The organism is Acidobacteriota bacterium, from assembly GCA_016712445.1.
In the GTDB taxonomy this organism is placed as follows: domain Bacteria; phylum Pseudomonadota; class Alphaproteobacteria; order Caulobacterales; family Hyphomonadaceae; genus Hyphomonas.
Map to the genome: position 1 here is coordinate 1 of JADJRB010000010.1, position 56154 is coordinate 56154.

51 protein-coding genes, 2 tRNA genes and 4 pseudogenes (1 of these 57 only partly in view) are annotated in these 56154 nt (G+C 64.1%); 35 read left to right on the forward strand and 22 right to left on the reverse strand.

What is annotated here, in order from left to right; all coding sequences use genetic code 11:
• From IPK75_19050 to IPK75_19065, 4 genes and pseudogenes are all read left to right on the forward strand, one after another.
• Window positions 1-1100 (forward strand): annotated as a pseudogene (locus IPK75_19050) (efflux RND transporter permease subunit).
• Window positions 1097-1252 (forward strand): hypothetical protein, encoded by a 156-nt coding sequence (locus IPK75_19055; protein ID MBK8200451.1) that lies wholly within the window; start codon window positions 1097-1099, stop codon window positions 1250-1252. The pseudogene IPK75_19050 and the gene IPK75_19055 overlap by 4 nt, the downstream one beginning before the upstream one ends.
• Complete coding sequence (locus IPK75_19060) at window positions 1212-1514, forward strand: copper-binding protein (protein MBK8200452.1); 303 nt, start codon at window positions 1212-1214, stop codon at window positions 1512-1514. The genes IPK75_19055 and IPK75_19060 overlap by 41 nt, the downstream gene beginning before the upstream one ends.
• 748 nt (window positions 1515-2262) lie before the next feature.
• Window positions 2263-2352 carry a hypothetical protein gene (locus tag IPK75_19065; protein MBK8200453.1) on the forward strand — a complete coding sequence of 30 codons (90 nt, stop codon included), beginning with the start codon at window positions 2263-2265 and terminating at the stop codon, window positions 2350-2352.
• A gap of 117 nt (window positions 2353-2469) precedes the next feature.
• Here IPK75_19065 and IPK75_19070 read toward each other — a convergent pair.
• The 6 genes and pseudogenes from IPK75_19070 to IPK75_19095 all read right to left on the reverse strand — a co-directional run bounded on the left by IPK75_19070 (window position 2470) and on the right by IPK75_19095 (window position 7372).
• Window positions 2470-4237 (reverse strand): annotated as a pseudogene (locus tag IPK75_19070) (ParB/RepB/Spo0J family partition protein).
• 11 nt (window positions 4238-4248) lie between these two features.
• Window positions 4249-4500, reverse strand: a complete 252-nt coding sequence (locus IPK75_19075; protein ID MBK8200454.1) for a hypothetical protein — start codon at window positions 4498-4500, stop codon at window positions 4249-4251.
• Window positions 4500-4973, reverse strand: coding sequence for a hypothetical protein (locus IPK75_19080; GenBank protein MBK8200455.1), 474 nt, complete (start codon window positions 4971-4973; stop codon window positions 4500-4502). The genes IPK75_19075 and IPK75_19080 overlap by 1 nt, the downstream gene beginning before the upstream one ends.
• An 11-nt stretch (window positions 4974-4984) precedes the next feature.
• Entirely contained in the window at window positions 4985-5551 is a 567-nt protein-coding gene (locus IPK75_19085; GenBank protein MBK8200456.1) for an antirestriction protein ArdA, read from the reverse strand.
• Window positions 5552-5855: 304 nt separating this feature from the next.
• Entirely contained in the window at window positions 5856-7145 is a 1290-nt protein-coding gene (locus IPK75_19090) for a type II toxin-antitoxin system HipA family toxin (protein MBK8200457.1), read from the reverse strand.
• The gene (locus IPK75_19095) at window positions 7145-7372 is read right to left on the reverse strand and encodes a helix-turn-helix transcriptional regulator (protein MBK8200458.1); all 228 of its coding nucleotides are present in this window, start codon (window positions 7370-7372) and stop codon (window positions 7145-7147) included. The genes IPK75_19090 and IPK75_19095 overlap by 1 nt, the downstream gene beginning before the upstream one ends.
• 434 nt (window positions 7373-7806) lie before the next feature.
• On the opposite strand from IPK75_19095, the gene IPK75_19100 reads away from it, so the two are divergent.
• Entirely contained in the window at window positions 7807-8214 is a 408-nt protein-coding gene (locus tag IPK75_19100) for a hypothetical protein (protein ID MBK8200459.1), read from the forward strand.
• 236 nt (window positions 8215-8450) lie between these two features.
• On the opposite strand, the gene IPK75_19105 is transcribed toward IPK75_19100, so the two are convergent.
• Entirely contained in the window at window positions 8451-9299 is an 849-nt protein-coding gene (locus IPK75_19105) for a DUF2285 domain-containing protein (protein MBK8200460.1), read from the reverse strand.
• Between the two features lie 282 nt (window positions 9300-9581).
• Between IPK75_19105 and trbB the strand changes: the two genes are divergently transcribed.
• The 15 genes and pseudogenes from trbB to IPK75_19180 all read left to right on the forward strand — a co-directional run bounded on the left by trbB (window position 9582) and on the right by IPK75_19180 (window position 24416).
• The gene (gene trbB, locus IPK75_19110) at window positions 9582-10568 is read left to right on the forward strand and encodes a P-type conjugative transfer ATPase TrbB (GenBank protein ID MBK8200461.1); all 987 of its coding nucleotides are present in this window, start codon (window positions 9582-9584) and stop codon (window positions 10566-10568) included.
• Window positions 10565-10897 (forward strand): TrbC/VIRB2 family protein, encoded by a 333-nt coding sequence (locus IPK75_19115; GenBank protein ID MBK8200462.1) that lies wholly within the window; start codon window positions 10565-10567, stop codon window positions 10895-10897. The genes trbB and IPK75_19115 overlap by 4 nt, the downstream gene beginning before the upstream one ends.
• Complete coding sequence (locus tag IPK75_19120) at window positions 10897-11151, forward strand: VirB3 family type IV secretion system protein (GenBank protein ID MBK8200463.1); 255 nt, start codon at window positions 10897-10899, stop codon at window positions 11149-11151. Before IPK75_19115 ends, IPK75_19120 begins: the two co-directional genes overlap by 1 nt.
• The gene (locus IPK75_19125) at window positions 11145-13616 is read left to right on the forward strand and encodes a conjugal transfer protein TrbE (protein MBK8200464.1); all 2472 of its coding nucleotides are present in this window, start codon (window positions 11145-11147) and stop codon (window positions 13614-13616) included. Before IPK75_19120 ends, IPK75_19125 begins: the two co-directional genes overlap by 7 nt.
• 8 nt (window positions 13617-13624) lie before the next feature.
• Entirely contained in the window at window positions 13625-14344 is a 720-nt protein-coding gene (gene trbJ, locus IPK75_19130) for a P-type conjugative transfer protein TrbJ (protein ID MBK8200465.1), read from the forward strand.
• A gap of 6 nt (window positions 14345-14350) precedes the next feature.
• Window positions 14351-15669 (forward strand): annotated as a pseudogene (gene trbL / locus IPK75_19135) (P-type conjugative transfer protein TrbL).
• 4 nt (window positions 15670-15673) lie between these two features.
• The gene (locus IPK75_19140) at window positions 15674-16372 is read left to right on the forward strand and encodes a conjugal transfer protein TrbF (GenBank protein ID MBK8200466.1); all 699 of its coding nucleotides are present in this window, start codon (window positions 15674-15676) and stop codon (window positions 16370-16372) included.
• Window positions 16369-17367: pseudogene (gene trbG / locus IPK75_19145) on the forward strand (P-type conjugative transfer protein TrbG). Before IPK75_19140 ends, trbG begins: the two are co-directional and overlap by 4 nt.
• 4 nt (window positions 17368-17371) lie before the next feature.
• On the forward strand, window positions 17372-18616 hold the full coding sequence (locus IPK75_19150; protein ID MBK8200467.1) for a TrbI/VirB10 family protein: 1245 nt from the start codon (window positions 17372-17374) through the stop codon (window positions 18614-18616).
• Window positions 18613-18849: a DUF2274 domain-containing protein gene (locus IPK75_19155; GenBank protein ID MBK8200468.1), complete on the forward strand. Its 237-nt coding sequence runs from the start codon at window positions 18613-18615 to the stop codon at window positions 18847-18849. Before IPK75_19150 ends, IPK75_19155 begins: the two co-directional genes overlap by 4 nt.
• Before the next feature lie 3 nt (window positions 18850-18852).
• Window positions 18853-19161 carry a DUF736 domain-containing protein gene (locus IPK75_19160; GenBank protein MBK8200469.1) on the forward strand — a complete coding sequence of 103 codons (309 nt, stop codon included), beginning with the start codon at window positions 18853-18855 and terminating at the stop codon, window positions 19159-19161.
• A gap of 735 nt (window positions 19162-19896) precedes the next feature.
• Complete coding sequence (locus tag IPK75_19165; GenBank protein MBK8200470.1) at window positions 19897-21105, forward strand: ATP-binding protein; 1209 nt, start codon at window positions 19897-19899, stop codon at window positions 21103-21105.
• Window positions 21095-23635, forward strand: coding sequence for a S8 family peptidase (locus IPK75_19170; protein MBK8200471.1), 2541 nt, complete (start codon window positions 21095-21097; stop codon window positions 23633-23635). The genes IPK75_19165 and IPK75_19170 overlap by 11 nt, the downstream gene beginning before the upstream one ends.
• A 369-nt stretch (window positions 23636-24004) precedes the next feature.
• Window positions 24005-24313 carry an ETC complex I subunit gene (locus tag IPK75_19175; protein ID MBK8200472.1) on the forward strand — a complete coding sequence of 103 codons (309 nt, stop codon included), beginning with the start codon at window positions 24005-24007 and terminating at the stop codon, window positions 24311-24313.
• Window positions 24314-24339: 26 nt separating this feature from the next.
• Window positions 24340-24416, forward strand: a tRNA-Arg gene (locus tag IPK75_19180).
• Window positions 24417-24563: 147 nt separating this feature from the next.
• Here IPK75_19180 and IPK75_19185 read toward each other — a convergent pair.
• Window positions 24564-26351: a long-chain-acyl-CoA synthetase gene (locus IPK75_19185; protein MBK8200473.1), complete on the reverse strand. Its 1788-nt coding sequence runs from the start codon at window positions 26349-26351 to the stop codon at window positions 24564-24566.
• A 171-nt stretch (window positions 26352-26522) separates the two neighbouring features.
• On the opposite strand from IPK75_19185, the gene IPK75_19190 reads away from it, so the two are divergent.
• Both IPK75_19190 and IPK75_19195 read left to right on the forward strand, forming a co-directional pair.
• Complete coding sequence (locus tag IPK75_19190; protein ID MBK8200474.1) at window positions 26523-27407, forward strand: acyl-CoA thioesterase II; 885 nt, start codon at window positions 26523-26525, stop codon at window positions 27405-27407.
• Between the two features lie 212 nt (window positions 27408-27619).
• Complete coding sequence (locus IPK75_19195; GenBank protein MBK8200475.1) at window positions 27620-28258, forward strand: hypothetical protein; 639 nt, start codon at window positions 27620-27622, stop codon at window positions 28256-28258.
• Between the two features lie 168 nt (window positions 28259-28426).
• Here the strand turns inward: IPK75_19195 and IPK75_19200 are convergent, their stop codons facing one another.
• The 8 genes from IPK75_19200 to IPK75_19235 all read right to left on the reverse strand — a co-directional run bounded on the left by IPK75_19200 (window position 28427) and on the right by IPK75_19235 (window position 38667).
• The gene (locus IPK75_19200) at window positions 28427-29200 is read right to left on the reverse strand and encodes a hypothetical protein (GenBank protein ID MBK8200476.1); all 774 of its coding nucleotides are present in this window, start codon (window positions 29198-29200) and stop codon (window positions 28427-28429) included.
• 3 nt (window positions 29201-29203) lie between these two features.
• On the reverse strand, window positions 29204-30778 hold the full coding sequence (locus tag IPK75_19205; protein ID MBK8200477.1) for a hypothetical protein: 1575 nt from the start codon (window positions 30776-30778) through the stop codon (window positions 29204-29206).
• A gap of 273 nt (window positions 30779-31051) precedes the next feature.
• Window positions 31052-31975 (reverse strand): alpha/beta hydrolase, encoded by a 924-nt coding sequence (locus IPK75_19210; GenBank protein ID MBK8200478.1) that lies wholly within the window; start codon window positions 31973-31975, stop codon window positions 31052-31054.
• 79 nt (window positions 31976-32054) lie between these two features.
• Window positions 32055-32996 (reverse strand): alpha/beta hydrolase, encoded by a 942-nt coding sequence (locus IPK75_19215; protein ID MBK8200479.1) that lies wholly within the window; start codon window positions 32994-32996, stop codon window positions 32055-32057.
• A gap of 167 nt (window positions 32997-33163) precedes the next feature.
• Window positions 33164-35239, reverse strand: a complete 2076-nt coding sequence (locus tag IPK75_19220; GenBank protein MBK8200480.1) for an amidohydrolase family protein — start codon at window positions 35237-35239, stop codon at window positions 33164-33166.
• Between the two features lie 444 nt (window positions 35240-35683).
• Window positions 35684-37216 (reverse strand): acyl-CoA carboxylase subunit beta, encoded by a 1533-nt coding sequence (locus IPK75_19225; GenBank protein MBK8200481.1) that lies wholly within the window; start codon window positions 37214-37216, stop codon window positions 35684-35686.
• A 138-nt stretch (window positions 37217-37354) separates the two neighbouring features.
• Window positions 37355-38029: a hypothetical protein gene (locus IPK75_19230; protein MBK8200482.1), complete on the reverse strand. Its 675-nt coding sequence runs from the start codon at window positions 38027-38029 to the stop codon at window positions 37355-37357.
• A 134-nt stretch (window positions 38030-38163) separates the two neighbouring features.
• A complete protein-coding gene (locus IPK75_19235; GenBank protein MBK8200483.1) occupies window positions 38164-38667 on the reverse strand; it encodes a hypothetical protein in 504 nt (167 codons plus the stop codon).
• A gap of 241 nt (window positions 38668-38908) precedes the next feature.
• Between IPK75_19235 and IPK75_19240 the strand changes: the two genes are divergently transcribed.
• Both IPK75_19240 and IPK75_19245 read left to right on the forward strand, forming a co-directional pair.
• The gene (locus IPK75_19240) at window positions 38909-39109 is read left to right on the forward strand and encodes a hypothetical protein (GenBank protein ID MBK8200484.1); all 201 of its coding nucleotides are present in this window, start codon (window positions 38909-38911) and stop codon (window positions 39107-39109) included.
• Between the two features lie 143 nt (window positions 39110-39252).
• Entirely contained in the window at window positions 39253-39690 is a 438-nt protein-coding gene (locus IPK75_19245) for a hypothetical protein (GenBank protein MBK8200485.1), read from the forward strand.
• 67 nt (window positions 39691-39757) lie between these two features.
• Here IPK75_19245 and IPK75_19250 read toward each other — a convergent pair whose 3' ends face one another.
• Window positions 39758-40177 (reverse strand): hypothetical protein, encoded by a 420-nt coding sequence (locus IPK75_19250; GenBank protein MBK8200486.1) that lies wholly within the window; start codon window positions 40175-40177, stop codon window positions 39758-39760.
• A gap of 356 nt (window positions 40178-40533) precedes the next feature.
• On the opposite strand from IPK75_19250, the gene IPK75_19255 reads away from it, so the two are divergent.
• The 4 genes from IPK75_19255 (at window position 40534) to IPK75_19270 (ending at window position 43336) form a co-directional block, all read left to right on the forward strand.
• The gene (locus tag IPK75_19255) at window positions 40534-40866 is read left to right on the forward strand and encodes a GFA family protein (protein ID MBK8200487.1); all 333 of its coding nucleotides are present in this window, start codon (window positions 40534-40536) and stop codon (window positions 40864-40866) included.
• 140 nt (window positions 40867-41006) lie between these two features.
• A complete protein-coding gene (locus IPK75_19260; GenBank protein MBK8200488.1) occupies window positions 41007-41726 on the forward strand; it encodes an ATPase in 720 nt (239 codons plus the stop codon).
• 8 nt (window positions 41727-41734) lie between these two features.
• A complete protein-coding gene (locus IPK75_19265; protein ID MBK8200489.1) occupies window positions 41735-42043 on the forward strand; it encodes a hypothetical protein in 309 nt (102 codons plus the stop codon).
• Between the two features lie 120 nt (window positions 42044-42163).
• Window positions 42164-43336, forward strand: a complete 1173-nt coding sequence (locus IPK75_19270; GenBank protein ID MBK8200490.1) for an amidohydrolase — start codon at window positions 42164-42166, stop codon at window positions 43334-43336.
• Between the two features lie 7 nt (window positions 43337-43343).
• Here IPK75_19270 and IPK75_19275 read toward each other — a convergent pair whose 3' ends face one another.
• From IPK75_19275 to crcB, 3 genes are read right to left on the reverse strand one after another with little or no spacing between them, the layout of a single operon-like run.
• A complete protein-coding gene (locus IPK75_19275) occupies window positions 43344-44018 on the reverse strand; it encodes an HAD-IA family hydrolase (GenBank protein ID MBK8200491.1) in 675 nt (224 codons plus the stop codon).
• Complete coding sequence (locus IPK75_19280; protein ID MBK8200492.1) at window positions 44018-45070, reverse strand: RluA family pseudouridine synthase; 1053 nt, start codon at window positions 45068-45070, stop codon at window positions 44018-44020. The genes IPK75_19275 and IPK75_19280 overlap by 1 nt, the downstream gene beginning before the upstream one ends.
• Window positions 45067-45450: a fluoride efflux transporter CrcB gene (crcB, locus tag IPK75_19285; protein MBK8200493.1), complete on the reverse strand. Its 384-nt coding sequence runs from the start codon at window positions 45448-45450 to the stop codon at window positions 45067-45069. The genes IPK75_19280 and crcB overlap by 4 nt, the downstream gene beginning before the upstream one ends.
• A 106-nt stretch (window positions 45451-45556) precedes the next feature.
• Here crcB and IPK75_19290 point away from each other — a divergent pair.
• From IPK75_19290 to IPK75_19300, 3 genes are all read left to right on the forward strand, one after another.
• Window positions 45557-45630, forward strand: a tRNA-Gly gene (locus IPK75_19290).
• A gap of 143 nt (window positions 45631-45773) precedes the next feature.
• Complete coding sequence (locus IPK75_19295; GenBank protein ID MBK8200494.1) at window positions 45774-48050, forward strand: glycosyltransferase family 4 protein; 2277 nt, start codon at window positions 45774-45776, stop codon at window positions 48048-48050.
• The gene (locus IPK75_19300; GenBank protein MBK8200495.1) at window positions 48016-49380 is read left to right on the forward strand and encodes a glycoside hydrolase family 130 protein; all 1365 of its coding nucleotides are present in this window, start codon (window positions 48016-48018) and stop codon (window positions 49378-49380) included. The genes IPK75_19295 and IPK75_19300 overlap by 35 nt, the downstream gene beginning before the upstream one ends.
• 3 nt (window positions 49381-49383) lie before the next feature.
• Here IPK75_19300 and IPK75_19305 read toward each other — a convergent pair whose 3' ends face one another.
• Both IPK75_19305 and IPK75_19310 read right to left on the reverse strand, forming a co-directional pair.
• A complete protein-coding gene (locus tag IPK75_19305; GenBank protein MBK8200496.1) occupies window positions 49384-50316 on the reverse strand; it encodes an ROK family protein in 933 nt (310 codons plus the stop codon).
• 113 nt (window positions 50317-50429) lie between these two features.
• Window positions 50430-51185, reverse strand: a complete 756-nt coding sequence (locus tag IPK75_19310; GenBank protein MBK8200497.1) for a LuxR family transcriptional regulator — start codon at window positions 51183-51185, stop codon at window positions 50430-50432.
• A gap of 97 nt (window positions 51186-51282) precedes the next feature.
• On the opposite strand from IPK75_19310, the gene IPK75_19315 reads away from it, so the two are divergent.
• The 4 genes from IPK75_19315 to IPK75_19330 all read left to right on the forward strand — a co-directional run.
• Window positions 51283-52464, forward strand: a complete 1182-nt coding sequence (locus tag IPK75_19315; protein MBK8200498.1) for an acyl-CoA dehydrogenase family protein — start codon at window positions 51283-51285, stop codon at window positions 52462-52464.
• 42 nt (window positions 52465-52506) lie between these two features.
• The gene (locus tag IPK75_19320) at window positions 52507-53418 is read left to right on the forward strand and encodes an AraC family transcriptional regulator (GenBank protein MBK8200499.1); all 912 of its coding nucleotides are present in this window, start codon (window positions 52507-52509) and stop codon (window positions 53416-53418) included.
• 77 nt (window positions 53419-53495) lie between these two features.
• Window positions 53496-53975: a hypothetical protein gene (locus IPK75_19325; protein MBK8200500.1), complete on the forward strand. Its 480-nt coding sequence runs from the start codon at window positions 53496-53498 to the stop codon at window positions 53973-53975.
• Between the two features lie 133 nt (window positions 53976-54108).
• Window positions 54109-56154, forward strand: partial view of a TonB-dependent receptor gene (locus IPK75_19330; GenBank protein MBK8200501.1) — the 5' portion only. Its footprint extends 531 nt past the window's final position; only the first 2046 of its 2577 coding nucleotides appear in the window; its start codon is at window positions 54109-54111; the stop codon falls past the right edge of the window.

Below are 56154 nucleotides of genomic sequence, written 5' to 3' on the forward strand. Positions count from 1 at the left end.
GCATCGCCCGCGATCGAAGCCGTAGTTTCGGAAACTGCCCGGCACGCGGTCAGCCTTTGCCGACCGGGTGCTCGGCGGGCAAATTTCTCGAGATCGCCCGACAAACGAACTCGCCCGGCGCAATATCGACATGGGCACCTTTCCAGACGGTCGTGCAAAAGCGCCCTCGGCGGCATGCGGCTCGCCCAGTCCGTCGAGGGCCGGGGAACACTATGACATCATCCTGCGCTATGACCGGCCTTTCCCGCGAAGACGCCGGCGATCTTGGAAGCGATCCTCGTTGCCAGCACCAACCGGCGCGCATCCCGCTCGGCGACCTGGCCACGCGATCACTTACGCTGAAAGGCCCCGCCAATGATCCGCTCGAGAATGCCCGCCTGACCGGCTGGGTGTTCGTTGATATAACCGGGCGCGACATGGGCGGCTATGTCGAGGAGGCGCGCGAAGCCAATCGCCGCAGCCGTCGAAGTTGCCGCCGGTTATGCCGTGACCTTCTCTGGCCAGTACGAACAGCTTGCAGAAATGATGCCCGGCTCGCTATCGCGATCCCGGCCGCAGTCGCATGATCTTCCTGCTCCTGATGCTGCATTTTCGGGCGGCTCGACCGGATACTGATCATCATGGCAAGCCTGCCCTTCGGTCTGATCGGCGGCATATGGGCGGTCTGGATCGCAGGCTACCAACCTCTCATCGCCGTGGCCGTCGGGTTCATCGCTCTCGGCGGCATCAGCAGAAACCGCCGTGATCATGCTGCTCTATATCGACGGCGAAGTGCGCCGAGGCCCAGCCCCGGCACATGCCGACCTCTTTGCCGCCATCAGCCCGCGGCGCTGCCATGCGCGTCCGGCCGAAGCTGATGACCGTATTTACGCTGCTGGTAGGGCTCGCCCCGGTCTTCCTGACCGAAGGGCTGGGTTCAGACGTCATGCGCCGGATTGCCCTGCCGATGCTGGGCGGCATGGCCTCACCCTTATCCTCACCTGATCGTCATCCCGGCGATCTACTATATCGGACCGGGTTCCAGCTTTCCGCGCGCTGCCGGAGCCAGCACGGATGACGCCCACCTTGACCTAACTGAAACAAAAGGAGACCTGACATGAACACCCGGAACCTGATCACCGCGAGCCTCGCCGCACTCAGCCTCGCCGCCTGCGGCAACCCTCCAGGAAGCCCGCCCGGCCGAAACAATGGCAGCGGAGGCGCCGATGGAGATGGCGGCCGAGACCGCGCCGACGGAGATGGCCAGTTCTGACTTGTCCAGCGCCGGCGAGCGGATCGGCCGTGCGACGGGCACGATCAAATCCGTGGCGGGCCAATCGGACTTCCTGACCATCGATCACGGCCCCATTGACGGCGTTGGCATGGGCGCGATGACTCTTGGTTTCGATATCGCAGGTGATGTCGACCTCACTGGATTTTCCGAAGGCGACACCGTCGCGTTCCGAGGTCAAACAAGGCCGCGACGGAGCCTACCGTATCGTGTCGATCTGCAACACGGGGACCGAGGGCGCTGATTGCCTGGACACCAAAATCGCACGTCCGGGCAGCCTGAATGAGGGGATTGGACACGGGCGGATTTGACTTGTCCGCCACCAGTTTGATGAGCCCTCGGATATTTCGATCTGCGAGTGCCTGAGAGACATTCTCATGCGGAAGCAAGCTGGCTTCGACGTTGCGGTCCGCCGACCGCGCCGGCGCTTCGGTGAGTCCGGCGCCGATTTGGCGTTCCTTCATCTACCAACGGAATCTGGTCGAGTTGGTTCTAAGCAGCGTTTCACTTTGCGAGCGCAGCCATGAAGCCGGGGCGCGATCTGCAAATGCCAGAGTCATCGCCCAACTGGAGCTCTCTCGACCGTGCGATTCGTGAATCCAGGCCCGCGCTGCCAGACTGATAAAGGTGCTCGATCCTCAACCTCCAAGGAAACACGACATGAGACCCTAACTTGATCGCGCTCGCGTCGTGATCGCCACCGCGGCGCCGGTTATCTTTCTTACTTCGCCTGCAGCGTATGCGCAGGCTGCATCACCTGAAGGAACGTTCACGAAAGTATCGAAAGCGCTCTCCGGCGGTTGGTCTGTTGTGAAACGGGACGGCAAGTCTTTTATCGTGTTTGACGACACATTCCGCGCGGCAAACGGGCCAGACCTCAAAGTTTTTCTCTCGCCTCAGTCAATGTCCCAAGTAACCGGTAAGACGGCTGCCACGGGCGCCGTTAATGTAGGCGTACTGAAGAGAAAACCAAAGGTACGCAGGAGTACGAGATCCCGGTGGGGACTGACCTCTCGAAGTTCAAAAGCGTACTTGTCCATTGTGAGGAATTTGCGGTCTTGTGGGGCGGAAGCGACCTTTAAAGGCGACACCCGGAGCATCTGATCGTCCTTAGGCAGAACACAGAGACCTTCGCGCAAAAAAGCCGCCCGACGGCACGCACCGGGCGGCTCCATGCAGCCTGAGAGGAGACGAAGAACTCAGGCAGCTGTGGCTTTGCAATTCGATCGCTCGGCGCCGGATTCGTGCCCACCATCAGTCTCGAACAGTCCGGCGATCCGGTCCCAGGCATCAGCGGGCGGACTGGCTGCGCGCGAGATATGGCGAGTGGGTGGCACCTGCATCCAACCCGGCATCCATGCGCTGTCGAGCGAGGTCTCGCGGGCAACGAGCGCTTCTGCCAGCTGCGCCTTCTGCGCCTTGGCAGTGGCGCCCTCTGCCTCGCGCGCAGTCTCTGGCGAAACGGCGTCTGCGATAAAAGCGTTGATTACGCGCTTGTCGCGCAGCAGGTCAAAGAACGCCTCGTCAGGTTTCCAGAACTCTGCCGGGTCAGTGCTGCAAGTCTGCAGCACGGCCTCGACAGTGGGCCCGCCGGACTCAAGCGTCTCGGCCATCGCCAGCGCCATCACTTGCATCACTTCGGCATCAGACATCGCCAGCAACGCGGCGTAAGTCTCGCATAGATGATAAGCATCGCCGCTACGGCGCGGCACCGGCGCACTGAGCGCCTCGAACAGGGTCTCCACGCCCTCCCGCGCGGTGACAAGTTCGGCGACAGCAGACCCGCCTCGACGCTCGAAAGCGTCGCTTCCTTCACTGCGCCCGGCGAATGCAGGCGCACGTTCCAGAGTGATGAGCCGCACAGTGCATGCGCCGCCATCAAACGCATTGCGATGGCCGGATTTCTGATCAGGCTTGCCTGCGCGGCGGCGTGCCTGTGCAAGCCGATATAGTCCGCCATCGGACCCGACATTTCGGGCCGCGTTTCGGTTTTCGGCGCCGCTTCGCCACTGGCCGTGGCCGTCCTGGACTTGCGCGCCTCAGCCGCTTTGAGCCAACCTTCATGGAAGGTCACGGTCCCGTCATGGCGCTGCTCGATAATGATCTTGCCGCCCTGCTTCTTGGTCGTCTGGACGTATTCCCAGCACTGGAACCAGACGCCCCGTTCCAGAAGGACCACGCCAGTCCAGCCGCGCTGCCGGTAGCCTTCGGCTCGCTCGGTGATCGCGGCGTCCTGAGCCCCCCAGAACGCGGCGGCATCAGCAAAGACGGCCGCCTCACCGAACAGGTCCGCTGTCACCGCGCCGGTGTAACCGTCTAGGTCGAACAGCGCCTTGTCGGTGGTGATTGCACTCCCGCCGGTCACCCAGGCGCGGCAGGCCCGGCCCATCGGGGCGCGCTCGGTCTCGCTGTTCCAGAGCTTCAGCCAATCCGCCTGCTGGGCGGGCGTGGCCAGTGTCAGTGCCCGGACGGTTTCGCCGTCAATGTCTTCCTCCGCATAGAGCTTGCGGATCGGAGCGCTGAGCGCGGCCAGCGCCAGCACCCGGCGCACGTGCAGTTCGGTGACACCGAAGAAGCCCGCGATGTCCGCCACCGCTCTGGCTTCCTCATGCAGTTTCCGGAAGGCCGCGAACTGCTCCATTTCCGTGGCAGGCAGGCGGGCCACATTCTCGATGATCGAGGCTTCAATCGCAGAGGCCGCGTCCTCTTCCTGCATCACGGCGCAGGGCACCAGCGGATCGCTGCCGCTCTCCTTGGCGATCTGCTGGAGCGCAAGAACCGGCGCCGTCCGGCGACGACGCCATAGCCTTCACCTTCCCGCCGGACGAGCAGTGTCTGGCGGACACCCTTCTCACGGATGGACGGCAGGATGTCGGAGACATCCGGCGCCTTGCGGCCATGGCGCATGTTGAGTTTGGAAATGCTGAGCTTGCTGAGCTCGATATGGATCAGATCAGGTTGTGACATGGGGTAACTCCTCAGAATGGAAACAGGTGTGGGGGCGCAAGGGCAAGGCCCAGCCGCCACGGCGGCAGGTGCCAGTTGATCGGCACGAAAGGCGCGCCGAAGTAATCGAGCGAAGCATCCGCTGCGCTGGCGCCGAGATCGAAATCCCGGATCCTCACGTTCGGGCAGCGACCCTCAACCCAGATGGCCGTGACAAAGCCCTGCTCGATGTCGAGCGCCAGCGACGGGCGCGGGCCGAGCAAATGTTCGAAGATGTCCGGCATCACGCGCGCTCCAGAGTGTCGGCATGGCGGGCGAGCCGCGCGAGCGTTTCCCGGGCCACAGCGATGGCCTCCGGGAGCAGTTCGTTCGCGACCTTGTTGGGGTAGCTGTTATTCGTCCCCGGATAATTAGCCTCGATGCCCCATAGGCTCGCCGCATGCGGCGCGAGGTCTACGCCGTCGAGCGATACGCTGAGCACGATCCCGCAATAGAACCAGTCGCCCTTGCGCCAGCCTTCCATCACGGCTTCGGCCCTAGCCTGCGCCTCGGCGAACCGCTGCCGCAACCCATTGCCCGGTCCGATGAACCCCGGAGCGTTCGCATAGAGCGAGGGCCAGAAACCGTCCTGGCGCTGATCTGGTGCGTCCGGACAATCGTCAGGCACAACCTGCGCCAAGACGGTGAACGGCCCGGCTTCGCAGGTAATGACATCGCCGGGGCAGATAAAAGATGAGAAGCGGTCGGTGAACATCACTGCGCCCTCCCTCACCGCGACCAGAAGACGTGGACTTCGTCGAAGCCCGTCTGGAACACCATGATCTCGCCGTTCAGCGCCATGTCGCGGGCGAGTGCCTGCCAGTCGATATAGTAGCTGAGGCTCTCGGGAATCGCGGTGCCGAGTTCGGTGTGAAGCTCGTCGGCGAAGTCGGCGGCGCTGCGGTACTCGCCTGCATAGTCCTCGAACGCGGCACGTGCCTGTTCAAGGTCGCTGCCGTAGTGGCCATAGATGCGGGCAGCGAGTTCGCCATACTCGCCGATGAACTCGGCCAGCTCGCACACGGTCTCGAAAGAGGCGTATTCGGAAAGGTGCACACCTTCGAAGCCTTCATAATCGTGGATCGCCCATTCTTCGGCATCTGGCTCCGGGCTGGCGCGCAGCATCGCCGAAACGTCGCGCCAGATTTCGTCCGGCGTTGTGGCATCGATCCAACGCCCGTGCAGGCGTCCGTTGTTGTAAGCTGCAAGGCACGCCACGTAGATGCGTGGCCTATCCTGAAGGGTTGGCGCACCCGCAGTTCCAAGGGGTGCAACGGTCGTGGGTTGGTCAATCATGTCTGTCTCCTCTCGCCGCACCTGCGATGATCCTCCGCTGACGGGGGTGGGCGGCGAGAAGGCGCTTGGCCAGAGCGCACAAGGGCGCCGCGCAAGGGGAAGCTGTAGGTAGGACGCCTACGGATGGTTTAAGGTGATCAAGTCCCGCCCCCTTGCGCGACGACCGCGCTCTGGCAAACGCGCCGTCCGCCCACCGCCGGCTGTGGAGGAAATCCGTTGAGGCAGAGGAAGACCTGGGCAGGCCGAAGCCTCACGCTGGCGCCTGACAGGGTCTCGGGGGTCTGCCAGACAGCTCGCGCGTCGATCAGCCGCCCTGGCTGTCAACGCCTTCAGGCATATCGGACAGGTCGTCCGGTTCGTCCGCGCCCGCATTGAAGCGGACGGTTGTCACGCGCGCAGCGATTTCGTTGCAGAAGGTATCCAGAAGCATGCCCTTTCCGGCCGGCATGGCGATCACGTCTTGCCGGGCACCTTGAAGCTCAGCAGCGATCCTGTCGCAGAGCGCGACCACGCGGCGCAGAACCGCCGGTGCAGACAGGCCCGCCGCTTCTGCAAGACGCTGCCAATGGCGCCTGAATATGTACCTGCCCCGCCTCTGACCACCTACCGATTGTGCGTGGTTCTCGGTGATGTTGGCCCAGGCAAGGCCCGACATCAGATCATAGAGCGGCGCGAGTTCGACGCGGCCCGCTTGCAGCAGGACCGAGTAATTCTTCGCATGAGAGTCGACGTTACCGATGGCGATATTGAAGATGACAGCGTCGAGAAACCGGTTTGTGTCCCGGGCGGTCATGTGTTCGCGGATGAGGGCAAACATCTCGGCAAGTGACGGCCCCGGGATGCCGGTTTGGTTGTGTTCGTACTTGGCGCCGGGCGGACGGCCGAGGGCCTGGCAGAAGTCTTCCTGATGGATCCGGCGCACCGCGTCTTCATTCCGTACACGGTCGTATCGTGTGACGAGCAGATAGCTTCGATCGCCGGCAGTCCCGGTGGTAGCCTCAGCGACATTTAACCCGCAGCGGCGTGCGAGCTGCATGCAAAGCGCTTCGTTCTGGACGCTACCGGGGAGATTTGCATTGTCCGGCTTCAGGATATGGGTCGAGGCAGCTCCATTAACCGGGATCGCGAAGGCGTCGTTTTCGAACACGACGGGAAGTTTTTCCTGCGCGCCGGCAAGGCTCATGGCCACGCCTGCGTCGCCGACGAGGAAGGGCTTTGCGGGCAATTCGTTCAGGATACGCTCAAGCGCGGCTTCGTCCCGGATCGGCTCGTTCCGGGCGAGGCCGTCCGGCGCGCGGATCGACAGCGCTCCGGCAAGATCTCCCCCCGAGGCGGTGATGAGGGCCAGGACATCTTCGGCAGACGCCCCGAGTGCACGGGTTAGGGCGCGAAGAGGCGCGCCTTCAGGCAGGAGGTTCATGAGCCAGGGCAGAATGACGTCCGGTCCCCACTCCCGGGCTGAAAGCGGCATCGACAGGGACAGGGGAAAGTGAGCCGGGCTTTTCAGCCAGGCTGCGTCATAGACGAAGGCCGTTTCGCCCAGACGGGTCTCTATGGCCCCGGCAATGACGCCGTCTGCATACACATCTGGCATCAGGCGTCACGCGCGCCGGTGAGGCCTGACACGTCTTCCAGCCGCACGCCTGCAGCGCGCGCCGCCGCGAGCGCCTTGCCAAGCTGCGCCGTGGGCTTGCCCGCCTCAAGCTCAACAATGAACCTCTCGCCAACATTGACCGCGAGCGCAAGCTCGCGCTGCGTGATGCCAAGCGCCTTGCGGGCTGTCGCCACCAGCTGTCCGAACTCTTTGGCCGTTGTTATCATGCATCACCTTCCCGATCGGGAAGATATTGACAGGGAAGCGTTACCACAAGCCTAATTCTTCCCGATCGGTAAGAAATAGACTGATCCTCGGCCGAAACGAACCAATACTTCCCGATCGGTAAGATATGAGCGAAACAGGCCTTGCGTGGAGCCCACCTGGTGCAAACGGCGTTCGCGCGCCAGATGGCCCACTAGCGCTGCGCCCTCGACGCCCGGACGTATCCTTTAATTGCGATGAGCCGCTATTAAAGGATAAACCTGTCCACAGAAGGTCGGTCGCCTGTCGGCCCTAAGCGGCGCGCCCGCGACAGCATGCTGAACATGCGCCGTTCGGTTTGCATCTTGGCCTGACGGGCTCCCATGGCCCCGACGCTGCGGCACCGGCCTCTAAGGACTCGCGCGCCTTGCCCGAATCTTTCCATGACGGATGTGTCATGGCGCTACACATTCGCGATTTCCGTCAAAGCGACGCGGCAGGGCTCTCCCGGCTGAGCGAGACCGGGCACCTGCTCGGCGCCTTGCCCGCACGTGACGCTGGAGTGCATACCCTCGCCGGCCTCCGCGACGACCAACTCGCAGGCGCGATCTGGCTGAGCCTGGATGGCGAAACAGGCATGATCCCGGCCATTCTCGTGGTCCATACTTCCAGTTGGCAATCGGACGTGCGCGAACTCATTGCAGAAGCAAGCCTCTGGCATGCTTCACGCGGCGCAGCCCGCATCGCGCTCCCCATCATCCCGCAGGACAAGGATCTGCTTTCCGGACTGCTCGATATGCAGTTCAAGGCCGACGACCGCGCAGGGATTATGCAGCGGACAATGCAGGTTCGCAGCGCCGCCTGAACCCGGCTTCCGATCAAGCGCCCGCGACCCCTCTGGCCGCAATCGCTCAGATACCTTCAATCTCAACGACACCTGCGGACAGTGGGAAGTGCGCGGCGCGCGCGTCCGCCGGCGAGTCCCAGCCGCAGGGCCTCAAGACGAACAACCGGATCCTCAGTGAGCCTCGCCGGGCAGGCGGTCAGGCCGGACAGACCCGCGCGCCTGCGCGGGCGGACCGCGGAGAAGCTGGGACTTTTTCAGGCCAGAATACGCTGCGGGCCAACGTTCGCACCAAGAAGTTCCATCAAATATCCGCCGTCCTTCAAAGCCTCAGCCTTCCGAACCAGATACTTGAGCGTATCCTTCATCGAGCCCCGATCATCATTCCATTGCTCCGCGACCTTTTCCCTGCCGTAGATCGTCTCTGCGATCTCGCGCCGGTTCATGCCGCAGGCGATGCCATCGAGCGCGACGAGACCGTCACGCAGGATCTGGGTCGTCTTGGTCCAGAGGGGTTGGGAGAGATCAGGCCCGTCGCCATAGATTTCGAGGGCCGCCTTCTGGACCTTGAGCTTGCGCTCGTAGGCTGTGATGTCGGAGATTGTCAGTTTCATGCGCACAGGCTCGATCCCGATGAGCGACATACCTGTGCACCTGACCTGCACCACGCAGCCTTTGCCGCGCGTGAGCAGAAACTCCCTGCCTTGCGGATCAGTGATGTGGGTCATCTTGCAGAACGGCATGCTACGCTCCCAGATATCGCATGTCTGATCCGGCCCACGAGGGCTGCAATGGATTTCGACCTGGTCCGGGAACGCAGCACGGTTCCAGACGACATCCGCGTCAAAGCCATTCCTGTTCGGATCCGGCATGAGGACCAGCCCCCAGCGCTCAGCGAGTGTCTGAATCTTACGCGCCTTCAGTATACGGATGGGCGCGCAGGGCGCCATGCGCTCTGAGATGTCATCCTTGCCGCGCACGGACGCGTCCCGTCGGAACTCGTCATTGCGCCGCAGATATTCCCAGGCCCATCGATCCATGGAGAGCCGGGAGAGATAGTCGTACCCGGCAAGCATGCCGGGGGATTCAAGTGTGAAGGTCTTCATCGGCATTGCCTCCTCGGTGCAAGCCCAGCAAGAGTCGTTCCACTTAAACGATTTATGATTTCGCAACCCTAAGTGTTAATAGACTGCGCTGATTTGGTAACACCTGATCCGTCAACGCGCGGATAGCCGGAACCGCATTTACCAGGACGGCCATTTTGCACCCGTGTTCCGGGCATCGCGCCAGCCTGCACAAAATGGCCCGCGCTCCAACTCCCCTGAAGCGACCAATTCCGGAACAATTGCGACGAGAGATGAAGCCAGGCTTTGAGACCGATGACGGACATGACCGACACAGAAAGCACGGAGGGCCGGCTGAGCGCGATGCTGCGAACAGCCTTCTGCCCTGTGGTGCGCACTGCGCTCGAAGCGGAGACAACTATCGAAGTCATGGTCAATCCTGACGGGTCTGTCTGGATCGAAGAGGCCGGACGCGGACTGAACCCGACCGGCAATACGATCACCGCCGGCGACCGCGAACGGGTGATCCGGCTTGTCGCGTCCAGCCTTGCCGCGGGGACATCCTCAACCGCTTCAATTGTCTCAGCCGAGCTTCCGGGGACAGGCGAGCGCTTTGAAGGCGTCCTGCCGCCAGTGTCCGCGGCGCCGTGCTATTCGATCCGGAAACTCGCCCGCACGCCGTTTTCGCTGGCGGACTATGTCCGGCAAGGCGCGCTGTCCCCGGCGCTGGCGGGCGCGCTCAAGGCGCTTGTCGCAGAGCGCGCCAATATCGTCATCGCGGGCGGCACCTCCTCGGGCAAGACCAGCTTTGCCAATGCGCTGCTCGCCGAAGGTGGCTTCTGCGGCGAACGGATCGTCATCCTCGAGGATACGCGCGAGCTCACCTGCCTCGCCGCAAATCTCGTCGCCCTTCGAACCCAAGATGCGCGCGTGACGCTGCGCGACCTCGTGCGCTCGACGCTTCGCCTGCGTCCAGACCGGATCATTGTCGGCGAAGTCCGGGGGCCAGAAGCGCTTGACCTTCTCAAGGCCTGGAACACGGGCCATCCGGGCGGCCTCACAACACTGCATGCCAATTCCGCCCTCGGCGCGCTCAGCCGACTCGAACAGCTCGTCAGTGAAGCGACCGCCCGCGCGCCGTTTGAGCTGATTGCAGAAGCCGTCGACGTCATCGTGTTCATGAGCCGCGCCGGCGGCCAGCGCCGCGTCGAAGACGCGGTCCGCGTCCTTGAATTCACCGGTGAGGGCTACCGCACCGAGCCTGTGCTTTGCCGCTCCCTATCCCTCGTCAGCCAAGGAGATGCCTCATGACGAATTCCCGTTTACCACTCCTGACCCGTAGGGGCATCCAGGCCCTCAGCCTCGCGCTTGCGCTTGGGCTTGCCCTGCCGGCGCACGCTGCAGGAACCGGCATGCCCTGGGAAGGACCGCTCACGCAGATCCTTTCCTCGATCGAAGGGCCGGTCGCCCGTATCGTGGCGGTGATCATCATCACGCTCACCGGCCTCACGCTCGCCTTCGGCGAAACCTCCGGCGGCTTCCGCAAGCTCATCCAGATCGTCTTCGGCCTGTCTATCGCGTTTGCGGCGACGAGCTTCTTCCTGACCTTCTTCTCGTTTGGCGGCGGGGCGCTGATCTGATGATCGAGGGGTTCGAGGTTCCTTTGCACCGGTCCCTGACTGAGCCGGTCCTGATGGCCGGCGCGCCGCGGGGTCTCGCGATCTCGATCGGCACGCTCGCGGCGGCTGTGGGGCTTGGCCTGCAACTCTGGATCCCCGGCCTTCTCATCTGGCTTCTCGGGCATTCAGCGGCCGTCTTCCTCGCCCGCAGGGACCCGGACTTCACGGCGACGCTGATGCGCGCGCTCCGGCACAAGGAACATCTCTCATGCTGAACCTGCGCGAATACGCTGCTGCCCCGCGCCTGCTCGCCGACTACCTGCCCTGGGCGGCACTGGTGGCGCCAGGCGTTGTCCTCAACAAGGACGGCGCGTTCCAGACGACATTCCGCTATCGCGGCCCTGACCTCGAAAGCTCGACCGAGTCCGAACTGGTTGCTGTCACCGCGCGCCTCAACAATGCGATCCGCCGGTTCGGATCCGGCTGGGCGCTCTTCTTCGAAGCCGTGCGCGAGGAAGCTGGTGATTATCCGTCCTCGGACTTCTCCGACCCCGTCTCCTGGCTGATCGACGAGGAGCGCGCGGTAGCGGCCGAAGAAGCCGGATCAAGGTTCGAGAGCGCTTATTATCTCACCCTGCTCTGGCTGCCGCCGCCGGACACTAATGCCCGCGCAGAGAAGGCGCTGATCGAGCGGCCGGAGCGCCCCGATGGCGCAGGCTGGCGCGAACGCCTCCTTGTCTTCCAGCAGCAAGCCGAGCGCACCTTTGATCTCCTGTCGACGGCGCTGTCAGAAATCGCTCCGCTCTCGGACGAGGAGACACTGACTTATCTGCATGCCTGCATTTCGAGCCGGCGCCACAAGCTGGCCGCCCCGGAGATCCCTGTCTTCCTCGATGCGATCCTGGCAGACGAGCCTTTCACCGGCGGGCTCGAACCGATGATCGGAGACGCGCATCTGCGGGTTCTGACCATCCTCGGCTTTCCGGGATCGACCGTGCCGGGGCTCCTCGATGAGCTGAACAGGCAGGGCTTTGCCTATCGCTGGGCGACGCGGTTCATCGCCATGGACAAGGCGGAAGCCGAGAAAGTCCTCGGTCGGAAACGCCGGCACTGGTTTTCCAAACGCAAGTCGGTCGCCGCCGTCCTGCGCGAGACGATGTTCAACGAGCCCTCTGCGCTGCTCGATAGCGACGCAGACAACAAGGCGCTCGATGCGGACGCCGCGCTCCAGGAACTTGGCTCTGATCTCGTGGCCTATGGCTACGTGACCACGACCATCACGGTCGCCGATACCGATCCCCTTGTGGCGGATGAACGTGCCCGGCAGGCCGAGCGCATCATCAATGGCAAGGGGTTCACGGTGATCCGGGAATCCCTCAATGCGGTCGATGCCTGGCTCGGGAGCCTGCCCGGACATGTCTATGCCAATATCCGCCAGCCCATCCTCAACACGCTGAACCTCGCCCATATGGTGCCGCTCTCGGCGGTCTGGGCGGGTGAGCGCAAAAACCGGCATCTTGGCGCCCCGGCCCTCATCGAGGCGCGCACCGACGGCACAACCCCTTTCAGGCTGAACCTTCACGCCGGCGATGTCGGCCACACGCTGATCCTCGGGCCAACGGGCGCGGGCAAGTCGGTGCTGCTTTCGATGCTTGCGCTGCAATGGCAGCGCTATCCCGGCGCGCAGGTCTTCCTCTTTGACAAGGGACGCTCTGCCCGGGCGGCCGTCCTCGGCATGGGCGGCGTGCATCTCGATCTCGGCGGTGCCCGGCGCCCCCGGCTCCAGCCGCTGAAGGACATCGACCAACCAGCAGAGGCGAGTTTTGCAGCGGACTGGCTGGCAGGCCTGATTGCTGGCGAGGGCGTCAGCCTGACGCCCGAACTCAAGGCGCGTCTCTGGCAGGGCCTCACCTCGCTCGCATCAGCGCCGAAATCTGAACGTACACTGACGGGTCTTATCTTTCTGCTGCGGGACGACACGCTCAGGACCGCGCTGCATCCCTTCACGCTGGCGGGGCCCCATGGCCACCTGCTCGACGGGGACGAGGAAGACCTCTCCCTCGCCTCCGTCACCTGCTTCGAAATGGAAGAGCTGATGCAGCAGGGCGCGGCGGCGACAGCCGTGCTCACCTATCTCTTCCACCGGCTCGAGGCGCGCTTTGACGGGCGCCCTACGCTGCTGATGCTGGATGAGGCCTGGCTGTTCCTGGATGCGCCGGTCTTTGCGGCACGCCTGCGAGACTGGCTCAAGACCCTGCGCAAGAAGAACGTGGCGGTCGTGTTTGCAACGCAGTCGCTTTCCGACATCAGCGCAAGCGCGATCGCCCCGGCCATCCTGGAAAGCTGCCTGACCCGGATATTCCTGGCGAATGAACGCGCGCAGGAGCCGGCGCTGCGAGAGACCTATGAACGGTTCGGGCTGAACACGCGCCAGATTGAGATCATCGCGCGGGCCACGCCGAAGCGGGATTACTACTTCCAGTCCCCGAAAGGCTCCCGCCAGTTTGACCTGAGCCTTGGCCCGGTCGCGCTCGCTTTCGCGGCCGCCGGCACGCCGGAAGACCAGGCCACGCTCGACCGTGTCATGGCGGAAACCGAGGGCGAAGGCTTTGCCCAGACCTGGCTCCATGAAAAGGGCCTCGCCTGGGCGGCGGACCTGCTCGCCCGCTGGCCGGGCTATTCCTCCGCCGAGCACGCCCCAAGCCCAACCTTCCGTCCACAGATCCTCGCTGCCGAATGAGCCGCCCCATGCGCCGCCGACTTGCCTGCCTGCTGATCACCACGCTGCCACTGGTCGCCGTGCCGGTGACTGGCCTCGTCGCGCCGCCCGCCGTGGCGCAGTTGGCTGTCTATGATCCCGCAAACCATGCCCAGAACATCCTGCAGGCTGTCCGCGCGCTGCAGGAACTCGAAGGCCAGGTCCAGCAGCTCGCGCATGAGATCGAGATGCTGGAGAACATGGCCCGCAATCTCGAAACCCTCCCCGTCTCCGTCGCTGAAAGCATCATCGGCCAGCGGATCCTCCGCATCCAGGACCTGCTGCGCCGCGCTCAGGGCATCGGCTACTCGGTCGACGAAATCGAACGCGACTATGAGACGGCCTATCCAGAGGCGTACGGGACCGCGACGCCGAACGCGGTGCTTGTCGAGGATGCCCGCACCCGCTGGCGTCAGTCCCGCGACGCATTCCGCGAGACGCTGACGGTCTCGGCCGCCGCGCTCGAAGACAACGAGACCGACGCGGGCGCGATCCGCAGCCTCGTGACCCAAAGCCAGGACGCGGTCGGCGCGCTGCAGGCCGCGCAGGCCGGCAATGAGCTCTCCGCGATGACGGCGCAGCAGCTGATGCAGATCGAAGCGATGCTGGCCGCCCAGCACCGTGCCGAGGCGCTGGAAGAAGCCCGCAAGCTTGCGGAAGCGGAGCGTGGCCGTGCCCGCCTGCAAAGCTTCCTGGGGACCGGAGAGTAACGCGCCATGGAAGAGATGGACGTCATCGACCGGTTCCTGGAGACCTTCATCCGCTACATCGATAGCGGGTTCGGGCTCCTGCAGGGCGATGTCGCGTATCTTACCTCCACGCTGATCGTCATCGACATCACGCTGGCGGGCCTGTTCTGGGCCCTCTCACAGAACGCTGATGTGATCGCGGGACTGATCAAGAAAGTCCTCTATGTCGGCTTCTTCGCGTTCCTGCTCGGCAACTTCGCCGGGCTCTCGCAGATCATCTTCGACAGCTTTGCCGGGCTCGGCCTGAAGGCAGGCTCGAGCCTGATCACTGCCGGGGACCTGATGCGACCGGGTTATATCGCGGGCGTCGGGTATGGCGCCGCGCTGCCGCTGCTGGAAGAGGCCGGCGAGCTGATGGGACCGATCGCCTTCTTCGAGAACTTCGTCCTGATCATGGTCCTTCTCGTGGCCTGGGCGACCATACTCGTCGCCTTCTTCGTGCTCGCGGTACAGCTGTTCGTGGCAATCCTCGAGTTCAAGCTAACGACGCTGGCTGGGTTCGTACTCGTGCCGTTCGCGCTCTGGAACAAGACCTCGTTCCTCGCCGAGCGCGTGCTGGGCAATGTAATCACGTCCGGCCTGAAGCTCATGGTGCTGGCCATCATCATCGGCATCGGCTCGACGCTGTTCTCGACCATCACCGAGGCGTTCGCCGGCACTGAGGACGTCACGCTCGCTGAAGTCATGGGCACCGTGCTCGCCGCGACCGTCTTCCTCTGGATGGGCGTGTTCGGCCCCGGCATGGCGTCGGGCCTCATCACCGGCGCGCCTCAGCTCGGTGCTGGCTCGGCGATCGGCGCCGCTGCAGGCGTGGCAGCTGGCACGGTTGCGGCTGGCCTTGGCGCCAAGGCTGCGCTGGGCGCCGCCGCAGGCGGCGCGGCAAGCGCCGTCAAGGCGGGCGCCTCGATGGCAGGCGGTGCGCGCACCGCGTTCGATCTTGGATCAACGGCTTCCGGAAAGTCCGGCGCTGCTGGCTTGGCCGCGGGACTTGGCGGCGTCGCCCAGGCGGCCGGGGACACCGTCGCCGCGGGGGCGGGGGGGGGGGGGGGGGGGGGGGGGGGGGGGGGGGCGCGGCGCGCGGCACGTTCGAATCCACCGGCGGGTCAAGCTCATCGCCTTCAGAGAGCCCCTCCTCCTCCACGCCCGAGAAAAGCCCTGGCTGGGCGCGCGGCATGCGCGCCTCCCAGCGCCTCGGCGAGGCCCGCCAGCTCGCAATGCACAGCCTGCGCGACGGTGATCGCGGCTCCACCGGCGCGGCCCCCTCCCTGAAAGACAAGGACGAGTAACCTCATGCGCTTCAAACGCCCCGCTGCTCATTATGGCACCTCCCCTTACCCCGAGACGCCTTACCAGAAAGCCGGACAGGTCTGGGATGAGCGGATCGGCTCCGCCCGGGTTCAGGCGAAGAACTGGCGGCTGATGGCGCTCGGCTGTCTCACCCTCTCGTTTGCAACGTCCGGCGCGCTGATCTGGCGGAGCCTGCAGTCGACGGTGACGCCCTATGTCGTCGAAGTTGACGAGACCGGCGCGGCGAAGGCCATCGGCCCTGCAACCGAGACCTACACGCCGTCCGACGCGCAGATCGCGCACCATCTTGCCGGGTTCATCACATATGTCCGCAGCCTGTCGATCGATCCCGTTGTTGTTCGCGAGAACTGGCTGAAGGCCTACACCTTCGCCGGACCTGCGGCCGCCACAACGCTCTCAGAGTATGCCCGCGAGCATGACCCGTTTGCCGCGATTGGCCGGCGCTCGCGCACGGTGGATGTCGTCAGCATCGTCCGCGTCTCGGGCGAAAGCTTCCAGGGCCGCTGGATCGAGAAGACCTATGAGGGCGGCGCGCTCACCGGCGCAAAGCGGTTCACCGGCGTTTTCACGATCACGCTCCAGCCGCCAAAGGATGCTGAGACCCTGCGCGCCAACCCCCTCGGCCTTTATGTCCGCTCGCTCAGCTGGAGCGAAGACCTTGTCACAGGAGAAAGACAATGACCCGGTTCCTGCTCGCCTCTTCGGCCACCGCCCTACTCGCGGCCTGTGCCACCTCGCCGCCACCCGAGCCGCTAATCGATAGTGGCGATTTCATCGCGGCAATTCCATTGGAAGAGCCGAAGCCCGAACGCGTCGAGATTGTCGAAACAGCGATCGCGCTGCCGCTGCCCGGCAAGCTCAAGCCGACCCCGCCGGAGGCTGAAACAAAGCCCCCACAAAGCCCGGCAGCCACCATCAGGGATGGCCGCGCCGGTGCCGTGATCGAGCCTTCCTCGGAAGGTTTCGTCAACGCCGTCCAGATCTATCCTTATACGGAAGGCGCCCTCTACCGCCTCTACGCGAGCCCCGGCCAGGTCACGGATATCGCGCTCCAGCCGGGAGAAAGCCTCGTGTCGGTTTCGGCGGGTGACACGGTGCGCTGGGTGGTCGGAGACACCGCGTCTGGTTCCGGCAGCACCGCCCGGGCGCATATCCTGGTCAAGCCGGTGCAAGCGGGCCTCCGCACCAACCTGATGATCGCGACCGACCGGCGGACCTATCACCTGGAACTGGAATCGACCGTCCGGCACTTACATGGCCGCGCTCTCCTGGCGCTATCCGCAGGATGAGCTTGCGGGCCTCGCGGCCCGCAACACGAGCGCTGCCGCAGAGGGGACGCCATCTCGGTCAAACGCGGCCTCAACCTCGAGACCCTGAACTTCGACTACCGGGTCTCAGGGGACACGCCGGACTGGAAACCGGTCCGCGTGTTCGATGACGGGCGCCAGGTGTTCATCCAGATGCCGGCGTCGATTTCTGCCTCCGAGATGCCGCCGCTGTTCGTGCTGGGCACCAGCGGAGAGGCCGAACTCGTCAACTACCGGGTCAGAGGCAGCTACTACATCGTCGACCGGCTGTTTGGCGCGGCAGAGCTGCGCCACGGGACAAGGCCCCAGACAGTCGTGCGAATTTCTAAAGTAAGCGCGGCGCAAAGGTCGCGTTGGTTCGGGGGTTGAGCCGATGACCGAGCCTCCCCCATTCAAGGAAGCAGCGCGGCAGCTGCAGATCCGCTCGGCGCCGAAGCCCGCCACGCGGATCAACCGCAAACTCCTCATGGCCGGCGCAGGCCTCGGCGCGCTGGGCCTCTTTGCGGCAACTTCGATTGCGCTCGCGCCGCCGCGCGCCGCAGAGCCCGCCTCGCAGGAAGAGCTTGTCACGACCGGCAAGCGGAAGCCGGATGGGTTCTCGGCGTTGCCCGCGGACTATACGGCGCTCGCGGATGTGCCGGTGCTCGGGGCGCCGCTGTCCGGCGACCTCGGCTCGACCATTCTGGCGACCGAGCAGGCCTACGGTATCGAAACAGAGTTCCAGACCGAGTATCGGGCGGATTTTCGCACGCGTCCGGAAGACGAAGCTGTCCGAACCGCGCGGCTTGAAGCCGCCGCCCAAGCTGAAGAAGCCGCCCGCGCGCCAATCCTGTTCTGCCTCGGCGGGGCCGGAGCGCCGCCAAGCTCCAAGCAGGGAGCGCAGGAATCCGGCTTCGATCTGGCATCGGAGCTCCTTGCGCTCAACCGGCAGTCCCCGAACGCCGCGCCAAGCCCCGAACCAGAGCCGAACCTCCAGTCCCGCAAGGCCGCGTTTGCCCGGGAACCGATGTCCAGCCCGGTCTACAATCCGGACCGGGTGCAGGACCCTCTGTCGCCCTACCAGCTGATGGCAGGCGCGCTGATCCCCGCGAGCCTGATCACGGGCATCAACTCCGATCTTCCGGGCACGGTGATCGCGCAGGTCACGCAGAACGTCTACGACACGGTGCGCGGTCAGCATCTCCTGATCCCGCAGGGCAGCCGCCTGATCGGGCGCTACCAGTCCGAGATCTCGTTCGGCCAGGACCGCGCCCTCGTCGTCTGGGACCGTATCCTGATGCCCGATGGCAGCTCGATCACGATTTCTGAGCCCGGCAGCGATGCCTCAGGCTATGCGGGCCTCAAAGACCGCACCGATCATCACTGGGACAAGGTGTTTGCGGCGGCCGGTCTCGCCACGCTACTTGGCATCGGTGCGGAGCTCGGTCCCGGCGAGGACGGCGACATCGAACGCGCGATCCGCCGCGGGACCACCGACACGATCAACGAAGCCGGGCAGAGGACCGTCGACCGCAGTCTCGGCGTCCAGCCTTCGATCACGATCCGGCCTGGCTGGCCGGTGCGTGTCATCGTGACCAGGGATCTCGTCCTTCGTCCTTTCAAGGACACAGCCCCATGAACCTCCGCCTTGCAAAACTTGCTGACCGCACGCCGGTCCGACTCACCCTCGCACTTGATCCCGACACCGCCGCCGCGCTGCAGGATTATGCGGCGGTCTACCAAGAGACTTATGGCGAAGCCGAGCGCAGCGAAACGCTCGCCGCCGCCATGATCGAGATGTTCCTGGCGTCAGATGCCGGGTTCAGACGGGCCCGGAAGGCCCTGCCCACCAATGCCAGCAAAGGAGACTGACTCATGGCACAGATCGGCGCATTTACACTGAAGGACGGAGCCTGGACCGGGACCATCCGTACCATGACCATCAATGTCAAAGCCCAGCTTGTACCCAACAAGGACAAGGCAAACGGTGCGCCGGACTTTCGGCTTTACGCAGGCGGCGCTGAACTCGGCGCAGCCTGGCATCAAGAGTCCAAGGATGGCGAAACACCGTTCCTCGCTGTCAAACTCGATGACCCGAGCTTTGCCCAGCCGATGCGCGCAGCCTTCTTCGAGAACGCGAAGGAAGGCACCGGCGTCCTCGTTTGGAACCGTCCGAAACAATAGTGAAGAGCGGCAGCCGCGTCGTCTGCCTCGCAGAGTTATCACAGAGCGAAAGCATCGCGCGGAGGCCTTAAACGCGCTTTTGCCGGAAGGCGCCTTGACCGGGAACTGTCAGCCGGGAAGTGACGCTTGCCGGCGCGCCATCAGGACTTGGAGCAATGTCAAAAGATGAGAAGCCGAATCCATGACACCGATTTTGCCAACGAAACAAACTGGCTGACGCCGAAACAGTGCTCAGAACTGACAGGATGGTCGCTTGCTGGGCTGGAAAAGCGTCGCGCGCGCGGACAATGGCCACCTTATTCTGTTCGCGCGGGCCGCCCCCGATATCCCGGCGACTATATCCGGCAAAAATTCGCAGAGGCAGTTGTGACGAATACAGTTCAGGCTTCGGCCTTGAATGAGGCATTCCAGCGCAGCTAACGACCTCGAGGGCACTCAGCCATTGATTGATCAATCGGCAAAACCTGTCGATCGAGCCTCCAGACGCATGGCGCACTTTAACAACCATGCTGCGCGCGCTCGTCAGAATGCAGCACCATTGCCGCCTCCTTACTTTCGGCCTCAGTTACCTCAGCCAACTGGCAAATTCCCAGACCGAGACTTCAGTGGTTGAATCGGCCGATTTTAAGATTCAAAAATGACAAATCGCGATACCAATAACCATTTATTGATATTATCGCTAAATATGTTAATTTGAAATAGGCATTCACAGATTCGGACCCAAGGATAATCGATATGGAGCATTTCGCGGTCGTACAAAGCATTATCAAAGCCGCCTTGGCCGGAGATGAAGCAGGAGTGCGCAAGCAAGTGAATCGCCTAGAGGCCCGGTTGAGTAAAGCAGGCGCTAACAACGAGGTGGCTGCAATCGAGCGGCTTTTGAATACTTCGACTGAAGTGAAACATCTGGCCCCCAGCCAGGTAGAAGTCTCGCGTGTGCTCATTACGGGGGAGAAGCTGACCCCAGAAATCCATCCGCCTATAGACCGGGAAACCGGAGCCCAGCTGTGCCTTATTGAGTTTCCGGGTCAAAGAACGCCCAAGCCGGTTTATGGCCAATCAGCTCAAGAAACGATCGATGGGCTGCTCGCTGAATGGCGCAATAGTTCAGCACTCATGTCAGTCGGCGTCGAGCCGACGCGGTCTCTATTGATCTACGGTCCGCCGGGCACGGGAAAGACAATCTCAGCGCACTATATCGCCGAGCAGCTCGGGCTGCCACTTGTCACAGCCCGAATAGACGGGTTGATCTCGTCTTTCCTTGGCACCACGGCACGTAACATCGCGAACCTGTTCGATTTTGCCAATCGTTACGCCTGCGTCCTCTTGCTCGACGAGTTCGATGCCCTTGCCAAACTTCGGGACGATCCGCACGAAGTGGGAGAGATAAAGCGGGTGGTGAATACGCTTCTCCAAAATCTCGACCGGCGGCGGCATTTCGGGGTAACAATTGCCATCACCAACCATGATAGGCTGCTGGATCCGGCTGTTTGGCGGCGCTTCGAAACTCAATTGCACGTTTCCGAACCGGAATTCGCAGCCCGCGAAGCATTGATCAGACGCTTTCTTGCACCGATCGAAGTCGAGGACTCGACAGTCCGGATTTTCTCTTACTGCCTGCCGGGACGATCCGGCGCAGATCTTGAGCGTATTTGCCGGGCAGTCAAGCGAACCATAGCAATGGCCGATAAAGCTCCCGACCCATCAAACCTGTTCAGTTCACTGAGCAGCGTCCTGGGGCGTATGCCGCAACTCGATCACATCCCAGCCCGGGTTCTTGCGACTGACCCAAAAGCCTTCGTAAGCCTAATCGCAAATGATCCCGATATCGGCCTAGATCAGAAACAAATCGGTCATGCCACCGGGACATCGCAAAGCCAGGTCAGCGCACTCAAGCAAAAAATGCTGCACAAGGACGTAATAGAGGCGACCCATGCCCAATAATCCGGTCCAGATTGTTCTGAATGACACCGACTTTCATGCAATGCCTGATCCGGGCCAGCCGCCAAGGCCGAAAGATTTTTTCGCCAATGCGGACCGGGAGTTCATCGCGCACCGCAAACGCTTAGCAACCGATGTCCAACGAATTATTGAAGAAGTGGAGAATAGCGCATTTGGACCTGCCACCTACCTTAAGGTCCGAATGCGCACCGAAGCCCTCGCGAAATCATATCGCCCGGTCTATGCGCTATTCAAGCCCGATCAGTTTCCTTGCGTTGGCGCAGAGGCGGTTGGAACACTGTTCTTCAGGGCTCCACTGATTTACCTCCGTGGACTGAAAGCTCGCATTGAAGAGGCTGAAGACGAGGTCCGGACAGTATTCCGTCAAAGCGATGGAGCCCCTTATCCAGCGCCCACGGTGAGGCGAGCAGAGGTTGGGGCAATCGAGTCCATCTCGATCGTGGCTCCGTCAGAGAAACGCAACTTTTCAACTTCAGCCGCCATGGACATGTTTGCCGATCCCTCGACGGTATCGGGCTATCAAATTGACCTCTTCGAGGCGCTTGAACCGGAAGAAATCGCGGCCGATGCGACAGGACGCACTGAGCTCTATCGCTCCTTGGTAAAATTGCTGGTCTCATTCGGCCCTGGCACAAGAACATTGCTTTCGATGCGACTAGCGAGAATGCCTGTCCTTGAATTCCAACTCACACAAAGTGATGCCGAGGCGATCGTTGATAACCGCCTTGGGCTTGTTCGGACCGACATTGCCCCCAGCGCAGTTCCCACTTTGATCGACAGAAATGCTGACCGCCATGAAGCCGCCCTCAGCGCTTTGCAGCGCCACCCGCTTGTGCGAGCGATCCGGCCACCGATCAGATTGCAGCTCGTTGATGAGGAAATGGCAGTTCCGGAAGGTAAGGCAACCACAAAAACTGCGCCTATCCCTCTGCCCCTCCCCTCCCAAGACGCTCGCTATCCTATCGTGGGCGTGATCGATTCGGGAATTGCGCCAATTCTTGATGAGTGGGTCGTTGACCGGTTCGATTTTCTCGACACTGACGACTATGACGCCCTACACGGGACCATGGTGGCAGGCCTCATTACGGTGGGCCAGCAGATCAATGGACCAGACGTCGCACGCGAGCGCGACGGCTGCCAAATTGTGGACATTCCGCTGTATCCCAACGGCGACTTTCTCGCACAGTATCCGAATGGCTTTTCCGAATTCCTGTCTGAAGTGGAGCAAGCTGTCTCGGAGGCTCGTGAAAAACACGGAGTGCGCATCTTTAATCTATCCATCAATGCAACGGCACCCGTCGAACGGTATACATATAGTACCTATGCAGCGGAACTCGATCGTATCGCGGACACCTATGACGTCGTTTTCGTCAATTCCGCCGGTAACCTCAAACATGCGGATGCGCGTGCTCCCTGGCCCACCAAACCTAATGACGTCATAAAATATTTTGCGAACCGCACATCGTCAGACACAATATTGAAGCCGGCCGAAAGCGTGCGTTCTATTTCCGTGGGCGCACTGAATCCCCTTACAGATGACAAACGACATATTACCGGTGCACCTACGGTCTACACGCGGCGGGGACCAGGACTGCAAGTAGGGATCAAGCCTGACCTTGCCGCTTACGGTGGCGCAGGGATCAGCACACCAGGCGCAAAGACGGGCCTTACATCTATCGATCAAGACGGCGTACCCATCCCGGTGATCGGCACGAGTTTTGCTGCCCCACTGGTCGCCCGAAGCCTCGCAGGGTTGGACGCAGCGACTTCAGGCGGGCTCACCTCCGAAGCACTCCGCGCCATGTTGATACATAATGCAGCAATGCCGGATCCATTGACCAAGCGTGGTCTCAAGGACCTTGCGCGCCAATTCGCCGGGTTCGGTCAACCGGTTTCAGCGCAAGACATGTTGGAGACCGGGGACAATGAAATCACACTCCTCTTCCAAAGCCGCCTCCAAATCGGTGAGAAAAAGCCGGTGATCCTCAGATTCCCGTTTACCTGGCCGCAAAGTCTTGTGGCAGGGGGCAAGTGTTCAGGCCGCGCCCGCATCACACTTGTCTATGCGCCGCCGCTGGATCCTGCGTTCGGCGCAGAATTTGTTCGGGTTAATCTTGAGGCGAGCTTGAAGCAGCGTCAGACTGAAAATGCCAAAGATGGATCCGCCCATTTCACGACACAGATAGACGCGAAGTTTCTGCCCAAGAAGGCCAATCTCGCGATTCCGGAAAAGGCCCTGATTGATCACGGCCTGAAATGGTGGCCAGTGAAACAGTACGCGAAGTCCTATGAGAACCATGGCGCATCATCGGAGTGGCGACTTGAAGTCACAAGCCTCGTCCGGGCTGAAACGACTTTCCCTGCTGAAGGCGTTCCTTTCGCCGTACTGCTCACGATCGATGACCCGAGTGGTGCAGCGCCAGTCTACAGGGAGATGCAGCAGGCCTTGCAGGCCAGCCGCGCCAATACCCAGGCACTTCAAACCGTATTCCGAGTACGGCCGCGGCGATAACGCGGGCCACTATATCGCGGGTTCATTCAAATTCATTGCTTTGGGCCGTGGTTCAACACCGAACTTTCCAGCCGGGAGGCCGGGGCGAGGCTGAGACAATTGTGAACTGGGTTTGTCATCATATCGGTTGCACGATGACAGGAGCCTCGTTATCCCAGCTACACTACAACTCAGACGGTGGCCCATAGGTGGCTTGGCGTGTGAGGGGTTAGCAAGCGGCGGCCTTCCAAGCCACTTAATGCTTTGTATTTATAGGGGTCTTGCGGCAGGACCACACCGAAGACGCATCTGGTTTGGGACCAGAGGGTCGGAGGTTCGAATCCTCTCGCTCCGACCAAAGTTCCAATCGGGGTCGGAGACACGGCAAACATGGAAGCGCGCATCTACCAGCCGGCAAAAAGTGCCATGCAATCAGGGCGCGGCAACACCAAGGACTGGGTGCTGGAGTTCGTGAACCCCGACGCCCGGCGCCGCGTAGATCCGCTCATGGGCTGGACCGGTATCGATGACATGTCCGGCCAGGTCCGCCTGCGCTTCGAAACCCGCGAACAGGCCATCGCCTATGCCGAGCGCGAAGGCCTGAACTTCACGGTCGAGGAGCCCCGCGAAAGAAAGCGCCTCATCAAGTCGTATTCGGAGAATTTCTCCGCCGCGCGCAAACAGCCGTGGACACACTGACGGCCCGCGCGTTACTCCGGCCTCAAGACTCCGTAGCTCAGCTGGATAGAGCGCTCGCCTTCTAAGCGAGTGGTCGCAGGTTCAAATCCTGCCGGGGTCGCCAACGCCCGGGTTCCTGCCCCCTCCGCAGGTCCCTGCGAAGACAGGGACCCAGCGCACCTAAAACTCTTCCTACCGCTTCCTCTGGACCCCTGCCTGCGCAGGGGTCTGCGGAGCTTGGTGCTTGTCCGCAAATCACAAAAGGAAACGCCTAGAACTTGAATCCGCCCGTCACCAGCCGGTCATACCGGCCCTGCGTCATCGGCACATACCGCGCCTCTTCCGGGTCCAGCATCCACAGCGGATCGCTCACCTTGTCGGGGTCAAACCCGTCCGCCACCAGCTCCACCTTGCGATACTTGAACGTGCCCGTGGTCTCCGCTTCCGGCTGCACACGGATGAAGATCGGCACGGCATAGCTCGGCAGCTTCGCCGCGAGTTTCCCGTAGAGCGCGCCGAAATCGATCTCGCCCTCCGCCGTCACTGCCGCCATGCCGGCCTTTCCGTCCGTGCCCGGAATATGCACGCCATACACGTTCGCCGTCTTGATGCCGTCGATGCGCGACAGCGCCTCGCCCACCTCGTTGGTCGAGACGTTCTCGCCCTTCCAGCGGAAAGTGTCACCGATCCGGTCGACGAAATAGATATAGCCGTCCTTGTCCTTGCGCAGGAGGTCGCCCGTGCGGAACCACAGGTCGCCCTTCTCGAACACATCGCGCAGCAGCTTCTTCTCGGTCGCCTTCTGGTCGTTATAGCCCTCGAACCGCTGGCGCACATCGTCGCCGATCTGGCCCAGCGCCTCGCCCGGCTCATCCACATCCGCCCGGATGCACAGCCCGTCCGCCCCGCGCACCGGCTGCTCGTTCTCGATGTCGAATTTCACGAAGGCGATATGCTTGAACTGGCTCTCCAGCCAGCCCGGAATGCGCCCCACAGCGCCCACCTTGCCGTCAAAGTTCAGGAAGCTGACATTGCCCTCTGTCGAACCGTAGAACTCGCACAGGTGCGGAATGTTGAACCGGTCCAGGAAAGCCTGCCACACTTCCGGCCGCAGGCCGTTTCCGAAACCCGTCCGTATGCGGTGCGCCCGCTCCTTCGGATGCGGCGGCGTGTTCAGCAGGTAGCGGCACAGCTCGCCGATATATACGATCGCGGTCGCGCCCTCCGCCGTCGCCTCGTCCCAGAACGCGCTCGCCGAGAACTTCCGCCGCACGATCGCCGTCGCCCCGGTCATCAGCGCAATGCCGATCCCGCACAGCCCGCCCGTGCCATGATACAGCGGCAGCGTGATATACACCTTGTCCTTCGGCGTGATCCGGCACGGCGCGATGAAGCTGCGCATCATGCCCTGCGTGCGCGCCTGCGTCAGCCGCGCCGCCTTCGGCAGGCCGGTCGTGCCGGAGGTATAGACATACAGGCACATGTCCTTGCCGAGCAGGCCCGCGCGGTGCGAGCGGTCCGGCCGCTTGTCGGAGAACGCCTCCAGCGCGCCGCCGAGGTCCGCGCCCAGCTTGCCGCCCAGCGTCCACACCGGCGGCGATCCCTTGATCAGCGCCATCGCGCCGCGCACCGCCTCGTCCTGCTCCGCGCCCGTCACGATCAACTTGGTCTCCGCGATGTTCACGCAGTGCGCCAGCGCGTCGCCTTCCAGGTTGTGATTGATCAGTGCCGTGACGAGTCCGACCTTGGAAAAGCCGGCCCAGGCCGCGACGTATTCCGGCCGGTTCTCCATGAACAGCGAGATACAGTCCCCCGCCTTCAGCCCCTGCGCGATCGCCCAGTTGGCAAACCGGCTCGCCAGCGCGTCAAACTCCGCATAAGTCGTCGACTTACCCTCGAACCGGAACGCGATATTGCGCGGAAACGCATCCACCGCCCGCTCGAAATCGTCCGCCACGAGGAAAGCCGAGTCCGGCGAAATCTCGCCGGTCCACTTCTTCAGGCGCTGCGCGTCCAGGAAGAACTGGACCTCGCGCGAAAGTATGGCGATAGGATTCATGTGCGGCGCCTCCGCCCGGAGAGGGTCGTTGAAAAGTTCAGGAATGCAATGCGCCATGACAAAGGCGTTTCGCCGGCCTTGTCAAAGAAAACCGGCGCGATCTGGCGATTGCCTTGCCTCGCGTGACGGCATATTGCTGCGCCGCACAACGATAAAAAGAGGACGCCCGCGATGGCCATCGATCCAGTCGGAGACCTGCTCACCCTGCTCGACATCGAGCGCCTTGAACTCGACCTGTTCCGCGGCCAGAGCCCGGACGAGGAAGAAAGCCAGCGCGTCTTCGGCGGCCAGGTCATCGCGCAGGCGCTCGTCGCCGCGTATCGCACCGTGCCGGACGACCGCACCTGCCACTCGCTGCACGGCTACTTCATCCGCCCCGGCGATCCGAAAGTGCCGATCATCTACCAGGTCGACCATGCCCGTGACGGCGGCAGCTTCACCACCCGCCGCGTCGTCGCCGTCCAGCACGGCAAGCAGATCTTCAACCTCGCGGCCAGCTTCCATGTCGTCGAGGAAAGCTGGCACCACCAGCACGAGATGCCGCAGGTCATCGGCCCGGACGAGGTCGAGGACCGCACCGAATGGCGCCGCCGCTTCGCCGAGAAACTCCCCGAGCGCCACCGCGGCCATTTCCTCCGTCCACGGCCGGTCGAGATGCGCGAGATCGAGCCGCTGCACCCGCTCAAGCCCGCCGTCACCAGCGATCGCCACGATCTCTGGTTCCGCGTCGCCCGCCCGATCGACGAAGCGCCCTGGCTGCACCACTGCCTGCTCGCCTATGCCTCCGACATGGCCCTCCTCGGCACCGGCAACCGCCCGCACGGCATCAGCTGGATGACCGGCGAGTTGATGTCGGCCAGCCTCGACCACGCGATGTGGTTCCACGCACCGCTGAAGTTCGACGACTGGCACCTCTACTCGATGGACAGCCCCTATGCCGGCGGCGGGCGCAGCTTCAACCGCGGCATGGTGTTCGACGCCAACGGCCGCCTCGTCGCCTCCGTCGCGCAGGAAGGCCTGATGCGCAAGGTCGTCCGCAAGCCGAAACCGGAGTAACCCACCTTACCCCTCTCCCGCGCGCGGGAGAGGCTGCGAGGAGCGAGCATTTGCCTTGCAAATGCCCCGAGCAGACCCGCGCCGAAGGCGTGGGGGGGTGAGGGCCTGCCTTACGCAACCTTTTCCAAAATTATTCTCTCTAAAATTCAAACCACTACAAGAATTCCACAGGCACTTACGCAACACCTCCAGACCTGTGCGATACTCCGCACATGTCGCAAACCCCTCCTCCTCCGGACGAAACCACCAGCAGCCTCGTCTCGCGCACCCGCGAACTGGTCGCCGGCCTTGTCGCATTCGTCTTCAATGTCCTGCACGATGCCCCGCCCGGCCCGATGACCCTTGCGCAAATCCGCCTTTTCCTCCGTACCGTGATCAAGCCCGGCGAAGCCCTCATCCGCCGCGCCATCTACCTGCTCGCCGCAAAACTGCCTACACCAGCGCCGCGCGCAGCCACTGTCCGCGCCGCCGCACCCGTGCGCACGCCTCAAACGCAAACACCCCGACGCCTCATCCCCGCCTTCCGCCTCACCGAACCCGCGGGCCTCGCCCGCCCCGGCAAGCCCGGCCAGGCTCCGCCGCCCCGCACCGGCGCCGCGCCAGACGTCTACGCCCTCTCGGAAAAATTCGTGCGCCGCCTCGCCGCGCTCCAGGCCGCCTGCGCCGACCCGGACAAGTTCGCCCGCCTGCTGCGCCGCCGTCTCGCCCGCCGCCGCCTGCCCGCCTTGCCGCTCGCTCTGCGCCCACCCTCCGGCATCACGCAAAGCCGCAGCCCGGAAACGAAATCCCTCTATGCCAGCCTCGCCCAGGCCGCGAACGCCGCCTGGCCAAAGCTACGCAACACTTCCTGATCCGCCTACAGATTAAATTAAAATCGCCGGAAGACCCGAAGGGTCTCTCCGGACACAAGCGCTGCCCCCCACGCCTCGGGCACGCCAACCCCTCTCCCGCGCGCGGGAGAGGAGGGACCCATTGCGAAGCAATGGGAGGTGAGGGCCTTTCTTGTCTGGCTGTGCGCCTTAAGTCACCGAGCCGTAATCCGCCCCGGCCGCCGCAAACCAGTCGCGCCAGAACATCTTCACGTCGCCCAGCGGCAGCGCATATTGCTGGCGCGGCACGATCCGCGCCACCACTTCCACGCCCTCGAGCCCCGCCCGCATGTCGGCCAGCGGCGACTCCGCCCAGGCCTCGCTGTCGGCGCCGCTCTTGTACATCGAGAAGCCCGGCGAATGCTGCATCAGGTCCGACACCAGGATCAGCCGCCGCGCCGGCACGTTGGGCCGGAAATCCGGCCGGTCCGCCAGCGTGTACATCGCCTCCATCAGCGGCGAGCTTGGCGCCACGGTGTCGCGCAGCGCTTCGTCCGTGCGCGCCATCAGCGGCGTGTGGAACTTCTTCTCCCACGCCTGCTGGATCATCTTCGGGTTCTGGAAGATCGGGTTCGCTTCCGCCGCGCTGCCAGGCGAGCAGGCTGTGAACACCTGCACCGGATCATACGGCGAGGCCGAATTCGGCACCAGCACGGTCAGCCGGCCGTACCGCACGAGGCTGCGCGCCTCGCCGTCCAGCAGGCTGCGCACCCAGTCGAGATCGGTCGCGTTGAACGGATCCGACTGGTCGACCAGCACGATCGTGTGCGACGGGTCTTCCCGGTCGAGCCGGCACCCTGTCTCCGCATCGGTACCCGGCGGCTGATGGATGGCCGCCGCCGCAAACAGTCCGAACACGGACGTCAGCATCAGCGCAATCGCGCTGCGCCAGAACCACGGACCCCGTTCCCTGCGCCTTGCCATGTCCTACCCCGCCTTCTTGGCATCGCCGGACGCTTTCGCGTCCCGCACCCGGCCGATCTCCTCGGCCACTTTCTTCTCGATCGACGACAGGCCCTGCTGCACCTGCTGGATATGCGTCTCCAGCCATTCGCGCGTCAGGTTCAGCGCCATCACGTTCTGGTCGATCACCTTGATCGCCGCATTCGCCTGCGCCCGTTCCTTCGACGTGTCGAAGGGCGGCAATTGCGGCGTGATGATCTCGTCGAAATAGGCCGGGCACGCCGCCTGCTCGCCCAGCTTGTCGCGCAAGCTGTTGCGCATCCGCCGGTGCGCCTGCCGGTAGGCCACCTTCAGCCCGCGCTCCTGGTCCGCCGCCTTCGCGGCAATCGCCACAGCGATGTCCCGGCGCGATTCCAGCACGTTCATGGCCTTCTCGATTTCGCGCTTCGCCGCCGCATGGCGCGACAGCTGCGTCTCGAACCACATCCGGCTGTTGGTGAAATAGGCCGACAGGTCGCCCCTCAGGTCCTCGCGCAATTGCTGGCGATGCTCGTAGGCCTTGCGCTCCTTGCGCCAGACCCGGCCATAACCCGGATACGGGTCGGAAATGCGGTCATAGCCCTCATACACGGCCAGCGCGTGGATCGTCAGCCCAAGGATCAGCAGCGCCAGTGCCACGAAGCTGTCAAAGCCGACAATGTTCGGGAACATGTCCTTCACCACCAGGCCCGGCGGGATCTGGAACATCGAGAAATCGCCCATCCGGCCTTCCGCTTCCGCCAGCACCAGCCCGGTCTCCACCGCATCGCGGAAATGCGCGACGAAGAAGTTCAGGAAAATGCCGGTCAGGATGCAGACACCGGCAATCACGCCGCCCATCACCTTCGCCGGCATCGCCGGATGGTTCAGGTAGCGCAGCCCGAAGAAGCCGGCCGTCACACCAAACAGCACGTTCACGGCAGACACACCGAACGCCACCAGCAAGCCGCCCAGAAGGCCCGCCGATTGCGCGTCCTTGAACAGCAGCGCGTTGAAGGCGCCCTCCACCAGCATGATGAACACGAGGATGGCGATCGCCTGCTCCACGTTTTTCTTGATGTCCGGTGTGCGCTGGCCGAGGCGCTCGCCGTGGCGTTCCTTGAACGCCTGCAGCTCGATGATCGCCGCCGAATGGCGTTCCTTCGCATCGTTGGAATCGTCGGTCTCGTAATGGCGGTATTCGTGCTCTTCCGCCTTGATCGCCTCGCGCAGCTGATCGGCATGAATGTCCGCCGGCGCGGTGTCGTGGATATAGTTGCGCACGCCCGCAGCCGTCGTCGACATCCAGGTCGTCGTGCCCCGGCGCACCTCCTCGGCCCGCTCGGCGATCAGCTGTTCGCGCTCGCTCCACTGGTCCTGCGTCATCGCCTCGGACGACGGCAACGCATCCGCCGCATCCTTGCGCGCTTCCTTGCGCGTGATCCCCCGGCTGAGCCCCAGCTCGCCCTTGGCGCGCTTGCCTCTCAGTCCGTGGTCAGACAATTCATTGCGCCCCTGCAGCGGAACGATCCGCTTCGGGCATCCGATGTCCGTGCCCCAGCGCACAGTCTTCTTGCTCATCGCCAGTCCTTCGTGCCGTAAATCCAAGGGCCTCCCATCAGGCCATACCCAAGCGTGGGCGCCGACACTTGACAGAGTCTGAACGTAAACAGCGCATGCCAAAATCGTAATGTTCGTTAACTGAGCAAAATGTAATGCGCTCCGGGCCCGCGCATTCCGTGCATTTTCATGGGCTTATCCCCCGGCTGTAGCCGTCAGGACACATCCCGCGGAAAAGTCGCGCAGTAAGGCTTTGCTAACGCCTGTGGCCAAACGAAGGAGCCGGGCGCCAGATCAGGCGCGGCTGCATACGATTTCGAGCAGCGCATTGCCCGACTGGTAGGCTGCGAAAATGTCCCCGCTCGGCAGGTATCCGAACGGCAGGCCGATGCGCCGCGCTTCGGATTCAAACCCAGCCCGCCAGGTATGCGTCGTCTCGGCGCCGGACAGTGCAAGCCCGCGCAGCGGCGCCATCACCCGGTCGGTCAGGAACGGGTCATCGCTCAACGAATACAGCATCTCGTGCCGGAACGTGTCCGAATGGATCACCGAGCCGACGCCCCACGCCGCTTCGATATCACCCATGCTGTCGCGCACGAATGACAGGTCGCCGGGGCTCTTCTGCGCAATCGCCTCATAGAACCATTTCGCGCCGAACCGCTTCGCAATCTGGCGCAGTGCTTCCAGCGACAGGCGCGCACCCGCCGGGTTTTGCAGCGCCTGCGCCAGCAGCGGCCCGAACCAAGGCGGCCGGAACTCGCCGAGGATGTCGCGGTTGAACACGCAGTTCACATACAGCGAATAGGTCACCCTCGGCGTCGTCGCGGCAAGGCGGTACCCCACCGGACAGGCCGACCCGATCGCCACGATGATGACGTCCTCAAGCCCCGCCTCGTCGAGGAAATGCGTCAGCAGCTGAACCTGCTCGTCGACGTCGCCCACCCGGTCGGACGCGCCGAATCCCGGCCGGCGGACCGCAAACGTCCCGAACCCGGCCGCCGCCGCATCGACGCAGAAGCCCCAGGCCGGACAGTTCGGATATTCCAGCGAGTGCAGGAAGATCAGCGGGCGCAGGCCATCCTCGCCAAACTGCATGTATTCGACCTGCCGTTTCGCCGGCCCGACCCGCGCGGTCTGCCAGACGCGCAAGACGCGCTTGCGGTCACCGACCTGGTCCAGCCGGTTCGCGCGCGCAGGCGAAGCGATGTCTGATGGCATGCTGAGGCGTCGCTCTTTTCAAGTCTCTTCGCTGCGCCGGGTTACCACCAAAACCCTACAGCCGCTTGTACTAATTATGTCACGTCCGCTGCTCGACCAGGTCCAGCAAGTCCCGGTCGCTGGCATAGGCCGAAAAGAAGCTACCCACCGGCAGGAACCGCGCCTCAATGCCGAGGCTTTCGGATTTGGCGAGGAACAGCGTGCGCCACTCGACCGGCATGTCGGCGCCGGTCAGCGCCACGCCGCGGAAGTCGGCGAGGCAGCCGGGTGCCAGCATCGGATCAGGTTCAAGCGCCTTCAGGTCGCGCCGGAACGTGTCGGCCGAAATGGCCTGGATGCAGGCCCAGGCTTCCATCAGGTCGCGGTCATTGCCGCGGATGAACTCGTGGTCGCGCGGATCGTTGTGCAACCGCTCGTAGAGCCACTGGTAGCCCGCGCGGCGCACCACCTGTTTCAGCGCCGTCAGCGACAAGCTGGCGCCGGCGCGCGACTGCAAGGCCTGCAGGATGATGTCGCGCAGCCACGGCGCCGCGCTGCTGTTGTCTTCGGCCACGTAGCAGGGGCGCACCAGCAGGGTGTAGCTGACCTGCGGGCATTCGAGCGCCAGCCGCAGCCCGGCCGGGCGCGAGGTGCCCTCGACCACCAGTACCACGTCCCGCAGTTCGGCCTCCTCGATGAAGGCCCTCAGCAGGCGCACTTCCTCGCCGGTATCATCCACAGGGCTCGTCGCGCCGAAACCCGGCCGTCGAACCGAAATCACGCCGAAGCCCCGCTCGGCCGCATCAACGCAGAAGCCCCAGGGCGGCGCCATCGGATAATCGATGGAGTGCAGCCAGACGAGCGGGCGAAGCTCCGGCCGGCCGAAGCGCATGTACTCGACATGCCGCCCCTCCGATTCCACGAACCCGGTCTGCCAGACGCGCAGCACGCGGGTGCGGCTGCCAATCCGGTCGCGGATCAGCCGCTCACCGGCCGACGCGGGCCGTTCGCCCGGCGGAGAGGCGGCAATGCGTTTGGCCAAAACATCCCCCTTCCGGTCCGGTCACATACGGACGGTATGTAAACGACTCGCACGTCGGAGGCGATATTGAGATACGGCAATCCGCAGCTTGATGGCAGGAAATTTCGATCAATACGGGAAATCCCGTAACAAGCGGGCCCGCGGCATTTCAGTTCTGAAGGGCCGCCTTACTTTCCAGCAGGCGGCGCGACGGCCGGTGCCTCCGCGAACGGACGGATGCCGAAATAGGGATAGATCTCGCTGGGGAAGTAGACCGTGTCGCCTTTCGAGACCATGCGGATGGTCTTGATCGCCTTCAGGTCCTCGACCGGATTGCCGGGCACGAGGAAGAAGTCGGCGAACCGGCGAGGCTCGATCGAGCCGAGCTCGGCGCCGAGGCCCATGTACTCGGCCTCCTCATAGGTCGCGCGGGCGAGGATCTCGGCCGGCGTGAAGCCGACATTCTGATAGAGCTCCAGTTCCCGGTGCAGCGTCAGCGCGCCGCCGAGGTCGGTGCCCATGACAATGAAGATACCGCGGTCCTTCATGCGTTTCACGGTGCCGATGATCTGATCGAACGCGCCGCGATAGGCTTCGTCTTCCTCCGGCGAATTGATCGCCGACCAGGCGGCTTTCGCCTCGCGCTGCACGGCGACCGGCATGTGGTCGACATAGTCGGCCATGCCAGCCTGCGTCTCGCCATTGCGCGAGAGGAGCAGCGCCTCGTGGATCGCCACGGTCGGATCGATGGCGACGCCATTGGCCACCATCAGGTCGAGCGTGTACTTCACCTCCGGGCCATCGAGATCAACGTTCGGCAGGCGTTGCAGCGCCGTGAGGCGCAGCAGCGTGCGGGTGTCTTCCTCCGGCGTCAGCACCCAGCCAAGCATGACCTGGTTGATATGGGTCATCTCGTCATAGCCCATCTCGATCATCGCGTTCGCATTGGTGAAGGCGGGCACGTGGCCGGTGACATGCAGGCCGCGCTCCTTGGCGCGCGCGATGACTGCGGGAATCCAGAGCGGGTTCATCGAGTTGTAGATCTTGATCGACCAGAACTCACCCTGGTCGGCATACCAGTCGACGGCGGCAACGGCCTCTTCTTCGCTGGTGACGAGGATGCCGTTGTTCGAATTGAACGGGCTCTTGCCTTCGATGAAGCCGGAGCGCACGACGCGGGGGCCCGCCAGCGTCCCCGCCTCGATCTTGGTGATCAGTTCACTGAGCACTTCATTGTCGTTGCCCATGTCGCGCATCAGCGTCACGCCGGCGGCAATGTTCTTCAAGGCGGCGTCCTGGCCCATGTGGCCATGCATTTCGATGAGACCCGGGACCAGCGAGCCGCCCTCCCCGTCCACCACATAGGCGCCGGTCGTGTCTGCCGTGCCGGCGGTGACCGACTGGATGACGCCGTCCTCGACGATGACGGTCGACAGGCCCGTCATCGCCTTCGCTTTGGGATCGAATATGTGAACGTTGGTGATCGCCAACGGCGCATCGAACTTGTGAGCGGTCTCGGCCTGGATCGCCTCCAGACGCTCCGTGGACAGAGTGGTTGCCAGCTCCTTCAGTTCGGTGTCGGCCTCCTCATAACCTTCACGCACGATGACGAAGCGCGGCGAGATGAGGGCAAAGAGCGCGTTGTCGCCGTCCAGCAGGAAATAGGTCGGGTCGACGTCATCGCCGACAAGGGCGTAGGCCGAAGCCTCGACCGGTCCGGCCGCGCCGTCGACGGTGACCGCCTTGCCGGTGGGGTTCATCGACAGGGTGCCGGCCGGCCAGGCGGGCATCTTCAGGTCTTCATCGGCGAGCAGCGCCTTGGTGTAGATCACCAATGAGTACGGCGAGCCATTCTGCGGAATGTAGATCGTAGGCTCGGTGCGCTCGGCGGTCGATGAGCCAGTCGTGTCGGTCCAACTGGAGGCGGTGCCGTCGAGGGCGAATTTTTCGTGGACCTCGTTGCCGAAGGTCGTCGCGCCGTCGATCGTCCAGCTGACCGGCAGGCCGTCCGCGCCGAGCGTGATCATTTCGGCCATCGTGGGGCCGCGTCCGTTGTTGCGGAATTCGTAGTCGACCTTGACGCTGTCACCCTCGGTCGTCGCAACCATCTGGCCGATGGTCGTATCGTTGAGACGCACCGACCAGGTTTCGGTCTCGGCGGCGGGCACAGCGGCGAGTTCCGCCGCCGGCGCCCCGGCCTCATGCGCGCACGCGCCCAGAACGAACAGCGCCGCCAGCGCCGTGGAGCCAAACCGGTTCAGCATCTTGGAAACCCTCCCAATCCTTGCCAGCATTGGTGGCACAGGATGGCGAGGGTGGGAAGCAACGATGCTGGAATTCGGACCGCCCTCTCCGCAGACCCCTGCGAAGGCAGGGGTCCAGCTCGGCCAAACCTTGCGTGCGAAGTCTGGATACCTGCTTTCGCAGGTATCTGCGGAGAGGCTCGGAAATTGATCCGCCCAAGGACGGCCCCCTCCGACTGGCCGCTGCGCGTCCAGCCACCTCCCCCGCAAGCGGGGGAGGATAAAGGCGGCGCCCTCCTCCCCTGCGAAGCGGGGGAGGTGTCCCGAAGGGACGGAGGGGGGGCTTATTCAAGCAAAGCAGCCGCTCATCCTGAGCGAAGTCGAAGGATGGGCCACACAACCCAGCCCTGTTTTGCGCATCCTTCGACTTCGCTCAGGATGAGCGTTTCCTGTTTTGAAGCCTTACTACAGCGGAATGTTGTCGTGCTTTTTCCAGGGGTTCGACAGTTTCTTGTTCTTCAGGGTACGGAGGGAGCGTGCGATGCGGCGGCGGGTGTTGTGGGGCATGATGATGTCGTCGATATAGCCCTTCTTCGCGGCGACGTAGGGGTTCGCGAAGTTTTCCTCGTATTCCTTTGTGCGGGCGGCGAGCTTTTCCGGATCGCCGGCTTCCTTGCGGAAGATGATCTCAACGGCGCCCTTGGCGCCCATCACGGCGATCTCGGCGGTCGGCCAGGCATAGTTCACGTCGCCGCGCAGGTGTTTTGAGCTCATCACGTCATAGGCGCCGCCATAGGCCTTCCGTGTAATGACGGTGACTTTCGGAACGGTCGCTTCGGCATAGGCGAAGAGGAGCTTGGCGCCGTGCTTGATGAGGCCGCCATATTCCTGCTTGGTGCCCGGCATGAAGCCCGGCACGTCGACGAAGGTGACCAGCGGAATATTGAAACAGTCGCAGAAGCGCACGAAGCGCGCGGCCTTGCGGCTGGCGTCGATGTCGAGCACGCCGGCGAGCGTCATCGGCTGGTTCGCCACCACGCCGACGGTCGAGCCCTCGATGCGGCCGAAGCCGCAGATGACGTTGCCGCCGAATTGCGGGCTGATCTCGAAGAAGTCGCCCTCGTCCAGGACTTTCGCAATCAGTTCCTTCATGTCGTAAGGCGTGTTCGGGTTCGGCGGGATGAGCGTGTCGAGGCTCATTTCCTGACGGTCGAAAACGTCATGCACCGGGCGCACGGGCGGCTGCTCGCGGTTTGACAGCGGCAGGAAATCGACCAGGCGGCGCATCTGGATCAGCGCCTCGATGTCGTTCTCGAAGGCGCCGTCGACAACGCCGGATTTCTTCGCGTGCACGGATGCGCCGCCGAGGGTCTCGTGGGTGACTTCCTCGTTGGTGACGGTTTTCACAACGTCCGGGCCGGTCACGTACATGTAGGAGGTGTCCTTCACCATGAAGATGAAGTCGGTCATCGCGGGCGAGTAGACGTCGCCGCCGGCGCAGGGGCCCATGATGACGGAGATCTGCGGGATGACGCCGGAGGAGAGCACGTTCTCCATGAAGATGTCGGCATAGCCCGCGAGCGAGTCCACGCCTTCCTGGATGCGGGCGCCGCCGGCATCGAAGAGGCCGATGACCGGCGCGCCATTGCGGGCGGCCATCTGCTGGACCTTGACGATCTTCTCGGCATGGGCGCGCGACAGCGAGCCGCCGAAGACGGTGAAGTCCTTCGAGAAGACGTAGACGAGGCGGCCGTTGATCGTGCCCTGCCCCGTGACGACGCCGTCGCCGGGGATCTTCTGGTCCTGCATGTCGAAGTCGGCGCAGCGGTGCTCGACGAACATGTCGTATTCCTCGAAGCTGCCTTCGTCGAGGAGGACGGCGACGCGCTCGCGGGCGGTGAGCTTGCCCTTGGCATGCTGGCTTTCGATGCGCTTCTCGCCGCCGCCAAGCCGCGCCGCTTCGCGCTTCGCTTCCAGTGCCTCGATCACGTCCTTCATGCCCCGGCGCTCCTTTGGAAAACTGTCTGAAATCTGCCGGGACGACTGATTACCCGCTGGCGCCGGGATGGCAAGCCGAGGGGGCGCGACAGTTGAGCTTTACGTTGAGGGAGCCTCGTCGCGCGTCAGGCGAGCGGCTCAGAAATCCATCGCTGCGCGAAGGGCGGCGAGATCGCCGATGCCGTAGCGGGCGCGGTCAGCATAAGAGGAGAAGAGGCACATTCGGAGGCCGATATGGTCCTCGGCCACGTTACGATCTGCAATCACGAACTGGCGGAGCTGTTCGCCGTTCCCAAGTTGGTAGCGAAACGTCCACGACGCTTCGATGGATGCATCTTGAGGGAGTCCAAGGCGAAAGCTCTCTACAGTTGCAGTCGCGCACCCGTCCAATTCGGTGCAAACCACCTCAACTGCGGCCTCCGCGTACGACCTGAAGTGGTCGGGGGAAAGATAAGTGCGCTTGCCATCCCGTCGCGCGTCTTGAACGAACGCCGCAGCTTCTTCGAGGGAAACATCGAGTTCAAGCGATAGGGTTTCCGGAGTCAGGGCACGAATGTCCCTGAACCAGAAATTACAGCTCGGGGGAGCGCCCGCCTGATCCCGTTCCGTCATCACAGCGACTTCGTAAGATGGACTGTCTCCTCGCACTTCCGCCTCACTCTTCGAGTCGATAATTTTCCAGCCCGGCGGCAAGTTCACTTCGAACGCCCCATCGTCTGACGTCCAGTGCCCGGAAAAGCGACCAAGGTCTTCGCGGTCGCCGCAGGCCGCGAGGGTCAACATTCCGACTGTGAGAATAATGGTGCGGATCATGCCCAAAGAATACGCTGGCAGGCTTAATTTCTCGTTCAATCTGCGCGAGGAAATTTTCGCTCCTTCCCCCAAGGAAGGAAGCGCCCCGGATGTGCGGTCCGGGGCGCTGTTGGGGGTTCAGGGTTGACGCCGGGTTACCAGCGGCGGCCGGGCTTGGCCTTCACCGGGCGCGGGATGCCCTCGATGGCGATGACGTCGCCGCGGCGGACTTCACAGGTGACGCTGGCTTCGCGGTCCCAATTGCGGTCCTCGAACTCGACATCGTCGAAGTCGATCACGAAGCCGAAGCGGCCGACCTGGCGGACATAGCCGTCGTGGTCGAAGTCGACATCACGGTAGCCGGCGTAGCGGGCTTCCTGGCGGATGGCCTGTCGGCAGGCCTGGGTGGCGTCGCGGACGAGCTCGCGGACTTCGCGGTCCGACTGGCCCCAGCGGTTGAGGCCGCGGCGATAGACGTCGCCGCGATAGGTGTCGTAGCCCGACGAGCCGAGCGCCAGCGTCAGCGTGGTGTTCTCGCTGAGGCGGGTTTCGATCTGGGCGACGGCGCCGCGGGTATCCGCCGAGGCCGGGAGGGTGAGAAGCGCCGGCGCAGCAAGCGCAACGACGGCGGCTCCAAGGGTCTTGATGGGTTTCATCATGGCAGCACGATTACGCCCTGCCGGCAAAACGGGGCCTGAAGTGCCTGTTCATTCTCGGTTTTACTGGCGTTCACCTTGTCTGGCGTCTGAGGGGCACGTCCAAATTTGTGAGCGTTTGCTTGCATTGCCGCATTTTCGCCACAATATAATGTGAGTGAGCGTTTGTTCGCTAATCGGGAATGGTTCCCGGGGGCGCACGATCGCGGAGGGCCCCGGCGCCCCCGCCCCCACGGAGACTGACATGGCCCAGCGCCTGATGACCTCGTTCTGCTTTGCCTCGCAGCTTGCCGCCGCGCTGATCGCGGCCGGCCAGCTTCGCCCGGCGATGAAGCCTGCCCCGCTGCGGCCCGGCCGGGACGACTGGTTCATTCCTTTCGAAGCTGTCGGCGGCGCAGCGGAGGAAGTATTCGCCCCCTGGCCGGCGCTTGCCGGCGCGGCGTGAGATTTTTCGTCGCCGGCCCCCGGAACCGGTCCCGGCTCTTTACGTTTCCTTAGCATGGGCGGGTGCATCCGTGCGCCCAAACCGGCTGATGATTAACCGTAAAGAATTGGGCCTTCGGGGCAATGCAGACGCTCAAGTTTGAAATGGCAGTAGCCGGCGCAGCCTTGTTCGCGCTCGGCGGCTTCGTGGCAACACGTCCGACGACGGCAGAAGCCGCGGCGGTGGAGCCGGTGCCGGTGCGCGCGTTCACCGACGCGGACTTCGACAGCTTCGACCGGGGCTTCATGCTGGGCGAGACGCCCTGCACGGTGGGCATGGAACGGTTCAAGATGTGCTTTGCGCCCTCGCCGCTGGAAGCCGGCCTGCGCAAGGGCATGGTGATCGCCGACGACATTCCGCTGCTGGCGGCAGAATTCCGCGTAATCGTGGAAACCGACCTCAAGGACGCCGACCTGCGCACGGTGCGCTTCGGCCAGACGCTGCTGCTGGTCGATCCTGAGACGCGCGTCGTGGTCGACCTGATGAAGCTGACGGCGCCGAACATCGCCGAAGCCCGGGAAGGCCTGGCGGCGAACGGCTGATTTCCTGACGTTCGGAGGCGTGAGGGGGTTCCGGCGGGAGATCGCCGGAAACAGTCAGGCCTCGACTTCAGCAATCCCCGTCGCGCTGAAGCGATATTCTCGCGGTCACACGTTGGCGGCCACCGAGTCCGTCTGTGTCCAACAGAGCGCCGCCTGATACTGTTAACGACGTCTGCCCGGCACTTAAGACTGTGAAGGTCCCCTCCACCAGCGTACCCGAACAGCTGACGTCGTAGACGCCACCCCCCAACGCCGAAGTGCTGCAGGCCGAATTGAAATCATTGAGATAAGCCGCCACCACGTGAACCGGATCGCGGAAATCCTCCATGTCGGCAAGGCAAACCTGTTCCGATCCGCTACCATGGTCGGCCGACCAGGTAAGCGTGTACTTGCCCGCCATCAGGCCAGAGCCGCCTTGTGCCAACGCCGCCCCCGAAAATCCGGCAATGACAAGCGCCAGCACGCCGCCAACCATTTTTACATGCATCCGTTCACCCCTGCCTGGATCTATCGATTCTACGTGAACGCTGCGTGCAACGGAAGAGCCAGCACTAGCGAGGACATTCCGCGCACGGATTGCACCTAAGCGCGCTGTGAAACGGCAACGACGCCGAACCCCGCAAGATCAACACTGAACTGGCGGTCGGCGATCAGATGGGCGGGGGCCCCCTTACAGAAGCAGAGAACCAGCGCCCTATTCATGCTGATGTTGCGGCTCGAAAGGGCCAAAGCTGGACGTTGACGGGAGCAGACGCTACAGCCTGATACAACCTCCGCGATTGGCGAACTTGCTTGACCGGAAAAATCTCCCTGACACCTGGCGTCATTTCGAAAGGCCGGCCCATGCTCGAAGGCTCATGCGATTGCGGCGCGGTCCGCTACACCGTTGAGGACGCGCTGGACGAAGTGACGGAGTGCAATTGTGGCATCTGCCGCCGCTCAGGCGGGCTGTGGGCCTATTACTCGCCCAAGAAAGTCACCATGACGGGGCCGACCGATATCTACCTGCGCGGCGACCGGATGCTGGAAATGCACCACTGCAAGACCTGCCGGTGCCTGATGTGGTGGGTGCCGGTGAACAAGAGCTACGACCGCATGGCTGTGAATGCGCGCATGCTTCCGCTTGGCGCGTGGGATGAGACGCCGGTCAAGAAGTGCGACGGGGCAAGCTGGTGACAGGGAGGATCATCGCCCTGTTTCGACGAGCCGCGAAGCGCAAAGCTCTGCCGGTTGCTCTCCGAAGCTAGAGCGACACCGTTTTCCGGAAGCAACACCAGAGGCTTGGCGGCGCGCCTCGGTCAGCGTAAGCGGGGCGGATGACGCAGGCGACTGATCCCCGACCCAAACGATTTTACAAGACGGCCGCGGCCGAGCGCCTTGGCGACGCATGGACCGTGTCGCTCGACGGGCGCACGATCAAGACGCCGGACCGCAATGCCCTCGCCCTGCCGACGCGGGCGCTGGCCGAGGCGCTGGCAGCGGAATGGAACGCGCAGGGCGAGCATATCGACCTCGGCGCGCTCTACCTGACCCGGCTGGCCAATGTGGCAATCGACAAGGTGGCGGACGCGCGCGACGGGCTGGCCGACGAGCTGGCGCGCTATTGCGAGACGGACCTGATCTGCCACATCGCCGAAGAGCCCGAGGAGCTGATAGCGCTGGAGGAAGGCCACTGGGCGCCTGTGCGCGAGTGGGCGGCCGATACGCTGGGCGTGATCCTGGTGACGACCGAAGGCGTGCGCGCGGCGCCGCAGCCGGACGCCTCGCTGGACGCGGCGCGCGACTATGCGCTGTCGCTGGACGATTTCCGGCTGGCGGCGCTGGTCTATGCCTGCGCGCTGTATGGCTCGGCGCTGCTGGCGATGGCGGTGTGCGAGGGTGCTCTGCCTGCGGAGGAAGCCTTCGAGATGTCGCGCCTCGACGAGGCCTGGCAGATGGCGCGCTGGGGCGAGGACGAAGAAGCGCTGGCGGCGGCGGAGCTGAAGCGCGCGGAGGCACGGGCGATCGGCGTGTGGTTTGGCGGGCTGGCGGGATAGACTCAGCGATGAAGGGCTTGGCTGCTCTTGTGTCCTTCTTGGCCCTAGCCGCCTGCGATTCCGGAGGCGACGCAGCTGAGCCGCCACAAGCGAGCTGCTTCGAACGCGCATCAAAGCGGATCGACGCCGAGCTTGCCAGTATCGACGCACACATCGGTCCTGTCGAGGAATTGCGCTGGTTAATTCAGGTCGAGATCGCGGACGACATTGCGAACATTGTGATCGCGCCCGTTTCTGCAAATTTGCGGGGCGGCGGAGGCAAATTCCAATTCAATTGCGCGAGCAACGAATGGATCTTTGTTCAAGGGTTTAAGTGAGCGCGCACCGCGATTTGCGGTATTGCAGGCCTCCCCTGACGCCACGACAATGTTGGGCGCCGCCCGCGTCGATGGTAGTCTCCCGGAAAACAAGAATGACAATTCGGGAGGAGACCAGGCATGGCGGACGACGGTCTGAGACATGAAGGATTCGTGCTGGAAGTGCCGGGACAGGCGGGGCAGCCGGTCTCGCCCCAGCGCACGGCCGAGGCGAAACAGCGCGACTGGCCGGCTGGCACGACGATCATTTCCGCCGACAGCCACATGCTGGAAACCGATTGCTGGATCGACCGCTTCCCGGCCCACCTGAAGGACAAGGCGCCGCGGATGGAATTCCGCGAGGGCGGCTGGCACTTCACCATTGGCGGCAAAGCGATGATGCGCCCGCACGATATCGTTCCCCTGTGCGACGCGATGGAATGCCATCCGGGCCTGACGAATATCGAGGCGCGGCTGAAAGATCTGGATACGGAAGGTGTCGACAAGGAGCTGATCTTTCCGCAGCGCCTGTTCGGGCTCTACATGATGACCGACATGGAGATGCGCCACGAGATCTTCAGCGCGTATAACGAGTCGATTGCCGAACAGTGCGCGAAGGGAAACGGGCGCCTCTTCCCGGTGATGGTGCCGAACTACTGGCACATGCCGGAGGCGCGCGCTTCTGTGGCGCGCTGCAAGGAGCTTGGCGCGCGCTGCCTGATGGTGCCGATCAATCCGCGCAAGGATCTCGACGGCAACCCGATCCTCTACAACGATCCGAAGATGGACGTGCTGTGGGAAGCGATTGCCGATAGCGGCATTCCGCTGTGTTTCCATATCGGCGAGAATATCCCGACGGCGGCGCCGGGCGCGACGGGCACGTTCGTGCTGACTCAGATGGGCGGCTTCCGGCAGAACTGGGGCATGCTGACCTTTGCCGGCGTGTTCGACCGCTTCCCGGCGCTGAAGGTGGTGTTCGTGGAAGCCGGAATTTCGTGGGTGGCAAGCATGATCCACGATGCGGACATGATCTACACGCACTTCCCGACCATGGTGCAGCCGAAGCTGAAACATCCGCCAAGCTGGTACTGGCACAACCACTGCTATGCGACCTTCATGACCGACCCGGCGGGCCTCGAGCTGCTCCACCGGATCGGGGCGGACCGGGTGATGTGGTCGTCGGATTATCCGCATCAGGAGAGCACGTTCGGCTATACGCGCGGGGCGATCCAGGCGGTGTTCGATGCGACGACCGTGGAGAACGCTCAGATGATCCTCGGCGGGACTGCGGAGAAGCTGTTCCGGATGACTTGAGGCGGGATCAGGCGGGCGCGAAGGCCGTCAGGCTGTCCGTCAGGGTACGGAAGTCGTGGTGGACTTCGTGGGCGCCAGCTTCGGTGAGCTCGTCGGCCTGTCCGAAGCCCCAGCTGACACCGAGGGCGCGTACGCCGGCGGCGCGGGCCATGGCCATGTCGTGGATGGCGTCGCCGATCATCAGGGATTGGGCCGGGGCGCAGCCGAGCGCGCGCATCGCCTGCTCCACCATGAACGGATTGGGCTTGCCGGGGCCGTCATCGGCGCACCAGATGGTGTCGAAGTATGAGCGGATGGCATGCTTCTCGAACAGGCCGTCGAGGCCGCGATGGGTCTTGCCGGTGGCGATGGCGAGGAGCCAGCCGTCGTCCTTGAGGCGGTCCAGCACGTCGAGCGCGCCGTCGTACATTGGCTCGTGGTGGTCCGGCGCGGCGCGCTGGATCGTGAAGGCGTTCTTGTAGTGCGTGACGAGCGTGCCCATGCGCTCGGCGCCGAGATCCGGCGGCGCGAGGATGGTCAGCGCTTCGACGAGGCTGATGCCGATGACGCGGCGGGTGGCGTCATAGTCCGGGGGCGGAAGACCGCACTGGGTGAACGCCGATTCCATGCAGGCCTGGATGACCTTGCGCGAGTCGACGAGCGTGCCGTCGACGTCCCAGATGGCGAGGCGAAGTTCAGGCACTAGAGGAACGGCGCCAGCGGGTCCTTGCCGGCCTCCTGTTCGAGGAAGCCGAGCTGTTCGAAGGTCTGTTTCATGTGCGGCGGCAGGGGCGCGACGATGACCGTCGGCTTGCCGTGCTCGCGCGGGATGACGAGGGCGCGGGCGTGCAGGTGCATGCCGTCGGCGAGGCCCTGCGGGACTTCGCGGCGGGACTTGTACTTGTGGTCGCCGAGGATGGACGTGTTCATCTCCAGCATGTGGAAACGCAGCTGGTGCATGCGGCCGGTTTCCGGCTTCATGGCGACCCAGGCGGCTTTCGGGCCGGCGGTGGAGATGACGTTATAGTCGGTGATCGAATGGCGCGCGCCTTCGACGCCCTGCGCCGAGCGGAACATGCGCTCGCGGTCGCCGTCGCGGCGCTTGCCGCCGGCTTTGGGATCGACGACGCGGTAGCCGTTCGGCTCGTCCTCGTCGGGAATGCCCTTCACCATCCAGCAGCGGATCTGGCCCATCGGTGGGTTGGGTACGCCGACCGTGACGGCCCAGTAGACCTTGTCCATGTCCCGGCCGCGGAACATGTCCGCCAGCTGATGAGCAGCGCGCGGGTGCTTGGCGAGGAGGAGGACGCCGGAGGTTTCCTTGTCGAGCCGGTGAACGAGAACCGGGCGGTGCTCTTCATCGCCGTAGACGCTCATCAGGAGGCCGTCGATGTGGCGGCCCTGCCCCGAGCCGCCCTGCACGGCGATGCCGGCGGGCTTGTTCAGGGCCATCATGTCGTCGTCTTCGTAGATGATGAGCGACTCAAGGAAGGCCTTGTCCTCGGCGCTGGCCTTTTCGGCGTGGTGCTTCTTCGGCGCCATCGTCTCGGTGCTGAAGATCGGCAGGCGGACTTCATGGCCCGTCTCGAGGCGCTGGTTGGCCTTGGCGCGGGCGCCGTTGACGCGGATCTGGCCGGTGCGCAGCATCTTCTCGATCTGGCCCTGGGTCAGCTGCACGCGGCGCTTGATCCAGCGGTCGAGCCGGGCACCGGCTTCCTTGTCGGAGACGGTTTCGGTGATGATCTGACTGCTCATGCGAAGCCCTTCCGGGTGAGCCACAGGCCGAGGCCGAGCGCCGCGACGCCGAGGAGGACCGACAGGCCCACATAGGCGAGCGCCTTGGCGGTTTCGCCGGTGCGGATGAGGTTCATGGTCTCCAGCGAGAAGGCGGAAAAGGTGGTGAAGCCGCCGAGGAGGCCGGTGGCGAGGAAGAGGCGCGTGCCTTGCCCGGCGCCTTCGGCCTTGAGGGCGAGCCAGCCGACGAGGAGGCCCATGGCGAAGCTGCCGAGGATGTTCACGGTGAACGTGCCCCACGGCCAGCCGGCCGGGAGGTGGCGCAGGGTGAGGAGGCCGACGCCGTGGCGCAGGCCTGCGCCGAGGGCGCCGCCAGCTGCGACTAGGAGAAAGTGGTTCATGGGGCGCCGTTTACACGGGGGGGCGCCCGCGCGCCAGTGCGCAATGCGGGGCCTTGCTTAACGCCGCGATCAAACGCAAATTCCGCCCGTCCGGCCACCGCGCCTCGCGGGTGTAGCTCAATGGTAGAGCAGCAGCTTCCCAAGCTGACGACGGGGGTTCGATTCCCCTCACCCGCTCCAGGTGCCTGCGAATTGGGTTCGCAGGCGCGCTGAATCCCGGAAATCAGGCAGCTTCCTGAAATTCGCCTCACACGGCAGGTGGCGGCGGAACATTCGCGCGGGTGGGCCGTTTGGCTTTCGTTATCCAACGAAAAGACTGCGCCATGCCTGCAACGCCCCTCCCCGTGCGGCCGAACCTGGCCTTGATCGAGTATGCGCCGTCGGCGCAGTCCGCGCCGCCGCGCGAGACGCTTGAAAACATGCGCGTCGCGCTGGTGGGCGGGTATGCGCCGCGCCGGTGCGGGATCGCGACGTTCACGACCGACATCGCGCAGACGCTGAAGACCTACCGGCCGGGGCTCGGTCTCGACATCTATGTGATCGACGATCCGGCGCAATCGATGCGCTATGAGGGCGCCGCGTGCGTGATCCGGGCGGATGAGGCGGCCTCCTACCGCGCGGCGGCAGAGCAGCTGAACGAGAGCGGCGTCGACGCGGTGTGGCTGCAGCACGAGTTCGGCATCTTCGGCGGCGAGTGCGGCGAGATGGTGTGCGACTTCGCCGACCAGATCGCCGCGCCGGTGGTGATCACCTTTCATACCGTACTCGCCGAGCCCTCGGCGGTTCAGCGCCGCATCATGCTCCACCTGATCGCGCGGGCGTCGCGGATCATGGTGATGTCACACCATTCGCGCGAGATCCTCGGGCGCGTCTATGGCGCGCGGGAAGCGGTGGTCGACGTGATCGAGCACGGCGCGCCGGACCGGCCTTTCGGGCGGCAGGCGGCGTTCAAGCGGCGCCTCGGCATGGAGGGGCGCAGGGTGCTGATGACGTTCGGCCTGCTGGGCCCCGGCAAGGGGCTGGAGCATGCGATCGAGGCGATGCCGGACATCGTGCGCGCGCATCCCGATGTGATCTATCGCATCGTTGGCGCGACACATCCGAACCTGGTTGCGCATGAAGGCGAGGCCTACCGCGAAGGGCTGATGGCGCGGGCGCGCGCGCTTGGCGTGGAAGAGCATATCGTCTGGGACAACCGCTTTCTCGACCTGCCGGACCTCCTCGACCAGCTGGAAGCCTGCGACATTTACCTGACGCCCTACCCCAACCTGCAACAGTCGACCTCGGGCACGCTGAGCTACGCGGTGGCGCTGGGCAAGGCGGTGGTGTCGACGCCGTATGTCCACGCGAAGGAATTGCTGGCGGACGGCACGGGCATTCTGATTGCGCCGGGCTCTGCCGAGGCGGTGAGCGAGGCGGTCAACGGCCTGCTGGCGCCGGGCGCGGCGCTGACGGCGCTGCAGACGCGGGCCTACCAGCGCGGGCGTGCGACGTTGTGGTCGCGTTTTGCGGATGCCTCGGCCACGATGCTGACGCGGACGGTGAAGCGCCCGCCGCCGGTGCGCCGGCCGCTGCGCGCGCCGGCGATGGAGGCGGTGTTCGCGATGAGCGACGACACCGGCATGCTGCAGCACGCGGTGGGCGTCATTCCTGACCGCGACCATGGATACTGCGTCGACGACAATGCCCGCGCGCTCATGCTGATGGCAGCGGCGTCGCGCCACGATGCCCTAGCCGCGCATCACCAAAGAACCTTTGCGGCGTTCGTTCAGGCGGCGTGGAATGACGATGTCGGACGTTTCCGCAATTTCATGTCTTATGGGCGTGAGTGGATGGAGGCCGAGGGGTCGGAAGATTCCAACGGCCGCGCCTTGTGGGCCCTCGGGCGCACGGCGCGGATAAGCCAGACGCCGGAGCTGCGCGACTGGGCTACAGCGCTGTTCGACCGGGCGGCGGGTCCGCTCGCCAGCCTGCACAGCCCGAGGGCGCAGGCCTTCGCCCTGCTCGGCGCGTGCGACCTGCTGGCGGCGCAGCCGGACCACCGGGCAGCGCGCCATCTTGTCGAGCGCGGCGCGGCAACGCTGGACGGCCTGCTGGCGTGCGCTCCGCGGGACTGGAAATGGTTCGAAAATGTGCTCGCGTACGACAATGCGCGCCTCAGCCAGGCGATGATCGAGGCGGGTCTCGCGCTGGGCGACCGGGGCCTCACGGACAAGGGCCTCGATACGCTGGCCTGGCTGTTCGGGCGGCAATTGTCCGGGAGCGGATATTTCCGGCCGGTGGGGTCCGACACGTTCGGGCGCCCGCACGAGGCGCGGCCTTTCGATCAGCAGCCGCTGGAGGCGTGGGCCTCGATTGATGCGGCCGCGGCAGCGTGGCAAGCGACGGGCAATCCGTCGTGGAAGGACTATGCGCAGATCGCCTGGATGTGGTTCCTTGGCGAGAATGACCGCGGCGCCGTGCTGGCGGATTTCGACACCGGCCGGTGCTGGGACGGGCTGACGCCGCGCGGCGTGAACCGCAACAGCGGCGCAGAGTCGATACTTGCCTTCCAGCTGGCCTATCATGCGATGGCCGAATTCAATTCCCTGTCCGAGTGACGCCGCTCCGGAGATTTTCTTGAGATCCAACAAGGTCCTGCATCCTAACCCGATCAGGATATTCGACACCCGACTGAAGGCCGACCCGTCACGGGTCGTGCTTCGTCCGTTTCACCTCGGCTGGCAGGCGCACAATGCGCCGGGCGGCCGTGCGCTGAAGCTTGTGGAGGACGTGGCGGCGCTGTCGCCCGAACAGACGCGGCTGGAGTACGGGCGCGTGCTGCGCGACTTCAAGGAACGCCACTGGCAGACGGAGAAGATGTTTGCCGACCGGTTCCTGGAAGTGCAGGCCTCGCTCGGGCTGAAGGCGGGCGATTATTCCGATACGAAGCGCAAGCTGATCGGCGCGTATTTCTGCCACGAGTACACGTATGCGGCGGCGGCGCTGATGAACCCCTCAATTGTTCCGCACCCGGACCAGTCCAGCATGGGCGACGGGCATTGCCGGTTCGTGATGAGCCTGCGCGCCGTGGGCGAAGGGCATATCAGCTCGATTGCGTTCCGGGAGGGCATCGCCAATCCGGATGGCAGCTTCTCGCTCTGGCCGCAGGGGCCGTTCGCGACCTCGGCGGAGCTCGACGATGCGACGCTGACGGACGAGATCGACGGCGTCAGCGTTCACCGGCACAGCGACAGCAGCCTTTCGAACACCGTGATCTTCCCGATCACCGAGCAACAGCGCAACGGGCTGGAAGACCTGCGGCTGGTGCGCCTTGACCATGGCGGGGGCGACTATGAATGGGTTGGCACGTACACGGCCTATTCCGGATCGTCGATCCGCTCCGAACTGTTGCGCACGCGTGATTTCTGCTCGTTCGACCTTGAGCCCATCCGCGGCGAGGCCGGACGCAACAAAGGCATGGCGCTGTTCCCCGAGCGGGTGAACGGGCTCTACACGATGATCGGCCGGCAGGACGGCAAGAACCTCTACCTGTTGCAATCCGAAGACTTGTCGGAATGGGACCGCGAGGGCGTGCTGCTGATGGAGCCGAAATATCCCTGGGAGTTCATCCAGATCGGCAATTGCGGCAGCCCCATCCGCACATCCGAGGGATGGCTGATGCTGACGCACGGTGTGGGCGCGATGCGCAAGTATGCGCTCGGCTGCGCGCTGCTGGACCTTGATGATCCCTCGAAGGTGATCGCACGTTCACGCGAGCCGATCCTGACGGCGGAACATGCCGACCGGTCAGGCTATGTGCCGAACGTCGTCTATACCTGCGGGGCGCTGCATTGCGGCGACCACCTGCTGATCCCGTACGGCATTTCCGACAGCGCGATCGGCTTTGCCACGGCGCGGATCGATGACCTTCTGCGCATGATGCGCTGAGGTTCAGCCGTCGCAGTGGCCGGTCTTCACGGCGTGGCGCGCGAGGGTGACGGCGCCGATCATGCCGGCATCATCGCCGAGCGCGGGCCGTTGGATCAGGCTCTCGATGTCGCCGTCCGAGAGGTCGAGATAGCCGTTCATCAGGCGCGCGAAGGCCGCACGCACTTTTGGCATCAGGCCATCCGCGAGCATCACGCCGCCGCCGAGCAGGATGCGGTCCGGCCGCGCGGTCAGGGTGAGCGAGACGCAGGCCTGCGCGAGGTAGAAGGCTTCGATGTCCCAGGCCGGATGGTCCTTGGGAAGAAGTGCGGGATCGCCCCAGCGCCGGCTGAGTGCGCCGGCGCTGGCGAGGCCTTCAAGGCAGGCGCCGTGGAAGCTGCAGGTGCCCGGAAAGTCGAGATCGTCCGGATGGCGTTCGACGCGGATATGGCCGAACTCCGGATGGGCCGGGCGGCCGAGGAAGCCACCCGGCGTGTGGATGGCGCCGCCGATGCCGGTGCCGATGGTGACGTAAGCCGCGCAGTGGGCGCCCCGGGCGGCGCCGAGTTCCATCTCGGCCTTGAGCGCGCCGTTGACGTCCGTATCCAGAACAACCGGCACGCCGAGCGCGGCGAAGAAGCGCTGGGTGAGGCGGGTGCCAGACCAGCCGGGCTTGGGTGTCGCGAGCAGCGTGCCATAGTCTGGCGAGGATGCGTCGACGACCACCGGGCCGAAGCTGGCGATGCCGAGGCAGGCGAGCCTGCCCTCGCGCGCCTGCATCGCTTCGCGGAAGAAGCCGAGGCAGCGGCCGATGGTTTCCTCGGGCGAGGTGACCGGTACGCGGGTGGAGGCGAGGATATGGCCAGACGGCTCGGCCAGGCCGCACTTGAACGTGGTGCCGCCGGCATCGATGCCGCCAAGCAAGCCGGGCGCGGAAGGCGGAGGCGATGCGGACATGGTTAGCGGTTCCTTGCCTGACCGGCGCGCGCAGCGGCGCGGCGCATTCGCGAGACCCTTTCATGCGCCGCTTGCGGAAAGTTTACGCAATTGCGTGCAAATGTGGCGATATCTCAACCCGGCCCGATATAGCCGAGTGTGGTGGCCAGCCGGATGGTCTGCGAGCGGCCGGAGACGCCGAGCTTGCGGCTGGCATTGGTCAGGTGGAAGCGGATCGTCGGCACCGACACTTTCATGATGGTGGCGATCTCGCTGTCGGTCTTGCCGGCAGCGGCCCATTTCAGGCACTGGATTTCGCGGCGCGTGAACTCGACTGCCTCGCCCGGCGCGGGCGGCTGGCGGGCATCGCGGTAGGCCGACAGGAATTTCAGCGACAGCAGGAACATTTGCTCGGCGCGTTCGCGGAAGACTGCCGACACGTCGACCTGCGCATCGCCGGTTGCCCACACGACCGCGCCGATGGCGCCGAGCGGCGAATGGATCGGACAGGTGATGGCCGCCGCAATGCCGTGACGCTCGTAGGCGGTTGGGTCGATGTGGGCGTTGACCTCTTCCAATGCGCTGACCTTGCGCCAGCTGTGCATGCGCCCGCCCTGAAAAAAGAACGGCTCGCCGCAGACGCGCACGACGCTGATCAGGCTGGCGCGCAAGGCGAAGGAGCGGTCTTTCCAGTAGTCGAAGTTCGGGTTGAGCCAGCGGAACACCGTTTCGGCGAGCGGGCGGCCGTCGGCGCCGGTCATCGGGGCGGGATCGCTGATGTCGGCGCTGACGGCGACGTAGGGCAAGCCGATGTCGCGGCCGATCCGGTCGATCTGCCGGGCGAGGTCCATCACCTCGTTCATCTCACGGGGAGGCAATTCTGCCATCATGTGAATTGGCGAGCCCTATCAATTCTGTCAGCTTGCAGATGGGAATGCGGCTCGGCTTGTTGAAGCCACAAAAGACTGCACGGGGAGAAACCAGACCATGAACCTAGACCTGTCGCCGGGTGATATTGAGTTTCGCGACGAAGTGCGAGCTTTCCTCAGGGAGAACCTGACGCCGGAACTTGCGGCTGCCGGAAAACTGGCCACCAGCGTGTTCATCGAGCCGGAATACACAATCCCCTGGCAGCGGATCCTGCACAGGAAAGGCTGGGTCGCCCCGCATTGGCCGAAGGAATATGGCGGCACCGGCTGGGACGAGATGAAGCGCTACATCTGGGCCTCAGAGTGCGCGCTGGCAGGCGCGCCCGGCGTCGCCCCGATGGGCCTCGGCATGGTCGGGCCGTGCATCATCGGTTACGGCACCCCGCAGCAGAAGGCGTACTACCTGCCCCGGCTGCTCGCGGGCGAAGATTACTGGTGCCAGGGCTACTCGGAGCCGGGCTCGGGCTCTGACCTTGCCTCCCTGCAATTGCGCGCGGTGAGCGACGGCGATGATTATGTGCTGAACGGGACGAAGATCTGGACCACGCACGCGCACCACGCCAACAAGATGTTCTGCCTGGTGCGCACCGATCCGGAGGCGAAGCCGCAGCTGGGCATCACCTTCCTGCTGCTGGACATGAAGACGCCGGGTATCAAGGTCGACCCGATCATCTCGCTCGCGGGCGAGCATGAGCTGAACCAGGTGTTCTTCGACGATGTGCGCGTGCCCAAGAGCGGCCGGCTCGGCAAGGAGAATGACGGCTGGACGGTCGCCAAGTACCTGCTGGAGTTCGAGCGCGGCGGCGGATCGTCGGCCGGGCTGGAAGCGGGCATCGAACGGCTGCAGCGTTTCGTATTCTCCAATCCGGACTCGGATGCGGCGCTGATCCGGCGCGTCGGCGAACTGGCGATGAAGGTGGCCGCGATCAAGACGACCGAGCAGCGGGTGCTGGCGGAACTTACGGGCGGGCAGCCGCCGGGACCGGCCGCCTCGATGCTGAAAGTGCAGCGCACCGAGCTGATGCAGGCGATCGATACGGTCGGCATCGAGGCGCTGGGCGAACACGCCGGCGTCTACCAGCCGGCCGCCTGGCAACCGGGCGCGAACGAGGACGTGATCGGCCCCGGCGAACTGGTGATCGGCATGGCACGCTACCTGAACAACCGGGCCGGCTCGATCTATGGCGGCTCGAACGAGGTTCAGCGCAACATCATGGCGAAGGCTGTTCTGGGGCTCTGAAGGCGCGTCGCTGGCCGGGACGACTCGGCCTATTCTCGCCCGATGTTGGTCGAAGGCGACGCATCTGATTTCCGCATGACCGTGCGGCGGCGCGGGGCGATGTTCGCTGCGCCGGCAGCGGCGCTGCAGCCCTATGTATCAGGCTATCATGTCTATGCTGCGGGCGGCTGCGCCGAGGCGCCGGCAACGGACTGGTTCTTTCCGGGCTGGGCGAATGTGCGTTTCGCGGTCAATGCCGGACCCTGGCAGGTCCGGTTTGGTGATGGCGAGGCGTATGAAGTGCCGGCCTGCAGCTTGTTCGGACCATCTTCGAAGGCGATCTGCAGCACGGCGACCGGCGGCGTGCTGTTCGGCGCAGGCCTGACGCCGCTCGGGTTTGCGAGCCTGCTGCGCAGACCGGCGCAGGCGGTCGCAGATCGGGTCGTGGACCTGCATTCCGACTGGCCGGACGCGGCCTTGCTGCACCAGAAGCTCGAACGCGCCGAAAGCCTGGAGGCGGTCAAGGCGGCGCTCGACGACGCATTGGCGCAGCGCTTCCGGAAGCTGCGACCGGGTGCTGAGGAGAGCATCCTGGCGCTGCACCGCCTGCTGGTGAACGATCATGGCACGAGCATTGATGAAACGGCGCAGCGACTGGGCCTTTCACTGCGCAGCCTGAACCGGCTTTCGACCGGCGCCTTCGGATTTTCGCCGAAGCTGCTGCTGCGACGCTCGCGATTCCTGAAATCGCTGATGGCGGCGCTGAGGGCACCGGAACGCGCGCTGGGGGACGTGATCGACGATGGGTATTTCGACCAGTCGCATTTCGTGCGCGATGCGCGCGACTTCCTTGGCATGCCGCCGCAGCGGTTCCTTAAGCAGGTGACGCCGCTGATGCGCCAGTCGATGGCGGTGCGCACCAGCGTGCTGGGCGGTCCGGTACAGGCGCTGCATCTCGCCGGCGCGCCGGGCTGACCGATCCTTACAATGCAGGATTGGCCGACTCGGGCAGCATGCTGGCGGCACAGTTGCCCGGACCCGCGGAGACCTGAATGAGATTTTCCCCTTCCCTTGCCCTTGCGGCCTTCGTTCTGGGCGCGGCATGTGGCGGGCCCGAGACGGCAGCTGGCGCCGGGCCTGCGACAGCAGCAGTCGCCGACGGCGACGAAACGGGCGGCGAAGCGGAAAGCACCGGCGAAGAAGGTGGCGGCGGCGCGGTGATCGCCGGCGAATGGCGCTGCAAGGCGCAGGACAACATTCCGATTGGCGTGCTGAAGGTGAAACCGTCCGGCGCCTACGAGTTCACGGTCGTGAAGAACTCCGTCTGGGAGCCGAAACCGGGCGATTCCGGCAATGGCAAAGGGAAGCTGGGCGCGGATGGCGAGCTGGCGAAGCCGCTGAGCGGGCCGCTGGTAAGCGCGTACGAGATCATCGGGATTGCGCGGATCGACGATGATTGGGGCAGCAAGATCTACCTGAACAACGATTTCGGAACCCTGCTGGTCTGTACACCCGCCAGCGAAGGCGGCTGACCCCGCAAGGCGAACGACGCGGCGTCGCGGCGGACGCGGCGTCACACTTTCAGTTTCGATAGCTTGTCGCGCGGGGCGACCTCCGGACATTCTGGGACCAATCACCGAAAAAAGTGCTCTCCCGGAGGAAACCATGAAGTCACCTAACGCTACCCGTATGATTCTTGCTGCGGGTGTATCCGCCATTGCCCTGACTGCGCAGGCGCCTGCCCTCGCGCAGGAAGACACGGCGGCCGACGCCGCCACCGAAACCGAAGAAGCCAGCAGCGACCTGAAACTCGGCTCGATCGTCGTCACAGCCCAGCGCCGCGAAGAGTCCGCGCAGGACGTGCCGATGGCGATCCAGGCCTTCAGCGAAGACACGCTGAAACAGCTCAATATCGACAGCGTCGAAGACCTGCAGATGGTCGTCCCCGGCTTCACGGTCTCGCAGTCTTACCAGGGCGTACCGACCTATACGCTGCGCGGCATCGGCTTCAACACGATCAACCTTTCGGCCACCTCGACCGTCGGTACCTATGTCGACGAGGTTGCCTATCCCTACCCGTTCATGAACTCCGGCCCGGTGTTCGATGTCTCGCGCGTGGAAGTGCTGAAGGGCCCGCAGGGCACGCTGTTCGGCCGCAACACGACCGCCGGCCTCGTCAACGTCGTCACCAACAAGCCGGGCGACGAATTCGAAGCCAGCATGTCGGCCGACTACGGCAACTATGACACCTGGAACCTCGAAGCCATGGTGAACCTGCCGATCTCCGACAACATCCAGGCGCGCTTCGCCATCCGCAGCGAAAACAGCGATGAGGGCTGGCAGCGCTCGGTGTCGCGTCCGAACGAGGACCGTGGCACGATCGACAAGCTTGGCTACCGCGCGTCACTGGCGATCCAGGCGACCGAAAACCTCGACATCAACCTTTCCTACAATGGCTGGACCAACAAGTCCGACACGATTGCCGGACAAGGCATCGGCCTGACCCCGAACACCGATCCGACCTTTATCGTGCCGGGCACGAGCGGTCCGTCGTCGGCTTCGGGCTTCAACCAGCCGGGTCTGGTAAGCTACCTCGCCAACAACTTCCCCACCTCGGCCGAGCAGGCTGACTGGGCGCCGTACGCGCTGCGCGCGGCTTCGGTCGCCGGCGTGCCGGGCATCCAGGGCCCGCACGAGGAAGATTCGACGTTCGACGCAATCCGCGTCGGCGTGAACTACACCTTCGACAACGACATGCGCCTCGTGTCGCTGACGGGTTACAACAAGCTGACGCGCGACGCCGTGCTCGACTGGTCGGGCGTGCCCTACCAGATCCTCCTGCAGGACGTGCAAGGCGAGATCAAGTCGGTCAGCCAGGAGCTGCGTCTCGAAGGCGAGACCGGCATCGCGAACTGGCTGGTCGGCGCCTATTACGGCAAGGACGAGACGACCGACGGCAACCGCACGATGCTGCGCGACAACGCCAACTCAAACTTCGTCTCGACCGCCGCCTACCTGTTGACGGTTGACCCGACGCTGCTCGGCCTGCCGGCCGCCGTGGCGCCGCTCGTGACCGCCGTCAACATCGATCCGGAGACGGGTCTTCCGTACACGGCGGCAGAGCTGCTGAACTCGTTCCAGACCTACTACGACACCGGCGACTTCGAATCGACGACGGCCAGCATCTTTGCCAACGCCGACTGGGAACTCAGCCCGGAATTCTCGCTGACCACCGGCATCCGCTACACGCAGGACAGCCAGAAATACACCGGCTGCTCCGGCGACGTGAACGGCTCGATGCAGCCGAACGTCAACGTGTTCAACCGCGTGTTCTTCTCGTTGATCTACGGCCTGCCGGTGCCGCCGGCGGCGCTGCAGGAAAACGGCTGCAACACCTACGACCTGGCCACCAACTCGTTCGGACCGGTCCAGTCGGACACGGATGAGGATAACGTCAGTTGGCGGATCGTCGGTAACTGGACGCCGCAGGACAACATGCTGCTCTTCGCGTCGGTGACGCAGGGCTACAAGTCGGCATCCACGCCCGTGAACGCGGCTTCCAAGTCCGAGCAAAACGCCCCGGCCACGCAGGAAGACCTGCTGGCCTATGAAGCCGGCATCAAGGCGCAGCTCTTCAACCAGCGCCTCCAGACGAACGCTTCGCTGTTCTACTATGACTACACGGATAAGCAGTCGGCTTCGTTCTTCCCG

Excerpts from the sequence above, each read along its gene's own strand:
- IPK75_19055 (MBK8200451.1), top strand. The coding sequence starts at position 1,097 with ATGAACACCCGGAACCTGATCACCGCGAGCCTCGCCGCACTCAGCCTC.
- IPK75_19060 (MBK8200452.1), top strand. The coding sequence starts at position 1,212 with ATGGCGGCCGAGACCGCGCCGACGGAGATGGCCAGTTCTGACTTGTCC.
- IPK75_19075 (MBK8200454.1), bottom strand. The coding sequence starts at position 4,500 with ATGCCGGACATCTTCGAACATTTGCTCGGCCCGCGCCCGTCGCTGGCG.
- IPK75_19085 (MBK8200456.1), bottom strand. The coding sequence starts at position 5,551 with ATGATTGACCAACCCACGACCGTTGCACCCCTTGGAACTGCGGGTGCG.
- IPK75_19090 (MBK8200457.1), bottom strand. The coding sequence starts at position 7,145 with ATGCCAGATGTGTATGCAGACGGCGTCATTGCCGGGGCCATAGAGACC.
- IPK75_19095 (MBK8200458.1), bottom strand. The coding sequence starts at position 7,372 with ATGATAACAACGGCCAAAGAGTTCGGACAGCTGGTGGCGACAGCCCGC.
- IPK75_19100 (MBK8200459.1), top strand. The coding sequence starts at position 7,807 with ATGGCGCTACACATTCGCGATTTCCGTCAAAGCGACGCGGCAGGGCTC.
- IPK75_19105 (MBK8200460.1), bottom strand. The coding sequence starts at position 9,299 with ATGAAGACCTTCACACTTGAATCCCCCGGCATGCTTGCCGGGTACGAC.
- trbB (MBK8200461.1), top strand. The coding sequence starts at position 9,582 with ATGACCGACACAGAAAGCACGGAGGGCCGGCTGAGCGCGATGCTGCGA.
- IPK75_19115 (MBK8200462.1), top strand. The coding sequence starts at position 10,565 with ATGACGAATTCCCGTTTACCACTCCTGACCCGTAGGGGCATCCAGGCC.
- IPK75_19120 (MBK8200463.1), top strand. The coding sequence starts at position 10,897 with ATGATCGAGGGGTTCGAGGTTCCTTTGCACCGGTCCCTGACTGAGCCG.
- IPK75_19125 (MBK8200464.1), top strand. The coding sequence starts at position 11,145 with ATGCTGAACCTGCGCGAATACGCTGCTGCCCCGCGCCTGCTCGCCGAC.
- trbJ (MBK8200465.1), top strand. The coding sequence starts at position 13,625 with ATGCGCCGCCGACTTGCCTGCCTGCTGATCACCACGCTGCCACTGGTC.
- IPK75_19140 (MBK8200466.1), top strand. The coding sequence starts at position 15,674 with ATGCGCTTCAAACGCCCCGCTGCTCATTATGGCACCTCCCCTTACCCC.
- IPK75_19150 (MBK8200467.1), top strand. The coding sequence starts at position 17,372 with ATGACCGAGCCTCCCCCATTCAAGGAAGCAGCGCGGCAGCTGCAGATC.
- IPK75_19155 (MBK8200468.1), top strand. The coding sequence starts at position 18,613 with ATGAACCTCCGCCTTGCAAAACTTGCTGACCGCACGCCGGTCCGACTC.
- IPK75_19160 (MBK8200469.1), top strand. The coding sequence starts at position 18,853 with ATGGCACAGATCGGCGCATTTACACTGAAGGACGGAGCCTGGACCGGG.
- IPK75_19165 (MBK8200470.1), top strand. The coding sequence starts at position 19,897 with ATGGAGCATTTCGCGGTCGTACAAAGCATTATCAAAGCCGCCTTGGCC.
- IPK75_19170 (MBK8200471.1), top strand. The coding sequence starts at position 21,095 with ATGCCCAATAATCCGGTCCAGATTGTTCTGAATGACACCGACTTTCAT.
- IPK75_19175 (MBK8200472.1), top strand. The coding sequence starts at position 24,005 with ATGGAAGCGCGCATCTACCAGCCGGCAAAAAGTGCCATGCAATCAGGG.
- IPK75_19185 (MBK8200473.1), bottom strand. The coding sequence starts at position 26,351 with ATGAATCCTATCGCCATACTTTCGCGCGAGGTCCAGTTCTTCCTGGAC.
- IPK75_19190 (MBK8200474.1), top strand. The coding sequence starts at position 26,523 with ATGGCCATCGATCCAGTCGGAGACCTGCTCACCCTGCTCGACATCGAG.
- IPK75_19195 (MBK8200475.1), top strand. The coding sequence starts at position 27,620 with ATGTCGCAAACCCCTCCTCCTCCGGACGAAACCACCAGCAGCCTCGTC.
- IPK75_19200 (MBK8200476.1), bottom strand. The coding sequence starts at position 29,200 with ATGGCAAGGCGCAGGGAACGGGGTCCGTGGTTCTGGCGCAGCGCGATT.
- IPK75_19205 (MBK8200477.1), bottom strand. The coding sequence starts at position 30,778 with ATGAGCAAGAAGACTGTGCGCTGGGGCACGGACATCGGATGCCCGAAG.
- IPK75_19210 (MBK8200478.1), bottom strand. The coding sequence starts at position 31,975 with ATGCCATCAGACATCGCTTCGCCTGCGCGCGCGAACCGGCTGGACCAG.
- IPK75_19220 (MBK8200480.1), bottom strand. The coding sequence starts at position 35,239 with ATGCTGAACCGGTTTGGCTCCACGGCGCTGGCGGCGCTGTTCGTTCTG.
- IPK75_19225 (MBK8200481.1), bottom strand. The coding sequence starts at position 37,216 with ATGAAGGACGTGATCGAGGCACTGGAAGCGAAGCGCGAAGCGGCGCGG.
- IPK75_19230 (MBK8200482.1), bottom strand. The coding sequence starts at position 38,029 with ATGATCCGCACCATTATTCTCACAGTCGGAATGTTGACCCTCGCGGCC.
- IPK75_19235 (MBK8200483.1), bottom strand. The coding sequence starts at position 38,667 with ATGATGAAACCCATCAAGACCCTTGGAGCCGCCGTCGTTGCGCTTGCT.
- IPK75_19240 (MBK8200484.1), top strand. The coding sequence starts at position 38,909 with ATGGCCCAGCGCCTGATGACCTCGTTCTGCTTTGCCTCGCAGCTTGCC.
- IPK75_19245 (MBK8200485.1), top strand. The coding sequence starts at position 39,253 with ATGGCAGTAGCCGGCGCAGCCTTGTTCGCGCTCGGCGGCTTCGTGGCA.
- IPK75_19250 (MBK8200486.1), bottom strand. The coding sequence starts at position 40,177 with ATGCATGTAAAAATGGTTGGCGGCGTGCTGGCGCTTGTCATTGCCGGA.
- IPK75_19255 (MBK8200487.1), top strand. The coding sequence starts at position 40,534 with ATGCTCGAAGGCTCATGCGATTGCGGCGCGGTCCGCTACACCGTTGAG.
- IPK75_19260 (MBK8200488.1), top strand. The coding sequence starts at position 41,007 with ATGACGCAGGCGACTGATCCCCGACCCAAACGATTTTACAAGACGGCC.
- IPK75_19265 (MBK8200489.1), top strand. The coding sequence starts at position 41,735 with ATGAAGGGCTTGGCTGCTCTTGTGTCCTTCTTGGCCCTAGCCGCCTGC.
- IPK75_19270 (MBK8200490.1), top strand. The coding sequence starts at position 42,164 with ATGGCGGACGACGGTCTGAGACATGAAGGATTCGTGCTGGAAGTGCCG.
- IPK75_19280 (MBK8200492.1), bottom strand. The coding sequence starts at position 45,070 with ATGAGCAGTCAGATCATCACCGAAACCGTCTCCGACAAGGAAGCCGGT.
- crcB (MBK8200493.1), bottom strand. The coding sequence starts at position 45,450 with ATGAACCACTTTCTCCTAGTCGCAGCTGGCGGCGCCCTCGGCGCAGGC.
- IPK75_19295 (MBK8200494.1), top strand. The coding sequence starts at position 45,774 with ATGCCTGCAACGCCCCTCCCCGTGCGGCCGAACCTGGCCTTGATCGAG.
- IPK75_19300 (MBK8200495.1), top strand. The coding sequence starts at position 48,016 with ATGCGATGGCCGAATTCAATTCCCTGTCCGAGTGACGCCGCTCCGGAG.
- IPK75_19305 (MBK8200496.1), bottom strand. The coding sequence starts at position 50,316 with ATGTCCGCATCGCCTCCGCCTTCCGCGCCCGGCTTGCTTGGCGGCATC.
- IPK75_19310 (MBK8200497.1), bottom strand. The coding sequence starts at position 51,185 with ATGATGGCAGAATTGCCTCCCCGTGAGATGAACGAGGTGATGGACCTC.
- IPK75_19315 (MBK8200498.1), top strand. The coding sequence starts at position 51,283 with ATGAACCTAGACCTGTCGCCGGGTGATATTGAGTTTCGCGACGAAGTG.
- IPK75_19320 (MBK8200499.1), top strand. The coding sequence starts at position 52,507 with ATGTTGGTCGAAGGCGACGCATCTGATTTCCGCATGACCGTGCGGCGG.
- IPK75_19325 (MBK8200500.1), top strand. The coding sequence starts at position 53,496 with ATGAGATTTTCCCCTTCCCTTGCCCTTGCGGCCTTCGTTCTGGGCGCG.